The following is a 56,277-nucleotide window of genomic DNA, read 5'->3' as shown; positions in this document are numbered from 1 at the left end:
CCGCCAAAGAGCGAGCGGTCGCCCTTGAACAAGTGGCAAATAACGATGTGCAAGTGGTGGTGGGGACGCACGCACTGTTTTCAGATACGGTCGCCTTTGCCAAGCTTGGGCTGGTGATCATTGACGAACAGCATCGCTTTGGGGTGGAGCAGCGGCTCAAGCTCACCAATAAAGGCGTCGCAGGTGGCACGCCGCATCAGCTGACCATGACAGCGACACCGATTCCTAGAACGCTTGCCATGAGTATGTATGGTGATATGGATGTGTCGGTGATTGACGAGCTGCCGCCCAATCGCACGCCGATTACCACCGTGACCATCAACCGTGATCGCCGTGATGAAGTCATCGAGCGTATCCGTGAAAACTGCAAACAAGGCAAGCAAGCCTACTGGGTCTGCCCACTGGTCGAAGAGTCAAGCGTACTTGATGCGCAATCGGCAGAGCTGTTGTATCAGGATTTGACCGATAGGCTAGATATCCGCACGGGGCTTGTGCATGGCAAGATGAAGCCTGTGGATAAGCAAGCGGTGATGATGGCGTTTAAACAGGGTGACATCGATCTGCTTGTCGCGACGACAGTCATCGAAGTGGGCGTGGATGTGCCAAATGCGTCATTGATGGTGATCGAAAATGCCGAACGGCTCGGCTTATCACAGCTACATCAGCTGCGTGGGCGTGTCGGTCGTGGCAGTGCCAAAAGTTTCTGCGTGCTACTGTACCAAGCGCCATTATCACCGACAGGGATCGAAAGGCTCAATGTCCTGCGTGATAGCACCGATGGCTTTGTCATCGCCCAAAAGGATCTCGAGCTGCGTGGGGCAGGCGAGCTACTGGGCAAGCGACAAACAGGCGATATGGGCTACTATCTGGCGGACATCGTGCGTGATGAAGCCTTGTTAGAAGCGGCAGGCACTATCGCCCATCAGCTGATTGCCGCCCCTGATGCCATCCCAAAAGCCATCAGTATTATGAATACTTGGATACCCACTGCCAAAGATTATGTGGGTGTGTAGGCTAAGTGATTGAATAATAAGGAAAAAACTGTGCAGATTTCCGTCCGTGACAGACCCAAATTGACCGTCTCGCCTGATGAAGTGTGGCGGATGAATGCCGTTGAAATCAAGGCACTGATTAAGGCGCATTTGGGTGAGTGTATGCCGTCACTGGGTGATGATGAGTTGGATGTTATCACCGCACCGATGACGGTGGTACGCCTACCTGCCAAGCATTGCTGGTGTCAGGCAGGACAGAGCATGGATAAGATGGCGTTTATTGTGTCGGGACTATGCAAGATGAGCTATCAGACGGCGGATGGCGATGAGATTAATGTGCAATTTATGGCAGAGCAAGACGGCGTGGGCGATTATATGGCAGTGATTGAAAATCTGCCGAGCAAATACAACATTTATACCATCGAGCCGACCATTTTGATGGCGGTGGACAAGGCGCATTTTGAGCAGTGTTTGGCAGATTTTCCCGAATTTTTCCGCTATGTGCATGAGCATACCTTGCGATTGTTGTTCCGCTTTATTGAGCGTACCGAGAGTTTCTTAATCAGCGACAGCACCGCGCGCTATGTCAATTTTATTAACGATAACCCCGAGCTTGCCAAACGCTTATCCGTCCAAGACCTAAGCTCATATCTGGGCATGACCCGCCAAAGCGTGACTCGTATCCGCAAAAAACTGGGTCAAGCTGACAATTTGTAGCAAAATGGTAAAAATGTGTCAGTCATTGCTTATCAAAATACCGTATAATGAAGTATTTTTAGTATTTTTTGGCGAATTTGACACAGCTTATGACGACTTCTTATAAAAACTCGCAATCGCAAAAATCCAAGTTTGCATGGTGGCAACTTGTGGCAGCCGTTGTTTTGGTGGCTGTCGGTGTATTCATCGGTAAAAGCGGGCTGATTGGCACGACGCCGACAGCACAGACCGAAGCAACCAAGTCCGATACCCCAGAGATTGCCGAACCAAAAGCAGTGATGGCGGTCGAAGCTGTCACGCCGACACTGCACACCATCGAGCAGACACTGTCTGCCAATGGCTTGGTGGCGGCGACCGAGACTGCCGAAGTCAGTGGACAGCTGACAGGCGTGACTGTTGAGCGTGTGCTCGTCGATGTCGGCGATGTGGTCAAGGCAGGTCAAGTGCTTGCCGTGCTAGACACTAAGACACTCTCTGAACAAACCGCCCAAGCCCAAGCGGATTTGGCGGTGGCCGAAGCCAGTTATGAAAAGGCGCAAACAGACCTAAATCGCACCGAGCCACTGCTTGCCATCGATGCGGTTTCTCGCCAAGAAGTCGATGGCTATCGCACAGCGCTCAAGCAGGCACAGGCGAATATCACCGCTGCCAAAGCACGGCTTAATACCGCCAAAAATAACGAAGCCAATGCCAAAGTAACTGCCCCAGTATCAGGCGTCATCAGTGCCAAGAGCGCCCAAGTCGGCGTGCTGGTGACAGGCGCATCACTGTTTAGCATCATCAAAGATGGCGCAGTCGAATGGCAAGCGACACTCTCAAGTAGCGACGCTGGCTCGGTGCGTGTCGGTCAGCCTGCCCAAGTGACATTCAATAACCAGCTACTTACAGGTACAGTCACCAAGCTATCCCCGACAGCGAACAGTAGCCGTGAGATGATTGCTCATGTCAAGCTGTCCAATGGCGCAGGCGTCAAAGCAGGGATGTATCTGTCAGGGCAGTTTATCCTAACTAGCCAAAGTCTGCCAACCGTACCGTTGTCCGCCATCCTAAATAATGATGGCATGGACTATGTATGGGTATTGACAAAAACGGATACAGAGCTGTACAAGGTGGTACGCACCCAAGTCACCATTCAAGGTCAAAAAGATGAGCTGGTGGCGGTGGATGTGCCAACCGACCAGCTGATTGTCGCCAAAAGTGCTAGCTTCTTGAATGATGGTGATTTGGTCACTGTTGCCAGTGTCAATGCACAGGGTGCGACCGACCCAGCCAATCAGTCAGCAGTTATCAAGGAATAAGCCATGAATTTTTCAGCCTATTCCATCAAAAATCCGTTGGTGGCGATTTTATTTTTTAGCTTATTGAGCTTGCTTGGGGTGTTTGGCTTTTATCAGATGAAAGTCCAGCAGTTTCCTGATATCGACTTTCCGGGTGTGGTGACGACCATCACCCTAGCAGGGGCGACGCCCGACCAGCTTGAGAGTGATATCGCCAAAAAAGTTGAGAATAAAATCACCAATATCGAAGGTGTCAAAACCATCCGCACCACGCTACAAACGGGGGCGGTGACGGTTTTTACCGAGTTTGTACTCGAAAAAGATGTCGATGAAGCGCTCGATGATGTACGCTCGGCAGTGAGTGAAGTGCAGGGCGATTTGCCCGCCGCTGCCAATGCGCCGATTGTCTCAAAGGTCTCTACCGCAGGCTTTCCTGTGGTGACTTATTCGGTGTCTGCGGACAATATGAGTGATACGCAGTTGTCATGGTTTGTCGATGATGCCTTGACCAAAAGACTCTCGGACATCGCAGGCGTGGGCAGTATCAGCCGTATCGGTGGTGTCGAGCGACAAATCATGGTGCAGCCCAAGCCGGATATCTTGGCAAGCCTAAGTATGCCCATCACCACCTTGTCACAGCAGTTATACGCCAAATGGCAAGACGGCTCGGGCGGTGAAGCCAAAATCGGTGGCAATACCCAGACAGTGCGTGTGCTTGGCATGGGTCAGCAGGTGCGTGAGCTCAATGATATCCAAATCACCACACCGCATGGCACAGCGGTCAAGCTGGGTAGCCTTGCAAGTATCCAAGATACGCACGCTGACATCACATCGCTTGCCAAGCTAGATGGCAAATCGGTCGTCGCCTTTAATATCACTCGCTCAAAAGGCGCAGGCGAAGTGGCGGTGGTCAAGGCAGTCGATGAAGAAATCGCCAAATTGCACAGCGAAATGGACGGCATCAAAATTGACAAAATCGTCGATTATGCCGCACCCATCGAAGAAAACTACCACGCCACCATGCGAATGCTCATCGAAGGTGGTATCTTGGCGGTGATTGTGGTCTTTGTGTTTTTGCGTGATTGGCGCGCGACATTGGTGGCGGCTGCGGCATTGCCATTGTCCATCGTGCCTGCGTTTTTTGCGATGTATTGGTTTGGCTTTAGCCTAAATATGATTTCGCTACTGGCGCTGACCTTAGTGGTGGGCGTGCTCGTTGATGATGCCATCGTTGAGATTGAGAACATTGTCCGACATCTGAATATGGGTAAGACGCCCATGCAGGCAGCGATGGAAGCGGCGGATGAGATTGGGCTTGCGGTGATTGCCACGACATTTACGTTGATTGCGGTGTTTTTGCCGACGGCGTTTATGAGTGGGATTGTGGGGCAGTTTTTCCGTCAATTTGGCTGGACGGCGGTGATTGCGATTTTTATGTCGCTACTGGTGGCGCGCCTTGTGACACCGATGATGGCGGCGTATATTCTTAAGCCGACCAAGCATCATGACAAGCCGCCTAGCCGTGCGATGATGGCTTATTTGTCTGTGGTCAAATGGACACTAAGTCATCGATTGATGACGATGCTGATGGCGCTTGGGTTTTTTGTGGCGTCGCTTGGCTTGGCAGGGCTACTACCGACTGCATTTATCCCGCCTGATGAGATGAACCAAACCAAAGTCTCTATCGAGCTCACCCCTGATGCGACCATCGATGATACCTTGCGTATCAGTCAGATGGCACTTGAAAAGGTACAGGCGATTGATGGCGTGAGCGAAGTGCTGTTAAGCGTTGGCGAAGGTCAAAGCACAGGCGACCCAAGTAGTATGCGTGGTGGTTCGGTCAATGTGGCAAGTCTTGAAGTCAAACTCGTCAATCGTACCGAGCGTGCAAGCAAAACTGACATCGAAAATCAAATTAACCAAGTCCTAAAATCCGTGCCGTCGGCTCGCTTTAATGTCGGTATCGAAGGTGGCGGTCAAGAAGCTGGTTATAGTTTCTCGGTCAAAAGTAGCGACAAAAGACTATTGGATGACACAGTCAAAGCCATCATGAATGATGTACGAGCCTTGCCAAGTGTCGCCAATGTCATCAGCAACAAATCACTGCCCAAACCTGAATTGGCAGTGATACCCAATGAGCTTGCGATGGCGGATAAAGGGGTGACGACAGCGGATTTGGCGGCGACCTTGCGTGTGGCGACGGTGGGGGATTATGACCAAGCCTTGCCTAAGCTCAATCTGGATACTCGCCAAGTGCCGATTTTGATTCGCTTATCAGATACGGACAAAAAGAACCTAAGCGACTTACAAAACCTATATGTCCCAAGCTCAAAAGGACAGATGGTACAAGTCAAAGAAGTGGCGACGCTACGCTTTGGCACGGGTGAATCAAGCGTCAGCCGTCTTAATCGTGAACGAGCGATTAAGATTACCGTATTCCCAAATGGCGGTGAAGTCGGTGAGCTGATGACAGCGGTCAAAGCCACCCAGACCCTAAGCCGTCTGCCTGCAGGCGTGTCGGTGATGGATGAAGGTCAAGCCGAAAACATGGCAGAGCTGTTCTCAGGCTTTGTGATGGCGATGGGCGTGGGGGTGTTTTGTATCTTTGCGGTGCTGATGCTGTTGTTCCACCGAGTGTTGCAGCCGTTCACCATCTTGATGGCGCTACCGCTGTCGATTGGTGGGGCGTTTGTGGGTTTGCTTGCTACAGGCAGTAGTATGTCGATGCCTGCGATGATTGGCTTTATTTTGCTCATGGGTATTGCCACCAAAAACTCGATTTTGCTCGTTGATTATGCCATCATCGCCCAAGACCAAGACGGGCTATCTCGCTTTGATGCGCTGATTGATGCGTGTCGCAAGCGTGCTCAGCCGATTATCATGACGACCATCGCGATGGGCGCAGGGATGTTGCCATTAATCATCGGCTTTGGCGGTGTGGATTCGACCTTTAGTCGTCCGATGGCGGCAGCGGTGCTTGGCGGTCTGATTACATCGACTTTTTTGAGCCTTGTGGTGATTCCTGTGGTCTATACCTTGATGGATGATTTGGGAAGGGTGTTTAAAAGAAAGGCCGCTTAATCATGTCCGCTGATTAATACACCAAACCCCAAAAGTTGTTCGGCTTTTGGGGTTTGGCTATTTGATGGTCTGTCTTTTTTTAGTGTGTGGCGATATATTCACGCAGTGCTAGATTTAGGCGTGTCTGCCAGCCTTTGCCACCTGCTTTGAAATACTCAATCACATCTGCATCTAGGCGAATGGTGGTGGCTTGTTTGGGATTATCAAGGCGTGGCCTGCCTTGGCGAACCAAAGTATTGCCATGATACACATCCGCTCGTTCAAAAAACGCATCATCAAGCTCTGGTGCATCATCGATGGATAGCGGCGGTAAATTTCTTAATTTCTCGGTCATTGGCCCTCCTCATTGAAATAATACGGCGGTGTGTCGGTGCATCGATGGGGCGATAAGTCCAAACACAAACCACCAATCTGCCTTGTAAATAACCCATGCTGATATAACGCATCTCACCATAATCTGTACGGTCATCAACGGCGGTCAGATGTATGCCATCGAATAGTTGGGTGGCGTGGGCAAAGTCCAAACCACGCTCATCTAAGGTGCGCTGTCGTTTGTTTTCGTCGTATTCAATTAACACGGCAATAATCCATAGAGTTTGATTTATTGTAATAACAAAAAGTCAGGCTGTCAAGCAAAGCTGTTCAGCTTTTGGGGTTTGGTTCATCATGATTTTGACAAGTCAATGGTAAATCAGTACACTCGCTGACCTTGTTTGTTGATATAAAACCATTCATTCCCTTGGGTAACTTCCGACAAATTTTTCCTAAAGCTATGAACAGTATCATATATCAAAGGAATAACTATATTGCCTGATTTATCAATAAATCCCCATTTTCCATCTTTTTTAACTTTTGCCAAGCCTTCATGAAAAATCCAAGCATTGTCATATTGCAAGGGGATAACCACCTTGCCAGTTTTATCAATAAATCCCCATTTATTATCTTTTTTAACTATTGCCAAGCCTTCATGAAAACTATAAGTCCAATCATATTGCAAGGGGATAACTATGTTGCCCACCTGATTAACAAACCCCCATTTATCATCTTTTCTAGCTCCTGCCAAGCCTTCATTAAAGTCGTAAACACCATCATATTGCAGTGCAATAACGACAGTACCCGTGTTATCGATAAACCCAGATTTACCATCTTTTTTAATCCTTGCTAAGCCCTCATGAAAGCTATTGGCATAATCATATTGCAATGCAACAACTACCTTACCTGTTTTATCTACAAAACCATGTTTGCCATCTTTTTCAACACTCGCTAGCCCTTCGCTAAAGCTATCGACAATATCATATTGCAAGGGAATAGCCACGGCACCTGTTTTATCAACAAATCCCCATTTGCCACCTTTTTTAACTCTTGCTAAGCCTTCATTAAAGCTATCAATCCAATCGTATTGCAAAGGGATAACTGCCTTACCTGTTTTGTCGATAAACCCATATTTACGGTCTTTTTTGACCGCTGCCAAGCCTTCAGACAGACAGCCAACATAATCATATCCTGCTACTTGGGGTATTTCACATTTCCATGTATCTGCCCATGCAGTTTGGGTAAACAAAACAGTACTTGCCAAAGCAATTAGGGTGAGCTTTCGTAAAGTTTGTGGTAGGTGGCTCATGATGATTTCCTTAAGTTTGGTTATTCAAATTGGCTGAATGACATGGTAATCATAATTAGCTTGGACTGGACTGTCAATAGATGGATGATTGAAACACTATCCAAGTCGCCATAAGATAACAGGATGGTTAAAAGCGCAAAAAACACTTGCAAACCCAATCATCTTACGCTATGATATGTCCATATTTTTAAACCTATAAACTTGAACCGAATATGAAAGGTGAACCATGCCACAGCAAACGATGGCGCTGATGAAAGACTGTATTCCGATTTTTACCGTATTATCGGACGAAAATCGCCACAAAATCCTACAGCTACTGCTCGAAAACGGCGCAATGAATGTCAGCGACATCACCGAGCGACTGCATCTGTCTCGCCCTGCGGTGTCGCATCATCTCAAGATTATGTTACAAGCGGGTACGGTGAGTGTCGAGCAGGTCGGCAAAGAGCGGTTTTATAGCATTGCTATGCATGATGCGACCGAAAAACTAGGGCAATTGGCACAGCTGATGACATATCATTGTCCGTCAAATCAACATTCATCCGATTAGTATTTTTTTATCCAACAAGTTTATATTTTTAAACTTATCAACTCAATTTTATTATCAGGTATTTTTTATGTTATTTCAATCATTCACTTTCCCAAATGGCAAAACTGCCAAAAACCGTTTCTTTAAATCGGCGATGGAAGAGCAGCTTGCCAAACACGACCAGCCCACTCAAGCGCTTGTCCGCCTGTATGATACATGGGCAAAAGGTGGCATCGGCATCTCTGTGACGGGCAATGTCATGGTGTCAGAAACTGGCAAAGGCTCAATCAATGATGTCGTGCTGTCGGACGAGCGTAGCATGGATATGCTAAAGGCGTGGGCAAAGGCAGGCACGCAAAATGACACCTTGCTCATTATGCAAATCAATCATGCAGGTAAGCAATCGCCAAAAGCCGTCAATAAAACGCCTGTTGCGCCAAGTGCGGTTGCTTTAAAAGGTATGGACGGTTTTATAAATCCGCCACGAGCATTGGCAGAAAATGAAATTGAAACGTTGATTCAGCAATTTATTGGGGCGGCAAAAATCGCAGAACAAGCAGGGTTTAGCGGTGTACAAATTCATGGGGCTCATGGCTATTTGGTGAGTCAATTTTTATCACCCCATCACAATCAGCGTTCCGATAAATGGGGCGGCAGCCTTGAGAATCGTATGCGGTTTTTGGTGGAAATTTATCAAGGGATTCGTGCAGTAGTGCGACCTGAATTTTTGGTCGGTCTAAAGCTGAACTCTGCCGATTTCCAAAAAGGCGGTTTTGATGAAAGCGACAGCATTCAAGTCGTGCAAAAAATGTCGGAATTAGGCATTGATTTTATTGAAATTTCAGGCGGAAATTATGAAAGCCCTGCGATGATGTCCAGCAAAGCTAGCACCCAAAAACGTGAGGCCTTTTTTATTGATTATGCCGAAAAAGCAAGAAAGGTGAGTCAAGTACCACTCATCATTACAGGCGGTTTCCGCTCTGAATCTGCAATGAATGATGCGTTAAATAGTGGGCATTTGGATTTTATTGGTATTGCTCGTCCGCTTGCTATCATGCCTGATTTACCAAACCAAATCAAAAACGGCACTTATCAAACCATCACCACCGAACGCATCAAAACAGGCGTCAAAGCTGTGGATAGCAAACTCGGCGCGGTGCTTGAGATGGACTGGTATATGAACCAAATGGCACTCATCGGACAAGGTAAACAGCCGAATCCTAAACTTTCGCCGTGGAAAGTGCTTGCTAAAACCATCATTGCCAATGGTAAAGCGGGACTAAGTACAGGGCGGTCTTAAGCTTAAGAAACTGCCATCGCCATATCCATTTGGGTATGGCTTTTTAGCTTGTTTATAAATGCTGTTTTAAATTCGACAAAAGTTTTTTTCTACTGACAATGCAGACAACCATGCTACAATGGCAACCATTAAAACAACTTTGGAATCAATGACAATGACACGACAAACAGACAGCACCGCACAGGCGGTTTTGGATTTTTGGTTTGATGATGAGACGAAGCCGTTTTGGTTTGCCAAATCTGATGAGTTTGACGGCTTGATACGGGCGAAGTTTGGCGAAGTGCTCGTGCAGGCGAGTCGTGGCGAGCTTGAGCATTGGCAAGACACAGCAGACGGTGCGGTGGCGCTGATTATCGTACTTGACCAGTTCTCCCGCAATGTCTATCGAGATACGCCATCTGCCTTTGCCCAAGATGAAATGGCACTGACGATTGCCCAAAATCTTGTGGTGTCATCAGCCTTTGAGACGCTAGATGCCGCCAAACAGCACTTTGCCCTGATGCCGTATATGCATTCAGAGTCAAGGGCGGTGCATGAGCAGGCGGCAGTATTGTTTGAGCGATATACGGGTGCTGAGATTGTGGAGATTGAACATCAACACAAGGCAATCATTGATAGATTTGGTCGCTATCCGCACCGCAATGCCATCTTGGGGCGAGTCTCTACGGCAGCAGAATTGGCGTTTTTGACCGAGCCAAATTCATCGTTTTAGCAGTCTAGGCAGACTTTGCCATCGCTAGATAATGCTCATGAAGTGGGGCGAGCTTAGCGTGCAATTCATCGAGCGTGCCTGTATTATCCACCACATCCGCACCGAGAGCGTTGGCGAGGCTTAGGCGTTCATCACGGCTGATTTGCTTATCGATGATGGCTTGGATTTGTGCTTGGGCATTGGCATCACGACGGCTTGCGCGCTCGAGCTGTACGGCAACAGGCACATCGACGATGAGCAGGTGCGTGCATAGCGACAGCAGATTTGGTGTCTTGTGGCGACCTTCGAGCAGTAGCGGTACAGATAGGATGGTATAGGGGCTTTGGCTGCGACTGATGGCGTGCGTGATTTCATCAAAAATCAGCGGATGAATGATGGCGTTTAATGTGGCAAGCTCATTGGGTTTATCAAAAATATAAGCACGCATGGCAGCACGGTCATAGTTGCCATCAGTATCGACGACCCAATCGCCAAATTTTGCTTTTAGTACATCGAGCACAGGACTGCCTTTGGCGGTAAGCCGGTGGGCGATGACATCAGCATCAATCACATCAATGCCAAGCGCAGCAAAATAATCACTGACGGCGGTCTTGCCACTGCCGATACCGCCTGTCAGCCCAATGATGGTACGCTCTGTGTCTGTTGTCATGCTTTATCCTTTTTTTGTAAGTGCTTTATAATAAGCCCAAATACCATGCCAAAATCGCTTGACCAAATAATAACCCAATCACCCCACCCACCGCAAGATACGGGCCAAAGGCAAAGGCGACATTTTTGCCATCTGCACGCTGTTGGCACAGCCCTGCAATCACGCCAAGCCCTGCACCCATCAGTAGCACCAATGGCAATGTCCACACGCCAAGCCACGCACCGATAGCAGCAAGTAGCTTGGCATCACCGAGCCCCATGCCGTCATGCCCACGCAGGATACGATAGATGGCATTGACCGCCCATAGACTAACAAAGCCTGCAATCGCCCCATAAATCGCATCCGTCGGCGTACAAAACACCTGCCAAGTATTGGCAAATAGCCCAATCATGCCAAGCGGTAGCACCAAGCGGTCGGGCAGTAGCTGTGTTTGATAATCAATCATTGATAACGCAATCAAAAAATATACAAAAATCAGCCCAAGCACCCCATGAATATCCATACCAAGCACAGTAATGGTCAAGATGGATAAGATAGCCGTCACAAGCTCGATGGCAGGGTATTGCCAAGCGATGCGATGATGGCAATGCCGACAGCGACCACGACACAGCAGATAGCTGAGCACGGGCAGATTATCATACCAAGCAATCGTGGTGCGGCAGTGCGGACAGTGCGAGCGGGGCAAAGCAAGATTTAGCGGTGGCTGACTTGGTGTCAAGGCATGATGCACCTGCACTTTGGTGGCGGTGTCAAGTTCGCTTGCTTGGATAAAGTCATCCGTTTCAAGTTGCCATTCACGCATCATCATCAGTGGCATACGGTGTATCACGACGGTCAAAAAACTACCCACGCACAGCCCGATGACACCGACCAAAACATAAATCATCACATCCATCACAGTGTCGCTCCCAGATTGAACATCGGCAGGTACATGGCAAGCACAAGTCCGCCAATCATCAGCCCAAGCACCACAATCATCACAGGCTCAATCATCCCTGTCAGTGCATCGACTTTGGCATCGACCTGCTGTTCGTGATAGTCAGCGACTTTATCAAGCATCTCAACGAGCCTGCCCGACTCTTCGCCCACGCCTATCATCTGTAGACTCATCGGCGAAAATAGCCCCACATGGCTGATGGCGGTGTATAAGCTACCACCTGCACGGACTTTGGCGATGACATCATCGGTCGCTTGGATAAATAGTGGATGGTTGGTGGCTTTGGCGGATAGGGCAAGCGCATCATTGAGAGCTACACCTGCGCCAAAGGTCGTCGCTAGCGTACGGGCAAAGCGAGCACTGGCAGATAGACGGATGAGCGAGCCAAAGATAGGCAGCCTAAGGCTGAGTGTCGCAAGCTGTTTTTGGGTGCTTGGCGAAGTCTTGTACCGCCACACCATGATGGCGATGATGGCAAGGATACCGCCAAGCATAAGCCAAAAATACGCCACCAAAAATTCAGATAAGCCAAGTACTATCTGCGTCGGCAAGGGCAGTTCTGCCCCCATGCTGGCAAAGCTACTCGCAAAGCTTGGCACGACTTTAATCAGCAAAATCGCCATCACCGCCACAGCCACGACAAGCACGGTCAAAGGATAATGCAGGGCTTTGTTGATACGGCTTTTTAGCCACAGTTGTTTTTCGCTATGGCTTGCCACACGCTCAAGCATGACATCAAGCGAGCCTGATTGCTCACCGGCATGGATGAGTGCTTGGGTGAGCGCGCCAAAGATGGGCGGCTGTTTGGTGAGTGCTTGGGCAAAGCTATGACCGGTTTCGATGTCGGCTTTGAGCTTATCTAGATGGGCTTTGAGCCGTACATTGGTTGTGGTGGTGCTTGCAATGGCGAGCGCTTGGGTGAGCACGATACCTGCGCCGATGAGCGTGGATAAGGTACGCAGTGTCAGCACGATGTCGGTGGCGGCGATGGGTTTTTGCAAATGAAACATCGCCTTAGGTGCAGGCTTGATGCGGATATTGGTCAAGCCTTGCTTATATAGTAGCACTTTGGCAAGGGCGATGCTTTGGGCATCAATCTCGCCTTTGACAGCTTTGCCACGAGCATCAGTTGCATGATAACAAAAACGCTGTGCCGTGCTGTTTGGTGATTTGGCAGGCGAAATTGGCTTCATTGGCTGGTTACTCGGTGCATTTCGCTAAGGTCAGTCAGCCCTGCGATGACTTTGGCAATCCCTGCTTGGCGTAGGCTTGGGTTGCCTGCTTGGGCATTGGCATCATCGATGGCGCTACTGTCTGCTTGTTCTAGGATAAGCTTGCGGATGGTTGGGCTAATCGGCATCATCTCAAAAATCCCCACACGCCCCCGATAGCCATCACGACAGCGATGACAGCCGACAGGCTCATACAGTACGGTGGTGTTGGCGATGTCGCTATCGCCAAAGCCTGCTTCGATGAGTGCGGATGTCGGCATGGTAATCGGTCGCTTGCAGTCATCACACAGTCGGCGAGCGAGCCTTTGGGCGATGATGAGCGAGATACCGCTAGCTAGATGAAAGCTTGGCACGCCCATGCTGTGCAGGCGTGTGATAGTCGCTGATGATGAATTAGTGTGCAGGGTGGATAGCACTAGATGCCCTGTTTGAGCCGATTTGACGGCGATTTCGGCGGTGGCGCTATCACGGATTTCGCCAATCATGATGACATCAGGGTCTTGGCGCAAAAACGCAGCAAGCACATCAGCAAAATCAAAGCCCGCCTTAGGGTTGATATTCACCTGATTAATGCCATCAAGGTTAATCTCCACAGGGTCTTCGGCGGTGAGAATATTATTATCGCCACGATTGAGCAGCCCAAGCGCCGTATAGAGCGAGATAGTTTTGCCACTGCCTGTCGGGCCTGTGATGAGTATCATACCTTGGGGCTTGGCAAGTGCATCTACAAAATGCTGTTTTTGTTTATCAGTCATCCCAAGTGCATCAAGTCCGATGAGCGTCTGTGCGCTATCGAGCATCCGCAGGACGATTTTTTCGCCAAATAAGGTCGGTAGCGTGCTGACACGAAAATCCACCGATTGATGGTCAGACAAGCGAAATTTGATACGCCCGTCTTGGGGCTTGCGTCGCTCGGCGATGTCGAGCTTTGCCATCACCTTGAGCCGTGTGGCGATTTTATTGGCGTGGCTTTTTGGTGGGGTATTGGCAAGGCTCATCACGCCATCGATACGATAGCGGATGCGATAGCTGTGTTCATAGGGCTCAAAATGAATGTCCGATGCTCCAAGTCGCACCGCATCGATGAGTAGTTTATTGACAAATCGCACCATCGGCTCATCAAGTACGCCATCATCAGTGCTATCGATGCCATCTGTGCTGTGCTCATCGATACCAAGCTCACCAAATGACGCATCAGCGCCGATGGCAAGCTTATCCAGCCACCGTGACAGCTTATCTTCTTCGACCAGCACTGCGGTGATGTGTAGATGGGTGTGAAAGCGAATGGCATTGATGGCGTCTGTGTCGGTCGGGTCGCTCATGCCAAGCTGTAGCATCGTGCCGTCTTTGGCAAGCGGTAGCACTCGGTAGCGAGCCATCAGCTTATCATCAATGATGTCGGTCAAGGGTGCATGGGGCAATTTATCCACATCATACACCGCCATCGACAGTAGCTGACCAATCGCCATCGCCAAAGTCTTGGCATCCAAAAGTCGTGCGCCAATCAGCCTTGCCGTCCAAGGTGTATGTGTCATCACAGCATCATCGATGGTCTCGGCAAGTACAGCTTTATCGATACCAAGCGTGGCTAGATGGTCAATGAGTCGCTGATGAAAAGGGCTAAGCATACAAATCTGCCAAATAATTATGAAAAAATCTTGGCACAAATAGTAGCGATTTTTACAAAAAATGCAAAATTTTTTATGTAAATGCCACAAAATATTTTTGGCTTGCCCCAAAATTGGGTTATAATATCGTGTTCACAATGAGAAAAAGGCGAGTTTGCCAAGCTTATTGTAAAATTTCCCACAATCCACATTCGACACACAGTTTGACACAGGTTTTCATATGAGCACAAAATATGTCATCGGTAACTGGAAACTCAACCCTGCAAGCCTAAGCGATGCCAACGCATTGGCACAGGCGCTCAAAGATGGCTTGGGTGATGTGCGTGATGTTAAGCTGGGCTGTGCACCAAGTTTTGTGCATCTGGCTAGTGTCGCAGGCGTGCTAGATGGCACATCGCTGTGGGTGGGTGCACAAGACATCAGCGCCAAGACGCAGACGACAGGCGCATATACCGGTGATGTGTCGGCAGCGCAATTGGTGGATGTGGGCGCACGCTTTGTGATTATCGGTCATTCAGAACGCCGTGCGTATCATGGCGAAGATAATGCCGTCATCGCCGACAAAATCCGCCAAGCCATTGATGCCAAGCTTGCCATCGTGCTATGCATCGGCGAGACCAAAGATGAATACCAAGCAGGGCAGACACTTGCGGTGCTAGATGCACAGCTTGCCGTGCTTGACGGGCTAAATGTACCTGCTGAGCTACTGGTGATTGCCTATGAGCCGGTTTGGGCGATTGGTACAGGCTTGACACCGACTGTGGATGAAGTCATTGCGGTGCATCGCCATATCCAAGCCAATCTTGCTGATAAGCAGCTGCCAAATATCTGCGTGCTGTACGGCGGTAGCGTCAATGCCGACAATGCTGATGCCTTTGCCGCTGCTGATGAAGTCGGTGGCGCTTTGGTGGGCGGCGCTAGCCTAAAAGCAGATAGTTTTGCGCAGATTGTGGCGGCCTTTGCCAAAGCATGAGCATATCTATCAGCTTAGCTTGATGATGACCAAATTTTTATTTAAAAAAACGCACAGTTGTGCCTAAGAGAAAGTTATGTTGTTTAATATCCTATTGGCTGTTCATATTATTATCGCAATCGTGATGATTGGCTTTATTTTGATCCAGCATGGTAAGGGCGCAGATGCAGGTGCGTCATTTGGCGCAGGTGCTGCGGGCACGGTCTTTGGTGCAGCAGGTTCGGCGAACTTTTTGACACGCACCACAGCGATCTTGGCGACCATCTTTTTTATCACCAGTCTGGCATTGGCGCATCTTGCCCAAAAACAAGCCCAAGATCAGCTACGCCTAGATGTCCCAACTACGAGCGCACCAGCAAGCACGACACCAGCTCAGACGGGCACAAGTAATTAATTTGGCAAGCATTTTGCCAAAAGTGCTTGCTATTAGGCGACTTTTTCGCTAGAATACAGCCAAATTTGCGATCGTGGTGGAATTGGTAGACACGCCATCTTGAGGGGGTGGTGCTTCACGGCGTGAGGGTTCAAGTCCCTCCGATCGCACCAAATGCGAGTACGAGCAAGTACGAGAATGTACAGAAAGGTCAATAAATATAAGCCTTGAGCGCCAAAACACTGTACGAGAATGTACGAGAATGTACATTGCAAACCGCCAAAAATAACAGTACAATTAGCAGTAAATTTGATTTACTGCTATTTTTTTATTTTTTCGTACTGTTATTATGGCACGCACCACCAAACCACTTACTGCGACCGAAGTCGCCAAAGCCCAGCCAAAAGACAAGCTGTATCGTCTGTACGACGGCAACGGCCTTGTACTCAACATCCTGCCATCAGGTACAAAGACATGGTACCTGCAGTATAAGCACCCGCACACTCAAAAAGCTGACATGTACAAGATCGGCAATTATCCAGCCGTTGCCTTGGTAGATGCACGCAAAGCCTGCCAGGATTGTCACACACTCCTCGCCCAAAATATTGACCCAAAACAACACGCCAAACACCAAGCCGAAGCCAAACGCATTGCCTTGGCCAATGATTTTCGCTCAGTGTTCAACGAGTGGCTGGCGACCCGTGATTACGCCGCTGCGACTGTCAATAAGCTACAGACTTATACCGCCGAGCTGTTGGCGGTTATCGGCAATAAGCCAGTCGATCAAATTACCGTCATGGACTGTATGACAGTACTAAGACCGATTGAGCGTGCTGGCCATCTCGAAAAACTCAAAAAAATCCGCAGTCTAATCAATCAGACGATGGCTTATGCGATTGCAACTGGTCGAGCTGAGGCAAATCCAGCGGTCAATCTGACCGGCGTTTTTAAATCGCCCAAGAAAAAGCACAATCCCGCCATCCTTGACGAGTCAAGGCTTGCTGAGATGGTACAGGCTATGGACGGCTATCACGGCTCATTTGTCACCAAAAAATGCTTGATGTTTAGCCTGTACACCTTTGCCCGCCAAGGTGAAATCCGCAATCTGAAATTTGGCGATATTGATTTTGATACGGGCACTTGGCACTATACCCCATCCAAAACCGCCAACAGCACACAAATACAGCTGAGCACGCCACTATCTGCACAAGCGATGGAAATTATCAGGCAGTTGCGCGACCATCACCGTGGCGATTATGTCTTTGTATCGCCAAATACGACCCTGCGACCGATTTCGGAAGGCTTGGTCAATCGAGCACTAAGACGGCTTGGCTTTGACAAAGACGAGCAGACAGCACACGGCTTTCGGGCAGTGGCACGCACCTTGCTTGAAGAAAAGTTCAAATATGATTATCGCATGATTGAGATGCAGCTCGGCCACCAAGTGCGTGATAGCAATGGCAGGGCGTATAATCGAGTGCAATGGATTGATGAGCGGCGTGAGATGCTCCAAGTTTGGGCTGACTTTATCGACGACCTAAAAAATAAGCCCCTTGATTAAGGGGCTTTGGTTTAGGCGCTTTGTTGTTGTGCCAGTTTGCCGGCAAGATAGGCTTGGACTTCATGATGCCACCAAAGAGAGAGGTGGCCGTCTTTGTGGCTTTGTGGAAACTCACCAACACGCATTCGATCGTAAATGGTAGTGCGGCTAAGCTTGGTCATTTCGCAGACATCATTGATTTTTAATCGTTTTAGTTCCATAATCACCCCGCAATTCTATCATACACTTCAGCCGTTGCCCGTGCGTCGGCAAAGGCATCATGGGCGTTATCCAGCTCAATATCTAGGCGTTTGCACGCATCTGCTAGGCTTAGCCATTTTTCTTCGCCAAAATGCTCTTTGGCTTTTTGCATCACGCAAACAGGTATTGCACCTTTAAAGCCCATGCCGCTTGATTGGCGCAGCATACGCATATCAAACTCGGCATTATACATCCCGACATAACGACCATTAAGCAGATTATTAACCATGCTGGCGATATGCCTAAAATGTGGATAGCCCTTGATGCGTGCTTTGGTGATGCGGTGCACTCGGTAGGCTTCTGGGGTAATTAGCGAATCAGTGTCCAGCAGGGTGTTGACAATCGTGTCCCCGTCTTCGTCGATGATGGCTAATTGTATGACTTGCGCCTTGTCATCCAGTCCCGTCGTCTCAGTATCCAAAAATAGCATTTTATCAGCCTTGCTTTCGTCGGCAAGATAGTTATCAATGTCATAACCAATCTCATTGATACGCTGTTGGACGGTGGCACGCTCCATTCTGTCAATCTCATCTTGGATATACCAGATAGCTTTTTGTAGGTCTTGGATGGCTGGCTGACCGTCTTTCAGACCGTTGCGCCATAGATATTTGATGGCATTGCCAAGGTTAAAATTCATATGGCGGGTAATGTCGATACACTCGATACCGCTTGGATGGCTGGTATAGTGTCGTGGGCTATGTACTGGGTGTGTCATGGGTTACTCCTAGCTGTTGTAGTGCGGTACAGTCAGCACCGCCATTCTGCGTGTTGGTTTTGGTGGTGATGGCAGTGGCATCCAGTGCGTAATATCGTCATCTTCAAAACCAACGCATAATTCGCCACCTTCAGCAAACCATGACTCAACCATTCCGATAGATACTCCATATCCATCCCATGTGATGACTCTCTCGTCTTCTGGTGGGATGTATTCATCAATACTAATCCAATCGCTCATTCCGGCAACTCCGTAATCGCTTCGCCCGTGCGTAGGTCAAATGGGGTAACATATGTCCAGTTATTGCCCGCCCAATCCATAAACCCGCCATCATCAAATAGACCTATAATCAATGTAGATTCTGACCTCATATCTGGTTCGTCATCTTCATCAGACACCCAACACGGCACCACATAATCGCCCCGATCAAGCATTTCTCTTACAATGGCGGGGCTTGTCGTTGGCGCCGGCGGACGCTCAAAACGCTCACCATAAAAATCCTCAAGCTTGGCGTGATTGCCCCGTGTAGCATGCCAAATTTGCGGCATTTCGTGGTTTAGGTGCGCATACCCTTCGGGCGTAAAAGTTTCAAATTTACAACCCTTATCGGCAAGGCCAAAATAGATGCAAATCGGATAATTTTCAAAAACACTGCAATCCTCCAGCTGAAAAACTTGCGTGCCTCGTGCTGGATAATAGACAAAATCACCTGCTTTAAATTTACTCATTTTATTACTCCAATATTTAATTTAACTCATTCACTTCTTCAGCCCGATCACTCGATATTTGCCGTTAAGCACGAGTATTAGGCTCTCATACAGCCCGCTTTTGGCTGACTTGGCGTTTCGTTGCGCCCAGAAGTCATCAAACCACAATTTGCGTATTAGGTGCACTTGCACGACGCACCGCACAAATCGCTGACTGATGATGTTTTCTACGACTTGCGATTTTGGGACAAACATAATTAACTCCGTATCACTGCATAACTGGTTAATTCATTCACTTCGACATCATTCTCCATGCACACAATCTGTATCAGCTTTTTTACTTCTCGGTGCATTTCGCTCGGCCTACAGGTCATTGTTTTGCTGATATTGCCACCGCTAAAGCCGTTTTTAGTGACGCCACCGCCCCATACGACGGGTCTTAGGTGTAGCACCACAAAATAGACTCTCTCGGCATCAGGCTCAAGCTCAGGCATATCAGGGTTCCAGTCGCCGTAGTATTCCGATCGATCCGCCAAATCCCGAAAATTAATATAATCCAGCGGCATCTTCAGATAGCCCATAAACTGCAAGCCTTTTTCGCGCTTGATGCGCATCTCATAGTCGAGCTTGGACTCTTTGCGCTTTGGGGTGGGCTTAGGCTGACGGCGTTTGACCGTTTGTTTTTTGCGTTTTGGTGTCATGGCTTATCCTTTTTAACAGCTCTAAAAATCAAGGTTTTGCGGTTGTTGTGCAGCTCTTTGGTGATGGTGATAAAATCGCCATCTTGATTGATGCGATTGGCGGTAAATTTGGGGTCGGTGATACCAAACATCTCTCTGACTTCTCGGCTTGTCATTGGCCACCCCGTAAACTGCAGATAGTGCAACCACTCAAGCCGTCGTTTCGCCAGTGCTGATAGGCGGTTTGGTCTCTTCGGCACTTTGCGCTCTGCCTTTTTTGGCTTGGCGGGTTCAGCAGGCTTTTTGGGCTTGCCATAGGTGATAGGCACTCTGCGGGCTTTGCGTTGCTCCTTGGTCAGTGCCTCTTTGATGGCTCGGCTGTCTAGTCGCTTGACCTGTTTGCGCTCTTCGTCTTTGACCTTGATTTTGTGGCTGGTATTGCGATCATAGTCGGCGCTATCGAGTCGTTGCACTCGGTCAGGATTGGCACGCATCCACGCTTCGACTTGCTCATTGGTTAGGGTGGTGGGTGACTTTGGCGGTGTGTTTTGTCTGATTAGCATAGATACCCCTAGATACTCGATTGCGTTTGGTGTAGCTGGACACAGGTGGCGTGGCAGTCGGCTAATAGCAGTCGTTGGCTTGGTAGCACCTGACGATCATTGATATATCCGATGTGCTCCATCAGCCATACCATGCCACTGATGGCATCATCCAGCGCCACAAAGTTAATATCGCCACCGCTTTGGACACTGCTATCATAGGTATGCAGCTGTCTGACGACTCGTGATGCACGGTGCTGAGCGTGGGCGGTGCTAAATTGGATGCGTGATAGCTCACGGCATAGCTTAGCTATTGGATGATTTGGCATTGTGACTCCTGAGCTTTTGGGCGTGCGTCCTCGTTGCCATACGCACGATCTACCTGTATGCCATAGTCGTACGCCAAGATGTCAACGAGCGCGGTGCGTGCCTTGCGTGCCTCCAGCTCGTCAATGGTACGGATTGGCACAAGCTCAGTCTGATCTATGGCGCAATGCAGCCCAGTTTCTAACTTGATAATTCCCATATATGCTTTGGGATAGCCGTTATGGTAGTTGTAGCTGGACATAGCTATGACCAAGCCATATTCGCCCGTGTAGGTGTTAATCACGACATCCATGTTTTTTAGCTGACCAGCTGTGATAATGCTGTCGTCGTCGCTGTAGCGGTTGAGCGTGCTCATACGCATCAATAGCGCATCAATAATCGTCGCTGTCGCCTCAAGCTCAGATAGTGATAGTTCGGCTTTGATAGTCATACCCACCTCACATCACCGCAAACAAAAAGACAGCCAGCGCAATAGTCATGCCAAGCGCAATCAGGCTAAGTGCATACTGCAGTTGTGCCGTGCGTAGCTCTTCTTGACGCTCTAGTTCTTGCTGGGTATAGACGGCTCGGATAGGTGCTTGGCGGTATAAGTGTTTCATAATGGGTCTCCTACAATAAGTTGTAAATATGTTACTACTTAAAGTAGTATAATGCAATACAAATCACTACCAATAATAGAAAAATATTTGCAAGTAATTGATTTTAAAAATTTTAGGCAACAAAAAACCGCCAATTAAGGCGGTTTAAATTTCGTCAGGGGGTTACAAGCCAAACAATCGGGCAAAAAATCCTTTCTTGTCAGATTGTGGCTTTGGGGCAAATGCTTCGTGGTTGGGTAGGTTTTTGGCAAGCACTTTGGTGGATGTGTGCTCGGTGATGGTTAGGCTAAGATATGCGCCGAATATATCGCCCGAGCGTGTATAAACCTTGCACATTGTTGTGTGCTCAGCAGTGCCATAATATCGGCGATAATCTGCAACTTCTTCGCTTGGCAAATCGCCAATGCGACCATGCTTGCTGATAACTCTAACCGTATCACCTTTGCATTTCAGTAGTACGGGCACGGCGACACTTCTACTATCAATGCGTTCAGCAGTTTGGTCATAGTAGCATTGTTTGAGTGTTCGGGTGTAGTATGATTCGCCCACGATGTCTTGTGGGTAGCCCCTGTTTGCAATATGCGCCATACTTATCTCCTTACTCGTTTGGTTTCAGACTTCCACCAAAACTGACCGATAATCTCAATATTATCAGCCTCGATATCTTTGGCGGTGTAGATTTCGTCAGGGTATCGTACTTTGTCGTCATTGCGTGATACCGCCTTAAAGCCGTCGCCATGCTTAAATAGATATTTCACTTTTAATTCACCGCTTTTGCGAAACGCATAAATTTCGCCATCAAAAATGCGTGTCGCTGATGTATCGACCGCAATTGTCTGACCGTCGGTGATATCTGGTGCCATACTATCGCCACGCACGACAAACGCTTTGGCAGATGTGGGATTGACATTACACTCCCGCAAAGTCTCTTCACGGAACCATAGCTGCAGTTCGTCCGTTGGCTCTTCATTGAGATAGCCATTGCCCAGACTACCGCAAATATCATGCAAATAGCCAATCGCAATCATGCCATCAGGTATAGTGTCGTCATCATGCCATACGGCAATCGCTTTATTTGATAATTCGGCGTTACTACTTTCAACCCCTGCTGACGCTTCACCAAATGCCAGAAATGATGTGCTTACTTCTAGGCAGTCGGCTAGTTTTTGCATGCCGTCATCTCTAGGTTTGGCGATACCCTCCCTGTATCGGCGAATCATCTCATAGTTGATGCCAGTCGCACGCTGAACATCGCCAATCTTCAAGCCTTTTTCGTCCATCAAACCGCTAAGGCGTTGCCCAAATTCAAGATGTTTTATAGATTTGTCGGTCATGATTTACTACCTTTAGTAGAATATAATCATATTTTACCGTAAAGTTTTGCTTGCGTCATCACTATTATTAGTAGTATAATTTTTCTACTTAAAGTAGCCTTACAGGTATTTCTATGACCAAATCACCACTAGAGCAAGCAATTACCATTGTCGGTAATCGATCCGCCCTTGCTCGTGCCATTGGCGTAACGCCGTGGGCTGTGAGCAAGTGGGACATTAACAAGCCACCACAAGATAGATGCTTGGCTATTGAGCAAGCAACAGGTGGACAAGTCACCGCTGAACAACTTCGCCCTGATGTTAATTGGCAGTATGTGCGTTCACGCCAAAAATAACCAATGCAAAAAGCCCACTGGGTGCGACCAATGGGCTTAAGTTTGCTTTAGCACAAGTACAAGCGAGTTTTATTTTATGCTAAATACAGCCACAAATCAAGGGGTGCTTTATGAATGACAACCGCAAACCACTTGATTTTGAGTATATCCAAAACCAAGCGACGGGCAATTATGTCAGTCGTATCTTTCCGGCGGTCGGGATTAATCTTGGCAGTCAGCCTAATAAACATCAGCCGTGCCCACTGTGTGGCGGTCGTGACCGTTTCCGTTGTGATGACAAGGGCGGCTCAGGCTCATGGATCTGCAACCAATGCGGCGCGGGTAATGGCTTTTCGCTCGTGCGTGACTATACCGGTGGCGACGCGCGCGCCACCTTTGCTCTGATTGCCGAAGTGCTTGGCATTGATGGCGGCAAAGCTATCAGTGCAGCCGACAAAAAAGCATGGCGCGAAGCACAAGCCAAGCGCGAACAAGCCGCCGTCGAAGCCAAACGCCAAGCCCGTCTACAAGCAGCAACCACCGCTCAAGAGCGCTACAGCAGCGCATCAGCACTGCCCCACCACGCTTATCTGACCAAAAAACAAATCGACACCCCCGCAGTCAAAGCTGAGCTACGCCTTGACCGTCACGGCAAGCTACTTATCCCCGTGTACTATCACAACACAGAGACAGGGGCGACCACGCTATGTAATGTGCAGTCGATTGACGACAACGGCACCAAATTATTTGTCAAAGACGCACTAAAAAAAGAGGCGTTTTTTGTGTTGGCAGGTGGTGAGCAAGATGACAGCGTTGTCTTTGTGACGACAGGCTTTGCCACTGCAGCTAGTATCTACATGGCGATGGATTATAAGCACCCAGTGTTTGTGACTTTTGATGATGGCAATATGATTAATTGTGCGTACAAAATCCGCACATTATGCCCGCATAGTCGCTTGATTTTTTGTGCTGATGACGACCATAAGACAGCGCTCAACACTGGCAAAAACTCAGGACTCGATGCAGGTCGTCGATGTGCTGAGATGGTGCAGGCTGAGTTTATCAGCCCTGATTTTGGCGGCGATGAGCGTATTACTACTGGTGAGCTGACCGATTTTAATGACTTGCATTGTGCGTTTGGCTTGGATGTGGTCAAAGGGCAAATATCCCACGCCCTAAACAATAAGCCCAGAGATTTGCAACGCCAAGAAATGGGGTTGGATGCTGATGCCAAGCTTGATAAACTGCTAAAAACTTATGCATTTATCACCGAAATCGGCAAAAAAAGCAACAAAATCTACAATCTTAGCGATAAGATTGAGATGACCAAGACTCAGTTTGAGCAAGATTTGGGCGATAAAGAGCTGGCGAACCGTTGGTACTACCACCCAAATAAGCAAACTATCAGCCGTCAGCAGGTGCGTACAGAGTTGGCAGAGACCACCGCCATTGCTTTTGCCGATATTTTTGAGCAGTTTTGGTACATCCAAGGCACAAAAGAAGTCTTTAATCATGAGACGGGCGAACGCTGGCCAATCGACACACTCAGACTTGACCGACCGCTTGAGTATGACATTTGGCTCAAGTCAGACCACCGCCAAAAGGTCAAAAACGCCAATATCTGGTTTGACCCGACCCGCAAAAGAAAGCCAAAAGAAGGTGAGAATTACATCAATACCTTCAAGGGCTTACCGCTAACGCCATTTAGTGACAAAGAGCTGTCAGAAATGATGGGTTGTGATAATGCCACCAATCAGCAAATCGAAGCTTTTTTGTACGGTGTGGCAACTCCTTTTATCCAGCTTATCCAGCATCTATGCGGTGATGATGCAAAGGACGGCACATTGGTGGACTGGGTGCTCAATTGGCTTGCCATCCCACTACAACAGCCGGGCACCAAGATGGACACGGCACTGATTTTTCATGGCCATATTCAAGGTGCGGGCAAGTCGCTATTTTTTGACCGCATCATGCGCCGTATTTATGGCGATTATGCTTTGACATTGGGGCAGGGTCAGCTTGTCAGCCAATACAATGACTGGGTCGAAGGTAAGCTATTTGCCGTGTTCGAAGAAATCTTTGAGGGTAAAGACCGCTATGCGCACATGGGGATGATTAAGCAATTAATCACTGGTGATACCGTCTATATTAACAAGAAATTTATGAGTGGCTGGACGCAGGATAACTATGTGAACACGGTGTTTTTGTCCAACGATATGCAACCGCTATCGCTTGAAGAGAATGACCGCCGCCATGTGGTGATGTATCCAGCAGCAACCATACCAGTGGATTTGCAGGCTCAGATAGCATCAGCATTAGATGACCCAAGCAATTGGATGCTTAGAGCCTTTTACACTTATCTGACGGTCAAGAATGTTGGGGAACAAAACGCCCACACCAAAGCCATTGCCACCACCGCCAAAACAAGGTTGCAAGAAATCAGCATGGCAAGCTGGGAGCGCTTTTATACCTATTGGAAGCGTGGCGAATTGGAAGTGCCATACATGACCTGCCTAACATCTGACCTGTACGACTACTATGCCTTTTGGTGCAAAAAGAATGGTGAGCGTGCCACCAGTAGCACCAAGTTATTAACCTTTGTATCACTACGAGAGCACAAACAGCGCATCCGATACAGTTATCAGCTACGCAATGGCAACACGACATTTGATAAGCACGGGCAAGGCATGGCATTGATTATCGGCATTGACGACAAAATGCCCGACCAAAATGGATACGGCGTGCTTGTATCTCGTTTCAAATCAGCTATAATACAGGCTCAGCTATCAGGTAGTAATACCAATGGTAACAATAACCGCAATTTTGGTTCGCACGAAAATTCCAACCCATTTATATAACTGTGCATAGTGTGCATAGTCTGTGCAGGGTTTACAATCAAACCCTGCACACCTTGCAAGCCTTGCTACACATAGCTTAACGCCTACCCTGTGCATAGTCACAGGGTTTTTTGTTGTCTGTTATATATAGCAATTTTTCAAACTAAAAAAATCGCCTATAAATTTTTTAAAAAAACCCTGCACACCCTGCACACCCTGCACACACTTTATAATAATATTAATAATCATAGACTTATAATAACAAAACTTGTGCAGGGTTTTGTGCATAGTCATGATAATTTGACTAAACCCTGCACACTGTTTGATAATAGCACATCATAACAAAAGGGGGATTGTATGAGAGACCGCACCGCCAAAGCCCAGCTAATCGCAGCCGCCGAAAGCTATGCCAAGGTCAGCCCGTTCGCTGATGCTTGCTATCGTTACTACTACTACGAGGACGCCACTTGCCATGCCAAGCTGTCAGCCTGCTTGGTGGATAAGTTCGCCCAGCACTTACAATCAGTACCAGCCAAGTATCATCAAGCGGTGATTGATACCGCATTGACTGAGCTTAGCTATCCAAGCAAACGCCCAGACCGTCCAGCCTTTTGCGCCAAAGAGCGTGCTGTGTGTATGGGTGTCAGCCGTCGCCAGTATTATCGCATTGGTGTACATGATGCCATTGATGACATCATCAGCCACATCACCGCCATTGCTTTGGATGTTGCTTACCGAGTACGCCAACAGCTCGGCAAAAGAAAGTGTGAGTATGGCTATTGACAACATGGCACACTTTAAGCTATCATTTTGCTATGATAGCTGATTAGTATATATACATCAGCCATCACATTACTTATAGATTATCCAAGCCCTTGCAGCGTATGAGTTGCAGGGGCTTTTTGTTGGACAATGATATGGCCATCGCACCAAGTACCCTATGCGCACACGCTGGATGCAATGCCAAGGCAGTAGCACATGGCAGATGCCAACGCCACCAAGCCAAGGCAAGCCCACCAATCGCAATGCCTGCCAAGCCAAGATACAAAGACAACCGACCATCAGCCCACAAGCGTGGTTATGATGGTAGATGGCGCAAGGCACGATTGGCATATTTGGACGATAACCCCTTGTGCGTGATGTGCCAAGCCAATGGGCTTTTGGTGCCGGCAACAGTAGTGGATCACATCATCCCACACCGTGGCAACCAGCACCGCTTTTGGGATATGGACAACTGGCAAGCACTATGTAAGAGTTGCCACGACCACAAAACTAACACCATCGACCGCAAATTAACCACGGCACTTTTGCCAGTGGCGCATAGGGATGGGGGTGTAGCAAAGTAAATCACTTCGCCGCTAGGAACCCGCGCCCCCAATCTTTTTTTTGCGTGGTCAAAACCCCATAGGGGGTATATCCCCATTGTCCGACTGCTTACAAAAAAACAGTTTTAAGGATTTATAAAAATGGCTCGTCCCCGCAAACCCACACAGCTAAAAGTGCTCGAAGGTGGTCGCATTCGTGGCGACCGTGATGCACTGGATAACCAAGCACGCCCCGAGATTGCTTTGCCTGCTTGCCCTGATTGGCTAGATGCCAAAGCACGCAAGATTTGGCACAAGATAGGGCCCGAGCTGGTCAATCTTGGCTTGTTGTCCGTGATTGATGGCGATATTTTTGGTAGTTATGCTGAGACAGCGGCACGCTATGGCGAAGTCTGTGAGCGTATCGATACGCTTGAGAAGTGCATGGCGATCACGCCGAATGGCTTTGAAGTGCAGTCGGTGCTTTTTCAGCTTCGAAACACTTTGCAAAAACAACTGGTTGCCCTAGGGCGTGAATTTGGCATGACACCAGCGGCCAGATCGTCCATCAAGGTGAATACTGACCAAGGCGACTTGTTTGCCAACGAATTTGACCAATTTACGAAGATATCATGAGTGATATTGTTGCTTATGCCAGCATTGCCGACGAATACGCCCGTGATGTGGTGAGCGGCAAGATTTTGGCGTGTAATTATGTGCGCCAAGCGTGCCAAAGATACCTTGACGACTTGGCAAAAACCAAAAAATCAGGCTATGAGTTTGAGTTTGACGCCAAGCGTGTTGAGCGTGCTTGTCGTTTTATTGAGCTTTTGCCACACATCAAAGGCGAGCTTGCCAACAAAGGTGAGCTGATTTTGCTTGAGCCTTGGCAGATTTTTATCATTGCTAACCTGTTTGGCTGGGTGGATTTTGACGGTAATCGCCGTTTTCGTTTTGCCTATGTCGAAGTACCCCGCAAAAATGCCAAGTCCACTTTGGCGGCGGGTATTGCACTGTATATGTGCTTTGCCGATGGTGAGCAGGGTGCCGAAGTGTACAGTGCTGCGACGACTCGAGACCAAGCCCGCATTGTCTTTGAGACAGCGCAGGGCATGGTGCGAAAGCGTCCAGATATGCAGCGGGCAATGGGTATCAAGGTTGAGATGCACGCACTAAGCTGTCTGGCTAGTATGTCAAGCTTTAAGCCTGTGAGCCGTGATTATGGCGGTAACTTGGACGGTCTGAACATCCATTGCGGCATCATTGACGAATTGCACGCACACAAAACTAATGACACCTACGAAGTCATTGCAACAGGTATGGGGGCTCGAACACAGCCCCTTTTGTTTGCCATTACGACAGCAGGCTTTAACTTGGATGGCGTGTGCTACCAACAACGAACCCTTGTCACCAAAGTATTGTCGGGACTTGAGAGTCATGAGCGATATTTTGGCATCATCTTTACGATGGATGATGGCGACGATTGGACTGACCCGAAGACTTGGAAAAAGGCCAATCCCAACTACGGCATATCGGTCAGCAAAGAAGCACTGGATGCAGCGTGCCAGCGTGCCAAGATTGACCCCGAAGCTTTGACCGATTTTCTCACCAAGCATCTTTGTGTGTGGGTGGCGGCACGAAGTGGCTGGCTCAATATGGACTTGTGGGCGAAGGCAGGCGATAGTAGCTTGAAAGAGTCTGATTTTGCGGACGATCCGTGCTTTATCGGGCTTGACTTGGCAAGTAAGCAGGACTTGGCAAGCAAAAACAAAATCTTTGTACGCACGATTGATGGCGAACAACATTATTACTGGTTTAGTGATAATTACATCAATCGGGCACGGCTGGACGCCCAGCACCGCAACCAAAAGATATACCAAATGTGGGAGCGTCAAGGGTGGCTGACTGTGACCGATGGCAATATCACTGACTTTGACCGTATCGAGCGTGATTTGTACGCTGATAACAGTTTTTATAATGTGATTGAGTGCGGTTATGACCCGTTTAACGCCATGTATTTTGCCATGCGGGCGATGGAAAACAATGTAAACATGGTCGAAGTCCCGCAAAATGTGCGTCATCTATCCGAGCCTATGAAGTGGATTTCGGCAATGCTATTGGCTGGCAGACTGCACCACAACAATAATCCCGTGCTGACCTTTGGTATGGGCAATGTGATGGTTAAGCCTGATGCCAATGGCAACGTTTTCCCACGCAAAGAGAGCGATGAGAGCAAAATTGACCCTGCAATAGCTGGCATTATCGCCAGTAACCGAGCGTATCACTACGCTGAGACGGGCGATTTGCCAAACAATGATTTTAACAGCCAATTGGACGCCTATTTGGCGGATTTTGTGAGTATTAAGGCATGAGTGTATTTAACAGCATAAAGGCGTGGTTTGGGCTTGCGCCTAGCGACCCTGCGACGGGGAGTCAGTACGCCACGCCCATCACAGGCACGCCAAAAACCAGTAAGCCCGTCACTTTTGACAGTGCTATGACGGTGTCGGCGGTGTTTGCTAGTATCAGACTGTTGGCTGAGACGGTGGCAAGCTTGCCACTTGAGATGTATGAGATTGACAAAGACGGCAACCGTACCAAAGCCAATCATGACTTGGTCAATCTGCTACGCTATCGACCAAATGCACGCCAAACACGCATTGAGTTTTTTGAGCAGCTTATGCTAAATCTGGTCAGTAGTGGCAATGCCTACATCATCAAGGGCAAAGTGAGCGCTGGCAGTGAGCGTATTGTCAGCTTAGATGTCATCAACTCAGCCAATATGGATGTGGTGATAGAGCAAGGCAAGCTGATTTATCGTCGTACATTGACCGATAGTCAGGGCGGTGCATTGACCAAGGACTACACGCCTGATGAAATTTGGCACGTCAAGCTATTTGGCACGGGTACAGTGGGTATGTCGCCACTGGCGCACGCAAGAAAGGCAATCGCCGTGGCTGATAGTGCTGATGACAAGGTAACGAGTCTGATGGTCAATGGTGCTAAGCCCACCGGCGTGCTGATGACCAAGGGCAACCCGACAACAGAACAACGCCAAGTACTGCGTGAAGAGCTGAGCGGCTTGGTCTCAGGCAGTGAAACCAGTATCCCCGTATTGCCATTGGACATGAAATTTGAAGCGGTCAGCATGACGCCCAGCGATATTGAGCTGTTGTCCACACGCCGTTATAGCATTGAAGAGATTGGCCGTATTTTTGGCGTGCCATCCATCCTAATCAATGACAGCTCGCAATCGTCCAACTGGGGCACGGGTATCCAGTCCATCATTGACGCATTTTACAAGTTTAATTTGCGCCCGTACCTTGAAAAACTGGAATTATCCATGCTGACCAGTCTTTTGCCACGCAAAGACTGGGGCAAATATGAATTTGAGTTCGACGCTGATGCGGTGCTTCGTGCGTCGTTCAAAGAGCGTGTCGATAGCTACCGTGCCGCCATTGCCAGCGGGCAAATGACGCCCAATGAAGTGCGCCACGAAGAAGGGCGACCACAAAAGACAGGTGGCGACCATCTGTATATGCAGATTAACATGGGCACACTAGATGCCATCAGTACCAACGAGAGAGATAGCAATGCCAACAACACACAAACTGGCTTGTCGCAATCAGATGAGCCGTGATATGCCAGTTCGGCTTATGCCGATGACTGACAGCAATATCCGATTTGCCACGGGTAAAAATCCCCGTGCGGCGTACCAATTCACAGGCTATGCGGTGAAATGGGATAGCGTCAATACCTACGGGGAGCAGTTCGCCCGTGGGGCGTTCGCCGAGCTGATTAGCCAAGTCAACAGCCGTGCCAAATCCGTGTATATGTACTACAATCACGGCTGGCGCGACTTCATGGATACGCCCATTCGCCGTCGCATTGGTAAATGGGTGCGACTAGAAGAAGATGATGTCGGGCTCAAAGTCACTGGTGAGCTGACCGCCAATCTGTCAATCGCCGAAGATGTCAAAGCCATGATGACACATGGCACCATTGATGGCTTGTCGATTTGCTTTTATCCCGTCGCACCGATGGACTACGAAGAGTTGAGCGATCGCATTATCATCAAGCGTGCTGATCTATACGAAATCAGTATCGTGGACGAGCCATCAGACCGTGCGGCACGCATTGAGTCGGATCACAGCATTGATGCTATCGAAAGCGAAGCTGATGCGACTCGAATGCTTGGCACGCTTGGCATGAGTGAGTCACAGGCAAGGTCGTTTTTGGGCAAATTGGACGACATCTTGCACCCCAAGCCATCCGAAGAGACCTTGTCATTATCCCGTGCGTTGGCACATCTTGAGTTATAACCAAAACCCCAAAAAGCCCGTCATTTGATGGGCTTTTGTCATACCAACCTTAAGGAAAATCGTATGAATAAAACCCCACTTTATACCGCACTGCAAACTCGTGACGGCAATAGCCAAAGCGATTTTGAGACCATTGCCAAACAGCTAAAATCACGCCTGACCGAAGTTGATGGCTTGATTGAGAAGCACAAAGCCGCTATTGCCAGCTACGGCGAAGCGGATAAAGAGACCCGCGACGCACTCAAAGAGCTGAGTGCTCAGGTTGAACAAGCCAATGCACTATCAGCACGCTTGACCGACATTGAACAAAAGCTGGTTGAAGGCGTGCTGGAAGGTCGCAACGATGCCAACGATATCGGCGGCCTGCTATCACGCAACGAAGCAGTGCTAGAGCAAGCCAAAGCCATCACCAAAGCACGCGGTAAAATGGTGCTGGATGGTGAATTTAATGTCCGCAATACCATCGGCATCGGTACCATCACTGGTGATAAAGGCTTGATTGCGCATCCTGCAACTGAGTTTCAGGGTGCTGTTGAGCAGCCTTTGACCATCGTTGAGCTGATCAACTGGACGCCAGTCAGTGAGTCGCTAATCCCGTTACTGAAGGAGTCTGCACATAGCTTTATGGCGGATGTGGTGCCAGAAGGCGAGATGAAGCCTGAAAGTACGCTGAATTTCAAGGTCGAAGAGCTGACCGTGTCAGTCGTCGCCCACTGGGTGCGTGTCACCAATCAGCTACTAGCCGATATGCCTGCACTGGTGGCGTATATCCGTGGCCGTATGGCGTATGGCATCCGTCTGAAACTTGAGTATCTGGTAATTAACGGCAATACCACATCATTTAGCGGCCTATTAAAAGAAGGCAACTCAGTCGTACTACCTGCTGATACCAATGCTATTGACACTGTATCAGCTGCCAAAGCCAAAGCATTTGCCAGCTTTGTACCGCCTGATGCGGTCATCCTAAACCCTGAAGACTGGTCTAGGATTGAGCGTACCAAAGGCAGTGACGGCCATTATATCTTTGGTTCACCGGGTGCGACTGTGACCCCTGTACTATGGGGTGTGCGTGTCATCCAGTCAGCAGGTATGCCAGCGGGCAAGTACTGGATCGGTAATATCACGATGGCAACCGATGGCTATATCCGCCAAGATGTTGCAGTTGAGCTATCGACCGAAGACCGCGACAACTTTGTCAAAAATTTGGTTACTATCCGCGCTGAGATGCGTGCAGCCTTTGGTGTGCGTATGCCAGATGCGTGCGTAACCGGTCAGCTTGACTCAACCCCTGAGAATTTGGACGACTAACCGCCAAATAAACCCAACAACAAAAAGTCCCGTTAAACCTGACGGGGCTTTTTTATTTTGAGAATATTATCATGATCAGCCCAGAAATCACGCTTGATGAAGTCAAAAAAAGCCTAGCGATCACGCATACGGCTAATGATGATTATATTTTGTCGCTTATCCCTACTGCCATCCAGCACGTCGAAGACGATATCGACCGACCGCTCAATGATGCCATCTGTCTGACCGCCGACGGTGAAACCAAACTGCCGCTACGTCAAGCCATCTTGATGATGGTGGGCACGCTGTACGACCAGCGCACCAGTCAGCAAGTAGAGCGTATTTATGATAATCCTGCCTACGCCCGCTTGACCGCCAAATATCGCAGAATGGGGGTATAAAATGGCTCGAATCAGCCGAAATCAGCTAAAAACACCCATCCATATCATCCGTGCAGCACCGCCCACACGCAGTAAGACAGGCGCCGAAATCAAGGGTAAAACAACAGCCATACCGGCATTTTGTGAGCTGTTGCCGGTGAGCTCAAGGGATTTTATCGAGGCAAAGGCGCAGGGTACATCCATTGATGCCAAAATGCACCTAGATTATGAGATGGACATCAGACACACCGACCATATCGAAGTGCTCGACGGTAGTAATATGCTGTACGAAGTGATTGGACTGATGCCAGTACCACAAGATAACAAAAAAATCATCATTGCCAAGGCGATATACCGATGAAAATACAAGGACTTGACGAGCTCAACGCCAAGCTACACCGCCTACGGGACGAAGTCGGCAACAAAGACGCAGGCGGTGCGCTGTATAGCTCGCTCATGTTTGCCAGCACACCGATGTGGCAACAAGCCAAAACCAACGCCCCGTATCTAACTGGCGTTATCAAGTCGAACATCAAGCGTCGCAGACTAACCAAAGGCGATAGTGCCAATATGGACGGTGCAGCGATTGCCATCTATGTGGCGATCCAAGGCAGCCGAAAGAGCCGTCAGAACGCCTACTATTACATATTCCACGAAGAGTATGGGGCAAGGGGTCGGCCTGCGATACCGTTTATCCGTCCTGCCTTTGAGGCCAATAAAGACGGTGCAACCGACCGATTTGCCCAAAAACTCGGGCAACGCATTGATAAAATCATGGGGTAACTATGCAAGCCGCCGAAAAAATCTACAGCCTATTATCCGACTTGGTAGATGGTCGTGTATATCCATTGTATGTGCCTGAGACATCTGAGACGGCTGACAGTTATATCGTGTATCAGATTATCCACACCGAGCCTGACAACACTTTGGACGGTGTGACGGGTCATGAGTGGGTACGGGCTCAAATTGACATCTACCACGATAATTATGACGATATGCTTGCCCTTGCAAGTCGTGTCGTTGGGCGACTAGATAGCATTACACCAAGTAACTATCTGGGCGTACAGCACCACTATGACAGCGGGCAATACCGAGCCATCATTGAGTACGAATTTTGGCAAACTTATTTTTAATCTTTTTAAACAACCACCAACTGACAGGAGTAAATTATGTCAGAAATCACCAACACAGTCGAAAAAACCAAAGATAGCTTTTATCAGCTACTTGTATCATCAACAGGCACATCATCCAGCTTTAAAAAGCTTGAGCGTTTGCTCAAGTGTGGCGTACCATCAGAAGCCAAGGTGCTTGACGACATCACCGAAACAGATGACCGCCGCCAAGTCAATGGCGTTGTAGATTTCAAGGAAAACAGCGAAATTGAGCTGGAATATGTGTTACTGCCAGATGATACAGTACATCAATTGATGCAGACGGCATTTGAAGGTGGTAGCGAGCTATATTTTCAGATTAAATTTTTGGAAGCGGCCACCGAAAGTCGCCAGTTTAAAGGCATCATCAGTGAATTGACGACGGATGCCGAAGACACCAAAAAGAAAATCCGCAAAAAAGGTAAAATCGTCATCACTGGCGAAGTCACCAAAGAGCTTACCACCTAATCCATTTAGGTTTATCATCACCACCAATTTTTTCACACCTAGGGCGTTCGACGCCCTTTTTTTATTAAGGATATATCATGAGTAAATTAGACAAAAACGAACTATTGGCAAAGCTTGGCGACCTTGGCGCACCGACCACTTACGAGCTGACTGGTGTTGGCACGGTATATATCAAAAAGCTATCCATTGACGAACAAGGCAGCCTAGCCAAAGATGCGGGCGATAATGTCAAAGCATCACTGCGCTTGGTGGCGTATTCGGTGTGCGATGAAGACGGCAAACGCCTGTTTGGTGATGCAGACCTAAAAGCACTGGGCAAGATGCACTCAGACACGCTATCAGAGCTGGTCGATGTGATTAATCAAGTCAATGGCTTTGATAAAAAGCTTGAAGAGCTAAAAAAGGACTGATCGCTGACGCTGATCGTCGGTTTTTGTACAAGCTGGCGGGTCATCTGGGCAAAACCGTTGGCGAATTGGTGCGGACGATGAGCTTTGCCGAGTTTGCCGAATGGCAGGCGTACGATGAGCTCGACCCTATCGGTGGGTATCGCATCGATGCCAACTTTGCGATGCTTGCCTATTTGCAAGCTGGGGATAAAGACAAATCACTGAGCGATTTTATCTTATTTGACCCACATCCAATGACCGATGATGAGCGTGAGCAGATTGAGATTGAGCGAGCTAAAGCACAAGCACGGGCCGAAGTGCAAGCGATGATTGCGATGTTTAATGGCAAACAGGCTTAACATGACCATCAAAATGTAGTACAGTATCACCAAAAGGAGTACTGTATGAAAAGACTTGTTTTGCCCGTGATGGCTTGGTTGTGCTCAAGCATGGCATACGCCAACACCCACACCGACTGCGACACGATGGAGCTGGCATTTGCCAATACAGAGACATTTGGCATCGATGTTATTTATACGACCAAAGCGACATTCCCCAACCCACCGCAAAAAGTCGTCCTGAATAGTTTTCAGGGTTATGACTTTGCCTGTCACGGGGTTAGTATCAGTAACACCGCCGATGGCTTTGTGTTACGCTCAAGTGATTTGGTCAAAACGCTCAAAAGCTTTAAAAAGGATCGTGATGGCATCGTGCTAAACGACGACACCAGCTATAAATATCCGCACATCCAAATGGGGCTACAGCCCAGAGTGTTTGCGTTCAATCCGCAAAGTTTGCGCCTTGAATACAACCACTCAACGCTACGCACCAAAAAGATGCAACACGGCTATTATGCAGTGTATGACACTGATGTGATGGCGTATCGTGTCAATGGCGGTGAGCTGTTGCCCCTGTTGTACCGTGGCGAAATCTCATCTTATGCTAAGGATTTTGACCGTGCCAACGAGCTTGATATTTATTATCAATCGTCCGAAAAATCCGTGCATATCAACATCAATAAAGCCAACAACGAGCTGAGCGTCACCAAAAACGTGCCCATGCCAAGCAAATAACCCACAAACCACTCAAGCCCTTGCTATGCAGGGGCTTTTTTTATGAGCTGTCAAAATGTCAACCGTATCAAAATTACAAATTGTACTCGAAGCGACCACCACCGCTTTTGATCGTGGCTTGCGAAAAGCTCAAGATGGGCTCAATGCCTTTGCCAAACAGACTGACAAAATCCACGCCAAGATGGAGAGCTTTCAGAAGCGTCATCAAGGTGCATTTGACGCCATGCAAACCATCGGTGCGGCGTCTGCTGTTGGCTTGGTGGCGATTGGTGCAGGTATCAAGGCAACCACGGCTGAAGCCATGAAGTTTGAATCGGCGATGGCTGAAGTCAAAAAAGTGGTGAATTTTGAATCGCCCGACGGCATCAAACAGATGCGTGCCGAGCTTGAAGAGCTATCCACTCGTGTGCCAATCGCCTTTGACGGGCTTGCCAAAATCGCAGCGGCCGCAGGTCAGTCAGGCATTGCCGCTAATGAGATTGTCAAATTTACCGAAGCGGCCGCCAAGATGGGCACGGCATTTGATATTACCGCCGAAGAAGCTGGGCAAGCGATGGCAGAGATGCGTACTGCATTTAAGATGTCGCAGGCAGAAGTTGAGACATTGGCGGATAAAATTAACTATCTGGGTAATAACTCACCCAACGCCGCCGCCAAAATCATGGAAGTAGTACAGCGTATCGGTCCACTTGGTGAGATTGCTGGTGTATCAGCCGACCAAATCGCAGCAATGGCAGCAAGCTTGACATCAGTTGAGCCAGATGTAGCGGCAACTGGTCTAAAAAATATGATGCTGCAATTGGTCAAGGGCGAAAGCTTGTCCAAGTCTGCCAAAGCGGCGTTTGACGACCTTGGCTTGTCTTATACCGAGATTGCCAAAGGTATGCAGACAGACAGTATCGGCACGATTAACAAAGTTTTTGAAGCCATCAAAAAGCTACCCGAAGAAGCACAAGCGGCAACAATCAACGACATCTTTGGCAGTGAGTCTATCGCTGTCATCTCACAGCTGATTAATGGCACTGATACACTTGGTAAGCATCTGCAGGCGATGGGCGATGCGTCCAAATACGCAGGCTCAATGAGCCAAGAAGCGGCAAATATCAACGATACATCTGCCGCCAAAATGGAGATGTTTAAGAACGCTACGCAAAACGCCAAAGCCGCCATCGGTGATGCGTTTTTGCCTGCACTTGGCGCATTGGCCGAAGCCTTATTACCGGTCATCAATGGCATTAAGCAATTTGCCCAGGAAAATCCGACAATGGTCACTGCCATCACCGGTATTGTTGGTGGTGTGCTTGTGCTTGGCACGGCACTGGGTGCAATTGGCTTGGCGGTACCGCTAGTTACGACGGCATTGGGTGGTTTGACTGCCATTGCAGGACTTGTGGGCACGGCCATCGGTGCGATTAGCTTGCCTGTTGTGGCGGTGGTTGCGGCGATTGCTGCACTGGTCGCAGCAGGTGTGTGGCTGTATAACAACTGGGATATGGTCAAGGCTAAAGCAACAGAAGTCTGGAACGCCATCCCTGAGTATGCAAGCCAAGCATGGCAATGGATTCAGGGTGTATGGAGCGGCGTTGGCGCATGGTTTGGTGGGATTTGGGATAGCGTTGTCAGCAGTGTCAATACAGCATGGGTCGCCATCAAACAAGCCTTTGCCAATTGGCTTGCGGGTATGCCAGCACCTGTACAAGAGATGGTCGCCAATATTGGCAGTATCTTTAGCGGTATTGCGACTATTGCAAGTGCGGCATGGTCTGGTGTCACCGCCGTTGCCAAGACAGTCTTTAGCGCTGTTGTGGCGGTATGGCAAGGTTTGTCATCAGCGGTATCGTCAGCGTGGCAAGGTATTGTCGGTGTCGCATCGAGCGTGTGGAATAGCGTCAAATCTGCTGTACAGTCCGCCATCAATGCCATTAAGCCAATTATCACAAGCGTTGCAAGCGTTTTTAGCAGTGCTTGGAATGGCTTGGTAAGTGTGGCTCAAAGCGTCTGGAACGGCGTAAAAGCGGCGGTATCAGCCGGTATCAATGGCGCCAAGGCAGTATTGACAGCCGGTGTAACTGGCTTTGCGATTATTTTTAATGCAGGCTTTAACGCTGTAAAAACCGTCGTATCGACCGTGTTTAACGTCATTAAGACATTGGTACGTGGTGATATTAACGGTGTCAAAACCGCTATCCAAAGCGGCCTATCACAGCTTGGCGGTATCGCACGCAATGCCATGAGCCAAATGGTCAGTGCCGTCACTAGCATTGGCGGACGACTGCGTCAAGCGGGCTCTGAGATTGTGCAGGGCTTGATTAACGGTATCAGCAGCAAAATTGAAGGTGCCGTGGCAAAAGTGCGTGAGATGGCAAGCCGCATGAAAAATGCGGTCACAGGCTTTTTTGACATCAATTCGCCGTCCCGTGTAATGAAACAAATCGGTGAATGGGTGTCCGAAGGTCTTGCCCTGGGTGTTGCAGCCAAAGCACCATTGGCCGCCAAAGAAGCCAAGAAATTGGCTGAAGATACCAAAAAAGCTTTTGATGACGAAATCAAATCACTTGACCGCAGCATTTTGGTTAATAAGCTTAAGCTACAAGGTGACCCAAACGCCGAGTTTACGGTCGATGTCATTAGTGGCAAATATGGCGACCCAGCCAACCAAGCCGCACTGCAGCCATTGTTTGATAGAAAACAACAAGAGCTTGACCTTGCCAATCAGCTCAAGGGACTTGACGAATACAATAGCAAACTTGCTGATATTAACCGACAAATCGCACTGATGGGCAATAACAGCAAATTGCAAGAGTTCTTGTATGATGTCGAAAAAGGTAGCAATCTGACTGAAAAGCAAGTGATTGGCGTGATCAATGCGCTTAGACAGCTTGAAGCGGCTGAGTCACAGCTTAAGCTAGATGCTGAAATCAAGAAGTCAAATGATGCATTAGAGCGTCATTTGTACTTGGCCACCCAAACCGCCGATAAGTATGCAGCAATGCGATATGATTTGGCGGTGCAAGGCTTTAATCAAGAACAAATCAATCACTTGGTCGGCAACCAACAAAAGACTGATGCGGTTAATGATTTTACCAATCTGCAAAAAAATTATACATTTGAGACCGACGCTCAAAGACTAAAGCGTGAATATGACGAAAAATTAGCCATTGTAACCAGCTATGAGCAACAAATTGGCGATACCATCGGTGCTGCAACCGCTGTAAAGCAAGCTTTGTTCGAAGAGCATTTCGCTAAGGTGCTTGACCTTGAGATTAAAAACTACAATGAGCGCTTGGGATTGCAGCAGCAAGCGGTAGGCTTGGCATCTGGCGTGTGGGATAAGATGACGGAAATCGTCAAAAACGCCTATGGCGAACAATCCACCGCTGCCAAAATTATGTTTGCTGGTCAAAAAATCATTGCCATCAGTCAAGCTGTCATCAATACCGAACTTGCAGCAACCAAAGCACTTGCCGAAGGTGGCCTGATTATGGGTGTGCCTGCAGCAACCGCCGTGCGTGCCGCTGGCTATGCATCGGTAGGATTGATTGCCAGCGAAGCCATTGGAAGCCTAACCGGCCAAGCCCATGACGGCATCATGAGCGTGCCGAAATCCGGCACTTGGAATCTCGAAAAAGGCGAACGAGTGCTACCAAAGCACACCGCCAAAGCCCTTGATGCCAAGCTAGACAGCATGGGCAATGGCGGTACGGTCAATAATATCAGCGTCAATGTATCAGTAGATAGCAACGGCGGTGATGTGACCAGCGACCATGCCTTTGGCAAACGACTGGGCGACATCATCAAGACCACCGTGCAACAAGAACTGATGCGCGAAAAACGACAAGGGGGTATGCTCTATGGCGTCTAATCTCAAGACCTTTGGATGGCGCATGAATATGGGCGCATCCGCTGATGTGGCGCACCATGTGACCAAGACGCAGTTTGGCGATGGCTACGCCCAGCGTGTCAGCCACGGCATCAATAATAAGCGCAAAGACTGGAGCGGCACCAAAACGGGCGACTATCAGACGATGATTAAGCCCATTATGGACTTTATTGATGAGCACGGCGGTGTACGCCCTTTTTGGTGGACTGACCCGCACGGCATCACCGCCAAATACACTTGCGCTGGCTACCAAGTCAGTCAGCGTAAAGGTAACTTTTGGCAAATTTCGCTAAAATTTGAACAAGCTTTTTAACCACAAGCCCTTGATAATCAATGGCTTTTTTTATTTGGAGTATCTTATGAATGATGTAGCAACCATCGAAACCGAAAGCGAAAGCGTACAAGTGCAATTGCTTAGCCGTGATGAAGCCAACCTAATCACAAACTTTATCAATAAAGTCGGAGAGTGGGTCGGCGTCTATGGTGAAAAAGCCAGTCATATCGAAATCGTCTATTACCCCGAAGACGACGGCTTTGAAATCACGAATAACGAAGAAAACAACGGCTTATTACGCCGTAACCGTGTCAGCGTGTTCCGCAGTGAGCTGATCGGCTGGGCGAATCAGCAAACCCAACAGCTCAAAGGCTGGGACAATGCACGCACCATCACCGCCTTTGCCGTCGTGTATCGCGATGGCGAGTACGGCGTATTGTGCAAAACTGCTGATGCAACACTCAAAACACAAGCTGAAGAAAGCGTATGACCTTTAATACCAAAGTCGAACAAAACACCGTACAGGGCTTTATCACCCTGTACGAGCTCGATGCCCGACGGCTGGGCGGTGAGATTTACCGCTTCCACGGGCACAATGACGGTGCGATTACTTGGCAAGGCAATGAGTATCAGCCTATCAGCATCAAAGCTGATGGGCTAGAGATGCGCTCGGATGGCAAAGCATCCAGCCCAACGCTTGTGATACATAACGATATCGGCGGTGTGTCGCAGGCGTTGCGTGTGCTGTGTCTGCGATTTGATGACTTTGCGGGCGCTAAGCTAAAAGTTATCCACACCCTAGCAGAATATCTAAACAGCACTGACGAGCAAAATTACAAAGTGCAACACTGGTACATCGAGCAAAAAACCGCTGAAACCAACGCCACGACGACATTTGAGCTATCAAATCCAGTCGATTTTGAAGGGCTTAAAATCCCTGTACGCCAAATCACCAATTATTGTCATTGGGCGGTGTGTGGGCGTTATCGCATGGAAGAATGTGGCTATCTGGGCACTGCTATGTTTAGCGTTGGCGGTAAGCCTACTGATGACCCATCACAAGATGCGTGCGGTGGTGCATTGCATGAGTGCCAAGCCCGTGACAATGTCGGTAGCTTCGGCGGTTTTCCTGCGTCGAGTCTAATTGGATAATTTATGAAATTAACAAAATCACTCAAAAACGCCATCACTGAGCACGCATGGGCAACTTATCCGCATGAGTGTTGTGGCTTGATTGTGCAAAACACTTTTGATGGCGAGCTTGATTATGTGCGTATGGACAATATCAGCCCTGACCCTGCGCATAGTTTTGAGATTGACCCTGCCGAATATGCCGAATTTGAGTTTAATTTTGGCATTACAGCCATCGTACACAGTCACCCCAATGGCAGTGCCGAGCCATCAGAGATTGACCGAGTGCAGATGGGGCTACATGGCGTGGATTGGGTGATTGTGGGCTTGGGCGTGCATAGCGATGGCGAAAAGTACTGCAACATCAAAAGCCACCGCCCCAAAGCCTATCAAGCACCCTTAATCGGTCGTGAGTACTATCACGGCACGCAGGATTGTTATAGCTTGGTGCGTGATTATTATAGCCGTGAGCTTGGCATTAGCCTACCTGACTTTGAGCGCATTGATAGCTGGTGGGAAGATGCCAATCATGAGCCATTGTATGAGCAAAACTTTGGCAAAGCAGGCTTTGAGCAGGTGCATGACTTACAAAAGCATGATGTTATCTTGTGCCGTGTTGGACGTACGCATCATGTCAATCATGCCTTGATTTATTTGGGTGATGGCAAATTGACCAGCGAAAACGCCCCAAAAGTCATCGGTAATAACTTGGTACTGCATCACCCACATGGACGGCTTAGTGTGCGTGAGATATACGGTGAGAGTTGGCAAAAACGCACAGCAATGATAGTGAGATACAAGCATGAAAACGATTGAATTACATGGGATTTTACGCAAAAAGTTTGGGCGATTTTTTAAGCTGGATGTACAAAGTGCATCTGAAGCTTGCCATGCCATCGGCTGTCAAATCCCTGCGTTTCGGCAATTTTTGGCAGAGAGCGAAAAACTGGGTTATCGCTTTGCTGTCTTTAATGGCAAAAAGCGTAACGCACGCACCAACATCAGCGAAAATCAGCTAGACGATACCACGACGGCAAGCCATATCCACATCGTGCCCCGTGCGATTGGCTCGGGCGGTAAGACGATGGCATGGCTACAAATCATCGCAGGCGTTGTACTGATTGGCGTGGGTATGGCGTCAGGCATGAACGTTGCTTTGATTGCGGCGGGTGCGGGTATGCTGATGGGCGGTGTGGCAAGCTTACTGATGCCAACGCCAACAGTGGACAATCAAAACGATGACGGCAACAGGCCAAACAAAGGCTTTGGCGGTGCTGTCACGACGGTCGCACAAGGCAATCCCGTGCCAATCCTGTACGGCGAGCGTGATGTTGGTGGCTTTATCGTCAGTGCAGGCATCAGCGTAGATGACGAGCAAATCGCAGGGACAACGCCCGTCAAAACACTCAAATTGCTAGGCAAAGAGTTTACAGTACCAATGGGGTAATACTATGATTTACGGTGCTAAAAAAGGTCAAAATCAGCAACAAAAACCAAAAATCGCCAAAGATGATTTGGTATCGACAAGTTATTTTAGGGGCTTGTATGGCTTGGCAGAAGGTGAAATTGCAGGCTTAGCCGATGGCGGTAAGTCAATCCGCTTGGACGGCACACCGATTGTCAATGACAACGGACAAGCTAACTTTGACGGCGTGACATGGGATTTTCGCACAGGCACGCTTGACCAAGAGCATATCGCAGGCTTTTCGGCGGTCGAAAATGAGCGTAATGTCGGTGTTGAGCTACGCCATGATAAGCCCTATGTGCAAGCCATCAATAACACAAGCCTATCAGCGGTACGCCTACGCCTAAATTTTAACGCCCTACGAGAGCAAAAAGACAACGGCGATATTACAGGCTATGCCATCAGCTATGCCATCGATGTACAAACCGATGGCGGTGCATTTAATCAAGTGCTGTCAAATACCGTGCGTGGCAAGGCATCACAGGGCTTTAAAAAATCGCACCGCATTGAGTTGCCAAAGGCATCAAAAAACTGGACAATCCGTGTGCGTCGCATCACGCCCAATCGTGACAGTGATTTGATTGCTGATACAGTCAGCATTGATGCCATCACTGAGATTATCGATGCCAAGCTACGCTATCCAGCCACGGCACTACTTGGCTTGACTTATGATGCGACCACCTTTAGCAACATTGCCAAGATTGCCGTGCGTCTAAAAGGTAAGCTAATCAAAGTGCCTACTAACTATGACCCTGTTGCACGCACTTATACAGGGCTATGGGATGGTACTTTTAAGCTTGCTTATAGCAACAACCCTGCATGGGTGCTGTACGACATCTGCACGCATAAGCGTTATGGGCTTGGTGAGCGATTGTCAAATATGGTCGATAAATGGCGTTTGTATCAGATTGGGCAATACTGTGATGAGCCTGTCGATGATGGCAAAGGCGGCAGGGAGCCACGCTTTGCCATCAATGTCTATATCCAAAAAGATGACGATGCTTATAAAGTCATCCAAAACATTGCAAGCGTATTTCGTGGCTTGTCGTACTGGGATGGCACGCAGGTCATCGTCGATAGCGACACGCCAAAAGACCCTGTTTATACCTTTAGCCCTGCTAATATCGTCGGCGGTGAGTTGAGTTATACAGGTACACGCCAACGAGACCGCCACACTGTTGTCAAGGCGGCGTGGGATAATCCCGACAACGATTATAAGACTGAGTACGAGCTCATCCGAGATGAGCAAGGTATCGCCAAATACGGCATCCGTATGCTTGACATCTCGGTCTTTGGCTGTACCAGCCAAGCCCAAGCACAGCGTGCAGGACTATGGGCACTCAAATCTGAGCAGCTAGAGACACGTACCGTCAGCTTTAAAACAGGCTTGCAAGGCTTTATCCCACAAGTCGGGCAAATCATTAATATCGCTGACAATGTCTTTGCAGGGCGTGCCATCAGTGGTCGTGTCGTCAGTCACAACGCCCAAACTGTCACGCTTGACCGTACGGCTGGTAAAGTTGGCGATAGCATTGTGATTGGCAAAGAGACGGCTAAAATCACTCGTGTGGACGGTCAAGTCATCACCACCGATAAGGCACTCACCATCAATGATGATGCGGTGTGGGCGGTGATTAGCGATGATTTAAAATTGATGCAATTTCGCATCTTGACCATTGCCCAAAACGACGATGTGACATTTAGCATCACAGCGCTACAATACGAGCGCCAAAAATATGATGCCATCGACTACGGTGCGCAGATTGCCCCTGCGCCAATCACAGCACTGACAGCAACACCAGTGACCGCACCGTCAAGCGTTACTATCAGCCAGTCTGTACGCACGCACCAAAATCAGTCTGTCACAACCATGACGATTAACTGGACACAGGTGCAAGGGGCGGTCGCTTACCGTGTCCGTTGGCGTAAAGACGATGGTAACTGGCAGACTATCGCCAAAATCAGCGGTCAGTCGGTGGATATTGATGGTGTGTATAGCGGCAATTATATCGCCGAAGTGCAAGCGATTGACGCATTCGACAACGAGAGCCTAGCCACGACTAGCCAACTTACGCAAATCACAGGTAAAGTCGGCAAACCGCCACGCCCTGCACGCATTACCGCCACAGGCAAGCTATTTGGCATGGAGTTGGCTTGGTCATTTAATGCAGGCAGTGATGACACGGCTTACACCGAAATCCAAGTATCACCTGACAGCCGTAGCAATATCGCCACGCTTGGCACATTTGCCTACCCAACGGACAAACATACAGTCAATGGCTTACAAGGCAACTTACGCCAATTTTACCGTGCCCGTATCGTCGATAAGCTCGGCAATGTGTCGGACTGGACGGATTGGACAAGTGGCACGACCGAAGCACAAGCTGATAAAGTGCTTGAGCTTTTGACAGGTCAAATCACAGCAAGTCAGTTACATCAAGATTTAAGCACGCCAATTGGCAAGATTGGCGGTATTGAGAGCTCGTTACAACAAGCCATCTCAAGCACGGCAAGCAATCTTGATACGCTCAATCGCTCAATCAGTGATGCTAACAGCCGTATCACACAAGCCCAAAGCGAGCTTGACAGTGCAGTGTCTGAGATTGGCACAAACAAAGTCAATATCGCAAATGCTATCCGTGATATTAGTGCTTTGCAGTCTGCTGACAGCCAAATCAATACACAGATTAACGGCTTGCAGTCTAATTACAACAGCTTATCAGCGTCAATCAGTGCGATTAATACAACAATCGCACGAGACAAAGAGAGCTTGACACAGCAGATTAATCAAGCGCAAGCAACCGCTGATAACACCGCATCACAGCTATCAAGCGTACAGCAAGCATTGGCATCTGAGACACAAGCACGCACAACAGCGATTGATGCACTGAGTGCTCGTCTTAGCAACAGCGGTAATCTTGTTGGCAATGTCACGCGGGGGCAATTTTGGTATGTGCAGACTAACGCACCTGCTAATCACAATCAGTACAGCTTGACTGATTTTATCGCTATCAAGCCCAACACTAACTATGTGATACAAGCGACAAATGGCACATTGCGTTATTTGCATATTGCGTATTTTAATGCGACCCGTCAGCTGATTACTAGCCAAGTCGCAGTTGGTGCTACAGCACAAAGTCATTATCAGCTTAAGCACGCTACAGCAAGCTTTATCAGATTTAGTTGGCAACACACGATGACCGATGGTGTCGTGATGACACAATCAGATGCGTTTGCAAGCATTGATAGCGTGCGTGATGCGATGACGACTGCTGACAGTGCATTATCACGGCGTATCGATACGCTCGATGCAAGCTACAAGCAAGCTGATACCGCACTCAATAGCAGTATCACCGCCGAGCAACAAGCACGCACAACAGCGGATAATGCTTTGTCTCAGCGTATCACTGCACTTGATACAGCGTATAAGTCAGCAGATACACAAACTAATGCCAAGATTGCAACGCTTGAGCAGTCACTCACTGACAAAGACAGTGCCATGTCTCGTCGTGTCGATACACTGCAAGCAAGCTACAATACGCTTAATAGCACCAAAGCAAGTGTGGCAAGCTTGACGGCAGAGCAAAAAGCCCGTGCCGATGGCGATACTGCTTTGTCTAGCCGTATTGACAGCTTGACAAGTGATTACAACAGCAACAAAGCCAGTGTGGCAAGTCAGCTTAAGACTTTGAGTGACAAAGACACAGCAACAGCAAGGCAAATCACAAGCTTGCAAGCTAATGTAACCACCGCTCAAAACACGGCTAACACTGCAAGTGGCAAGGCAGACACGGCAACAACCAAAGCTGACAACGCACAAGCAACAGCTAATAATGCGCTGAGTCGTGCCAACACCGCAAACAGCGCTATCACCACAGAGCAGACGGCTCGTGCTGATGGCGATACTGCATTGGGTCAGCGAATCAGTGCGATTGATACCGCTTATAAACAAGCCGACACTGCTACAAATGCCAAGCTTGCACAGGCAGAAAAAACAATCAGCGACAATAACACGGCTCTATCACAGCGAATCAGTGCGTTAGATAGTGCTTATAAAAAGTCCGATACCGACATCACAGCACGGTTGGCACGAGAAGAAACCACCCGAGCCAGTGGTGACAATGCCAACGCCCAAGCCATTTCAAATCTGCGAAGTACAGTTAATGGCATTAACGGACGAGTTGGCACGAGTGAAAGTAAAATTGCCACCCTTGAACGCACAACAAGCGACACAAATCAAGCATTAGCAACAGCTCAAAGCCAGCTGAATGCACGGCTTGATAACTTAAAAATCGGTGGCAGAAACTTGATTTTAGGCAGTCAAGTATCACGCACCGCACACGGCACAACCGCCCTTAATGTGAGCCAAAACATTGACTTTGGCAATGTTACCCACCTTGTTTTGTCCTGCGATGTGCGATTTGCCAATGCACAAAGAGCCACCACACAGGGGGCAAAATGGTTTCGGATTGGGGCAGAAATCCGCTGTGTGTGGACGGACGGCACAAGCAACTGGTATGGGGCTTGGCAGTCCAATGTGGCAAATGGCACGAGTTTTGACGGGCGAGTGGAATACAAAATCGCCACACCAACAGGCAAGACGCTCCGAGCGATTGACGGCGTAAAAATCCAAATCTGGGACATTGCTGGCGAGAATATGCTGGTTAAAAACCCAAAATTGGAGTTGGGTACAATCGCCACCGACTGGACACCTGCTCCCGAAGATGTCAACGTGGATTTGTCACCATATGCCACGAACGCCAGTCTTAATGAGTTTAAGCGCGCTGAAGCACAGGCAAATAATGCGTTGTCTCAGCGTATTGACAGCTTAAATACTAGCCTTGGCACCAAAGCCAATGCTGCTGCTCTAAATGATTTAAGTACAAAAGTAAATCAAGTGGACGGCAAAATCGCGGCAGAAGCAAAAAAAATCAGCACCTTGCAGACGACGGTCAATGGGCAAACTGCATCGATACAGCAGCATAGCCAAAGCATCAATGGCTTGTCCGCCCAGTGGACGCTCAAAGCTGAGAGCAATGGCATTGTCTCTGGTATTGGCTTGGCAAGCTCAAATGGCGTGTCGGATTTTGCGGTGCGTGCTAATAAGTTTTATGTGGCATCACCAACTGGCACGACAAAAACACCCTTGTTTAGTGTGCTGACAACACCGACGACCGTGGGTGGCGTATCAGTACCTGCAGGGGTGTATTTGAGTAGTGCGTATATCCAAAATGGCTCAATCGATATTGCCAAAATCAACAAAGCAAGCATCCAAAGCTTGTCGGCGTTGTCGGCGAATATCGGGCATTTTAAATCTGCCGAAACAGGCAAGCGGTTAGAAATCAAAGATGGTGTTTTATTAGTGTATGATGAGAATAATCGTTTAAGGGTGAGATTAGGATTATGGTAGGAGTAATAAATTTATGTCGGTTGGCTTAGAAATTTATGATGAAAATGGCATTAAGATATTTGATGCAAATTCTCGCTTAACACGCATTGTTGGACAGGTTAAAGGCACAATGTCTGCAAAGGCATCTGGTGAGGTGGTAATACCCCAAGAATACCTGTATAACAACAAAGTTTTTTTTATTATGGCAGAATCGGCGGTCAATGATGATGATTTTGCCATAGCCATGACACAAGCAACAATCATAGTGGGTAATGACCGCATTTCTTACAAAAATATCCCCTGTGATTTTATTTATGGAGTGTATTAAGATGAATGTAGGTTTACAAATTTTAACCAATACTGATAATTTGGTCATTGACTCACATTATCACAATCTTGGATTGTTTCAAAAGATTAAAAAAAGCGATATGCAAAACTTGGGGGCAACTAATTATAATCGCCCTGAATATGGCGAGCGATTAAGTAGTAGAAATTGGCGTACCTTTCCTACAGAACCCATGGTGCGTTATCGTTATGAAATACCCGCTCACATCGCTTTTCCTGTGGTTGCTATGGATGCGTTTAGTGGGTTTAATTTTTGTGGCGGTGTATTTACAAGTAGGAACAATAAATATTTAGAAATATACACGAACAACCCTAATGACTTTAATGTATATATTTATTCCACACAAATCAATAACCAATCAAAAGTAGGTTTGGAAGTTTATAACGAAAAAGGCGAAACGGTCTTTGATAGCGAACATGGCTATTTAAAAATGCTTGACAGAATAGACCCAAATAAGCGTTGTGGTGTGGTGTTACTAGGTGCAATCGTAGCGGAAGTAAGCATTGTTTATTTGCACGGCTATCAACATTATCTAAGAGCATTTAGAATTGAAAATAATGTTTTAAAGCCTATACGTGTTTTTCATTTGATTTTTAAATCAAAAAGACGGAGCGATCAACACATCGGAGCGATACAATATGATAATACACCTTATATCATAGATGTTTCCCATCATTAGTATATTAGCTCCGCAAGGGAGCTTTTTTATTGGAGATTGATTATGCCAAATAATTTAGCGGATTTACCGTTTTTCGTCAAAGTCTTTGCCGTCATCATCGGTGCGGTCTTTGCGATGACATTAACGGGCGATATTGACAGAGATGGCAAGCTAAAGCTGAGCTTTGGTGTGCTGATTAAGATTGCATTTAGTGCAACTTTTGGCTTTATGGCAGGTGGTTGGCTGATTGAATACATGGGATGGCAAAGTTGGGGGTATACATCGCACGGCTTTGTGATGATGCTGTGTAGCGTCTTTGGCATGACGCTTGTCGGCATCTTGTATCAATCGGTCTTACTGTCATTGACAGATAAAAAGCTGAGCGAGATTATCGCAGAGATTAAATTGACATTTAAGTCTATTTTTAAGTAAGGTGAAAATATGAATGAATTAAACTGGATTAAGATTGCCCGTCAATGCATTGGACAAAAAGAAATCAAAGGTGCAAAGCATAATCCATTGATTGTTGAAATGTGGCGTGTGGCAAGTGAACAGCTTGGTCGCAATCCCGCATTTAAAGACGATGAAACGCCGTGGTGCGGTGGTTTTGTCGGCTATGTGATGGGTAAAGCAGGGCTGGGTAAGCACGTGCCAAGTCTTTACCCGTCTGCACGCTCATGGGCGAATGTGGGTACTAAACTATCTAAACCTGCTTATGGTTGCGTGGTTGTCTTTAGTCGTAACGGCGGTGGTCATGTCGGCTTTGTAGTGGGTAAGGACAAATTCGGCAACTTGATGGTACTCGGTGGGAATCAATCCGATGCAGTCAACATCAAGCCGTTTAGTCGCTCTCGTGTGCTTGCTTATCGTTGGTGTGGCACTCAAGCATTACCTGCTGAGCACCGATACAATCTACCTGTATTGCGTAGTGATGGCAAAGTTAGCACCAATGAGGCTTGACAATCACCCTAAGCAATGGCAAAATACAGTCGTTGCTTAGGCAATATCGCTCTTAGAGCGTGTGTCGAAACTATGATACCATTATAATCGTCCTTCGGGGCGTGTGTCGAAACCATAATGCTATCTTAATCGCTCTTTTGAGCGTGCGTTGAAACTATGATGCTATTTTAATCGCCTTTCGGGGCGTGTGTTGAAACTAAGAATGGTGCATTTAAAAAACCGCCTTAATTGGCGGTTTTGTTTTTTTGCCACAACAGCAAAGCCTCTTTGATGACGGCTTTAAGTTGCTTTTTGGCTTTGGCATCATCCAACAATTGGGATAATGTCAGCTCGTCTGCATCAGCTAAATACAAGTCGAATGTGTACTGCTTAGCTTGCTTGCTTGCCTTGTATTTTGCCTGTTTAATCATCTTTATACTCCCCAAAAATCAATTGCTTGGCTGAGTTTTTGATTGCTGGCTCCAGTCTAAATATCATGTCGGTCAACTCATCAAGGGCGTGCCGATAAGCAAGCTCGTCATCGTGTGACCAAGCATAATCCAGCTTGTCCTTAATCTCTTGTAACTTGGCTCGTCTGCCATCAGCCCACTCACTAATAATCTCAAGCTTGGTCTCTCTATCTAGGCGATATGCCAGTCTTTGCGTTACAGTGCGTCTTTTTGCCATATCATCACTCCAAAAAAATACCTTGGCGAACCAAGGTATTGTAGCTTAATTGTCGATACTTAATCTAGTGCAGATTGTAATAGCTCAAACTCTTGATTAACAATATCTTCAAGGTCGCAAGCGGTGATTTGGCTTAACAAATCAAATAGCTCATCACTGCTGTGTGTCTCAAGATATTCGGCTTGCAAATTATTACTTGCTTGTTGCTTGGCGATAACATCTACCCACCAATCATAATCATCTTGAGAGATATACCAATCATCACCACCGCGCTCAAATTCACGGTCAAATGCACCTGTGTTGCCAATGTAGTCTGCTACATAGTTTACACCAGTTTTATTGTCGATTAGGCTTAGTGTCTCAACTTGATTGGTCTCTTTGATAATAACTTGCATTTTCGAGCTCCTGTATTAGTAGCTAAGGTTTTAATCAATAACCCCGTTCGGGGCTAATCAAGTGCGTTATTGCTCTTGATGGTGTTATTATATGGTAACTTAGGTTACTTGTCAAGCGCTGAATGAAAAAAAGATCTAATTTTTTTTATGCGTGAGACAGCTTGCCAAGATGCCAGCGATATGCAATAATAACAGCGATTAACAGCAAGCAAGGTGCGAAGGCACAAAATAATAACAGTACGGATAACAGTATTTAATTATTTTGTGATGATATTTGGCAGATAAAGCATTGTAAAAACAATGATTTATAAAATTATGTCAAGTCCCTCCGATCGCACCAAAATTTCCTACTGATGAAGTAGGTAAAATTTTTAAAATAATGCTTGACATTGGTAAATTTTACCGTATAATAAGCAGTCTAAATTGATGCGGGGTGGAGCAGTCTGGTAGCTCGTCGGGCTCATAACCCGAAGGTCGTTGGTTCAAATCCAGCCCCCGCTACCACTTTTTAAAATCCTAAATTTCTCTTTTTGATGAATTTAGGTAGTTTATGACTACAGATGTAGCTTAAGCTGTCGGCTGGTATAAAGATTGCCCACCAACGAGATGTTTTGTGGGTTTTTTTGTATTTATCGTTTGCCAAACTTGCACAAAGATCGTGTATTTTATTTAGGAAGCACAATTTAAATCATGAAACCATCAAGCAAAATTGCTGAATTGACTGAGTTGATCGCCCCTGCGGTTGCCGCTTGCGGTGTGGATTTGTGGGGCATTGAGTTTATGCCACAAGGACGCAAGTCGCTGTTGCGTATTTATATTGAAACCCTGCCAGAAGCCCGTGCTAATGGCGAGCACGTGACCATCGAAGATTGCTCAGCGGTGAACCACCAAGTCTCAGGTGTCCTAGATGTCCATGACCCAATTGCTGGCGAATATGTACTGGAAGTCTCAAGCCCAGGCTTTGACCGTCCGCTATTTAGCCGTGAGCAGGTCGCTGAATATGTCGGCGAGATTGTCAACCTACGCTTAATTCATGCCATCGGCACTGGCGACACCAAGCGTCGTAAAGTCGTTGGCCGTTTGGTCGAAGTCGGCACGGACACGATGAAGGTAGTTACCGAAGATAAGCTTGAGTTTGATGTGGCATTTGACAGCGTCGACAAAGCACACTTAGTCTATGAAGACTAAACCGATTTAACCAATTTTATTAAGTTATTATTCATTAACCCAACCCAAAGGATCTGCAGATGAGTCGTGAAATTTTGACCGTAGTCGAGACCGTCAGTAACGAAAAAGGGCTAAATCCTGAAGATATTTTTGAAGCGATTGAGCAAGCGTTGGTCGTTTCTACCAAGAAAAAAGTCTATACCGAACAGCCGGAAGTGGCGATTCGTGTGCATATCGACCGCAAAACTGGCGATTATGATACTTTCCGCTACTGGACAGTGGTCGCAGATGAAGATCATGAGATGCCAGCTTGCCAGCTTGCAATCAGCGACTTGGACGAAAACGAATACAAAATCGGCGATATCGTCGAAGAACAAATCGAATCGATTGAATTTGGTCGTATTGCAGCCACCCAAGCTAAGCAAGTCATTATCCAAAAGATTCGTGAAGCTGAGCGTGCGTTGGTGGCGGATGCTTTTGAATCCCGCCTAGGCGAGATGGTGACTGGCGAAGTCAAAAAACAAAGCCGTGATGCGTATATCATCGATTTGGGTGATAATGCCGAAGGTTATTTGGCAAAAGATCAGACTTTGCCACGCGAAAACCTACGCCCAAAAAGCCGTGTGACTGCGATTTTGGCACAGGTCAATCGTGATGGCAGAAGCCCGCAGCTTGTACTATCTCGTACCAACAATGAGATGCTCATTGCGTTGATGCAAAAAGAAGTCCCTGAAATCAGCGAACAAATCATCGAGATTCGTGATGTGGCTCGCTTGCCAGGTTTGCGTGCCAAGATTTCGGTGAAGACCAATGATCATCGCATCGACCCTGTGGGTGCGTGTATCGGTATGCGTGGCACTCGTATTCAAGCGGTGCAACAAGAGCTTGACGGCGAGCGTATCGATGTCGTGGTATGGAATGAAGATCCGGCCCAATACATCATCAGTGCACTAGAGCCTGCCGATGTGAGCGGTCTTGTGCTTGACGAAGATACCAAGACAGCCGAAGTGATTTTTGCGACCAATGATCAGTTGGCTCGTGCAATCGGTTCACAAGGTCAAAATGTACGTTTGGCATCTGAATTGACTGGCTATAAGCTGAACATGATTCTAGAATCAGAATATAACGAACGCCAAGCATCTGAAAGCCAAGCGGTGATTGAGATGTTCTATGAGCGTTTGGAAGTTGATCGTGATTTGGCAGAAGTGCTGGCTGAAGTTGGCTTTAGCGATATCGAAACAGTGGCTTATGCACCTGTCGAAGAATTTTATGAAATCGACGGTTTGGATGATGAGACCATTGCTGCGATCCAAGCTCGTGCCAAAGAAGTCATCATCTCAGATGAATTGGCAAAACAACAAAACATCAAAGAGCCAAGTGCTGAACTGCTTGCCCTAGAAGATATGACCCCTGCAATCGCCTACAAGCTTGCTGAGCGTGATATCATCACTCTAGATGACTTGGCAGAACAAGCGGTGTTTGATATCGAAGATATCGAAGGCTTGGATGCTGATAGCGCAGGTAAGCTAATCATGCAGGCTCGCCAATCGTGGTTTGCCTAACCATGCGTGCCACAGGCGTTGGTGCATGATGATGAATACTGTCATGATCATGCACGCATTGAACTAATTTTGCCAAGCCGAAAAAGCGGTTTGGCAGCAAATTTAATAGTGGATAATCTTGATAAGTATCGATGACACAGATTAGTGATACTTATCAATCCACTTGCCAAACCAATAATTTTAGGTGATATAATGGCGAAAACAGTCAAAGAACTAGCCCAACTTTCTAATACCAATGTTGAGACCATTCTCAAGCAATTAAGCGATGCAGGCCTACCTGCTCGTGGTGAAGCTGATAGCGTCAGTGAAGCTGAACAAGAAAAACTGGTGGCATTTTTAAAACAAAGCCACGGCGAAAAACCAAAATCTCGCATCAGTCTAAAATCAAAAACCACTTCTACCGCTCAAGTGACGGGTACATCAGGCAAAGCCAAGACAGTCAATGTCGTGCGTACCAAAAAAGTCGTGTACGAAAAACCAGACCCTGCCAAAATCGAAGCTGAAATCGCCGCTCAAGCAAAAGCTGCCGAAGAAGCTCGCCTAAAAGAAGCGGAAGCCAAGCAAGCGGCTGAGCGTAGCAAAAAAGAAGCTGCCGAACGCCAAGCGGCGACACTTGCTGCCATGCGAGCGAGCAGTGCACCAAGCGAAAAAACTGACAGCTCAAGCAGTGTCGTGGTCAAAAAAGCCAAAAAAGACGACGCTGTAGAAGCAAAAGCAGACAGCAAATCAGACAACAAAGCTGACAAGAAAAAATCAGCCAAACCTGTCAAGCAGGAATCTGCCGAAGACAAGGCGGCTCGTGAGGCTCGTGAAGCAGAGGCAGAGCGCCTACGCCAAATGGAAGCCGAAACCCGCCGTAAAGCTGCCGAAGAAGCCCAAAAACGCACGCTTGAGCAGATGAAACAAATGGCATCTCGTTATAGCGACAGCGAAGAGTCAACCAGTGCGACCATCGTACGCACCAAAGATGATGCACCGCTGGCAGATGGCTTGGTGGGTGCAGCGCTTGAAGAGTCGTTCGAAAAAGAACGCCGTGAAATCAAGCGTGGCACAGCAGGTACAACCGGCAAAGGTGCGAAAAAAGGCCGTAAAGGTCAGCAAGAAGAGCGTGAAATCAAGACTCGCTCAAAAGGCCTGAAATCATCACAAGCCAACAAGCATAAGTTTGAAATGCCTGTCGAAAAAATCGTCCACAATGTCGAAGTGGGTGAGAGCATCGTACTGTCTGATTTGGCACAAAAAATGGCGGTCAAAGTGCGTGAAGTTATCAAAGCCCTGATGAAAATGGGTGAGATGGTGCGTGAATCTGACACCATCGATCAGATGACGGCAGCACTTGTGATCGAAGAATTTGGTCATAACTTTATCCCTGTTAGCGATACACAACTTGAAGATGATCTACAAGTGGCAGTCGATGAAAAATCAGGCAATATCCAAACTCGTCCACCAGTTGTCACCATCATGGGTCATGTTGACCATGGTAAGACATCGCTACTTGATAAGATTCGTGCGACCAAAGTGGCATCAGGCGAGGCAGGTGGCATCACTCAGCACATCGGTGCATATCATGTGACTACCGATCGTGGCGTGATTACTTTCCTTGACACTCCAGGCCACGCCGCCTTTACAGCGATGCGCTCTCGTGGTGCACAGGCGACGGATATCGTTGTGCTTGTGGTTGCTGCCGATGATGGCATGATGCCACAAACCGAAGAAGCGATCGACCACGCTCGTGCAGCAGGTACGCCACTGATTGTCGCCATTAACAAAATGGACAAAGATACTGCCGATCCTGATCGTGTCATCAATGAGCTATCGATCAAAGAAGTCATCCCTGAAGAGTGGGGCGGTGATACCCCAATGGTCAAAGTCTCTGCCAAATCAGGTATGGGCATCGATGAACTACTTGAAGTCATCAGCATCCAAGCAGAATTGATGGAGCTAGAAGCCCCTGTCGATGGTGCTGCTCAGGGCGTGGTGATTGAGTCTCGCTTGGATAAAGGTCGTGGCGCAGTTGCAAGTCTATTGGTCAAAAAAGGTACACTAAACCAAGGCGATCTGGTCTTGGCGGGTGAATACTATGGTAAAGTGCGTGCGATGACCGATGAGAATGGTCAGCGTATCAAATCAGCT

63 protein-coding genes and 2 tRNA genes (2 of these 65 running past the window's edge) are annotated in these 56,277 nt (G+C 48.0%); 43 read left to right on the top strand and 22 right to left on the bottom strand.

Annotated elements, in window-relative coordinates:
* The 4 genes from recG to B0680_RS05685 all read left to right on the top strand — a co-directional run.
* Positions 1-1,013 carry the end of an ATP-dependent DNA helicase RecG gene (recG, locus tag B0680_RS05700; RefSeq protein ID WP_078254128.1) on the top strand. 1,084 nt of this gene lie to the left of the window's left edge, so 1,013 of the gene's 2,097 nt are visible here — the last part of the coding sequence; the start codon falls outside the window, past its left edge; it ends in the stop codon at positions 1,011-1,013.
* A gap of 30 nt (positions 1,014-1,043) precedes the next feature.
* Positions 1,044-1,709 carry a Crp/Fnr family transcriptional regulator gene (locus tag B0680_RS05695; RefSeq protein ID WP_078254127.1) on the top strand — a complete coding sequence of 222 codons (666 nt, stop codon included), beginning with the start codon at positions 1,044-1,046 and terminating at the stop codon, positions 1,707-1,709.
* A gap of 89 nt (positions 1,710-1,798) precedes the next feature.
* Positions 1,799-3,007: an efflux RND transporter periplasmic adaptor subunit gene (locus B0680_RS05690; RefSeq protein WP_078254126.1), complete on the top strand. Its 1,209-nt coding sequence runs from the start codon at positions 1,799-1,801 to the stop codon at positions 3,005-3,007.
* A gap of 3 nt (positions 3,008-3,010) precedes the next feature.
* Positions 3,011-6,067 carry an efflux RND transporter permease subunit gene (locus B0680_RS05685; RefSeq protein ID WP_078254125.1) on the top strand — a complete coding sequence of 1,019 codons (3,057 nt, stop codon included), beginning with the start codon at positions 3,011-3,013 and terminating at the stop codon, positions 6,065-6,067.
* Positions 6,068-6,146: 79 nt separating this feature from the next.
* Here the strand turns inward: B0680_RS05685 and B0680_RS05680 are convergent, their stop codons facing one another.
* From B0680_RS05680 to B0680_RS05670, 3 genes are all read right to left on the bottom strand, one after another.
* A complete protein-coding gene (locus B0680_RS05680) occupies positions 6,147-6,401 on the bottom strand; it encodes a BrnA antitoxin family protein (RefSeq protein ID WP_078254124.1) in 255 nt (84 codons plus the stop codon).
* Positions 6,358-6,645: a BrnT family toxin gene (locus B0680_RS05675; RefSeq protein WP_078254123.1), complete on the bottom strand. Its 288-nt coding sequence runs from the start codon at positions 6,643-6,645 to the stop codon at positions 6,358-6,360. Before B0680_RS05675 ends, B0680_RS05680 begins: the two co-directional genes overlap by 44 nt.
* Before the next feature lie 113 nt (positions 6,646-6,758).
* Positions 6,759-7,688: a WG repeat-containing protein gene (locus B0680_RS05670; RefSeq protein ID WP_078254122.1), complete on the bottom strand. Its 930-nt coding sequence runs from the start codon at positions 7,686-7,688 to the stop codon at positions 6,759-6,761.
* Positions 7,689-7,914: 226 nt separating this feature from the next.
* Between B0680_RS05670 and B0680_RS05665 the strand changes: the two genes are divergently transcribed.
* The 3 genes from B0680_RS05665 (at position 7,915) to B0680_RS05655 (ending at position 10,229) form a co-directional block, all read left to right on the top strand.
* Positions 7,915-8,238, top strand: coding sequence for an ArsR/SmtB family transcription factor (locus B0680_RS05665; protein WP_078254121.1), 324 nt, complete (start codon positions 7,915-7,917; stop codon positions 8,236-8,238).
* A gap of 67 nt (positions 8,239-8,305) precedes the next feature.
* Positions 8,306-9,517, top strand: coding sequence for an NADH:flavin oxidoreductase/NADH oxidase family protein (locus B0680_RS05660; protein ID WP_078254120.1), 1,212 nt, complete (start codon positions 8,306-8,308; stop codon positions 9,515-9,517).
* 154 nt (positions 9,518-9,671) lie between these two features.
* Entirely contained in the window at positions 9,672-10,229 is a 558-nt protein-coding gene (locus tag B0680_RS05655; RefSeq protein ID WP_143821362.1) for a DUF924 family protein, read from the top strand.
* Positions 10,230-10,233: 4 nt separating this feature from the next.
* Here B0680_RS05655 and coaE read toward each other — a convergent pair whose 3' ends face one another.
* The 4 genes from coaE to pilB are packed head-to-tail and all read right to left on the bottom strand — an operon-like array spanning position 10,234 to position 14,675.
* Positions 10,234-10,878, bottom strand: coding sequence for a dephospho-CoA kinase (gene coaE, locus B0680_RS05650; protein ID WP_078254119.1), 645 nt, complete (start codon positions 10,876-10,878; stop codon positions 10,234-10,236).
* A 25-nt stretch (positions 10,879-10,903) separates the two neighbouring features.
* A complete protein-coding gene (locus B0680_RS05645; RefSeq protein ID WP_158078305.1) occupies positions 10,904-11,764 on the bottom strand; it encodes a prepilin peptidase in 861 nt (286 codons plus the stop codon).
* 8 nt (positions 11,765-11,772) lie between these two features.
* Positions 11,773-13,008, bottom strand: coding sequence for a type II secretion system F family protein (locus B0680_RS05640; RefSeq protein ID WP_078254117.1), 1,236 nt, complete (start codon positions 13,006-13,008; stop codon positions 11,773-11,775).
* Entirely contained in the window at positions 13,005-14,675 is a 1,671-nt protein-coding gene (pilB, locus tag B0680_RS05635) for a type IV-A pilus assembly ATPase PilB (protein ID WP_078254116.1), read from the bottom strand. Before pilB ends, B0680_RS05640 begins: the two co-directional genes overlap by 4 nt.
* A gap of 220 nt (positions 14,676-14,895) precedes the next feature.
* On the opposite strand from pilB, the gene tpiA reads away from it, so the two are divergent.
* The 4 genes from tpiA to B0680_RS05615 all read left to right on the top strand — a co-directional run bounded on the left by tpiA (position 14,896) and on the right by B0680_RS05615 (position 17,582).
* Positions 14,896-15,648 (top strand): triose-phosphate isomerase, encoded by a 753-nt coding sequence (gene tpiA, locus B0680_RS05630; protein WP_078254115.1) that lies wholly within the window; start codon positions 14,896-14,898, stop codon positions 15,646-15,648.
* A gap of 79 nt (positions 15,649-15,727) precedes the next feature.
* On the top strand, positions 15,728-16,042 hold the full coding sequence (secG, locus tag B0680_RS05625; RefSeq protein WP_143821367.1) for a preprotein translocase subunit SecG: 315 nt from the start codon (positions 15,728-15,730) through the stop codon (positions 16,040-16,042).
* Positions 16,043-16,109: 67 nt separating this feature from the next.
* Positions 16,110-16,194 (top strand) — tRNA-Leu (locus B0680_RS05620).
* A gap of 176 nt (positions 16,195-16,370) precedes the next feature.
* Complete coding sequence (locus B0680_RS05615; protein WP_078254113.1) at positions 16,371-17,582, top strand: tyrosine-type recombinase/integrase; 1,212 nt, start codon at positions 16,371-16,373, stop codon at positions 17,580-17,582.
* Between the two features lie 11 nt (positions 17,583-17,593).
* On the opposite strand, the gene B0680_RS05610 is transcribed toward B0680_RS05615, so the two are convergent.
* The 12 genes from B0680_RS05610 to B0680_RS05560 all read right to left on the bottom strand — a co-directional run bounded on the left by B0680_RS05610 (position 17,594) and on the right by B0680_RS05560 (position 22,726).
* A complete protein-coding gene (locus B0680_RS05610; protein WP_078254112.1) occupies positions 17,594-17,782 on the bottom strand; it encodes a helix-turn-helix transcriptional regulator in 189 nt (62 codons plus the stop codon).
* Positions 17,783-17,784: 2 nt separating this feature from the next.
* Positions 17,785-18,537 carry an exonuclease domain-containing protein gene (locus B0680_RS10815; protein WP_158078304.1) on the bottom strand — a complete coding sequence of 251 codons (753 nt, stop codon included), beginning with the start codon at positions 18,535-18,537 and terminating at the stop codon, positions 17,785-17,787.
* A 9-nt stretch (positions 18,538-18,546) separates the two neighbouring features.
* A complete protein-coding gene (locus tag B0680_RS05600) occupies positions 18,547-18,777 on the bottom strand; it encodes a DUF551 domain-containing protein (protein WP_078254111.1) in 231 nt (76 codons plus the stop codon).
* Positions 18,774-19,265: a hypothetical protein gene (locus B0680_RS05595; protein WP_078254110.1), complete on the bottom strand. Its 492-nt coding sequence runs from the start codon at positions 19,263-19,265 to the stop codon at positions 18,774-18,776. The genes B0680_RS05600 and B0680_RS05595 overlap by 4 nt, the downstream gene beginning before the upstream one ends.
* 30 nt (positions 19,266-19,295) lie before the next feature.
* Positions 19,296-19,499 (bottom strand): hypothetical protein, encoded by a 204-nt coding sequence (locus tag B0680_RS05590; RefSeq protein ID WP_078254109.1) that lies wholly within the window; start codon positions 19,497-19,499, stop codon positions 19,296-19,298.
* A 2-nt stretch (positions 19,500-19,501) separates the two neighbouring features.
* On the bottom strand, positions 19,502-19,945 hold the full coding sequence (locus tag B0680_RS05585; RefSeq protein ID WP_078254108.1) for a hypothetical protein: 444 nt from the start codon (positions 19,943-19,945) through the stop codon (positions 19,502-19,504).
* Positions 19,942-20,487 carry a hypothetical protein gene (locus tag B0680_RS05580; RefSeq protein ID WP_078254107.1) on the bottom strand — a complete coding sequence of 182 codons (546 nt, stop codon included), beginning with the start codon at positions 20,485-20,487 and terminating at the stop codon, positions 19,942-19,944. Before B0680_RS05580 ends, B0680_RS05585 begins: the two co-directional genes overlap by 4 nt.
* An 8-nt stretch (positions 20,488-20,495) precedes the next feature.
* Complete coding sequence (locus B0680_RS05575; RefSeq protein WP_078254106.1) at positions 20,496-20,795, bottom strand: hypothetical protein; 300 nt, start codon at positions 20,793-20,795, stop codon at positions 20,496-20,498.
* A complete protein-coding gene (locus tag B0680_RS05570) occupies positions 20,777-21,223 on the bottom strand; it encodes a hypothetical protein (RefSeq protein ID WP_078254105.1) in 447 nt (148 codons plus the stop codon). Before B0680_RS05570 ends, B0680_RS05575 begins: the two co-directional genes overlap by 19 nt.
* Positions 21,224-21,230: 7 nt before the next feature.
* On the bottom strand, positions 21,231-21,392 hold the full coding sequence (locus B0680_RS10810) for a hypothetical protein (protein ID WP_158078303.1): 162 nt from the start codon (positions 21,390-21,392) through the stop codon (positions 21,231-21,233).
* A 162-nt stretch (positions 21,393-21,554) separates the two neighbouring features.
* A complete protein-coding gene (locus B0680_RS05565) occupies positions 21,555-21,980 on the bottom strand; it encodes a hypothetical protein (protein ID WP_078254104.1) in 426 nt (141 codons plus the stop codon).
* 2 nt (positions 21,981-21,982) lie between these two features.
* The gene (locus tag B0680_RS05560; protein WP_078254103.1) at positions 21,983-22,726 is read right to left on the bottom strand and encodes a LexA family transcriptional regulator; all 744 of its coding nucleotides are present in this window, start codon (positions 22,724-22,726) and stop codon (positions 21,983-21,985) included.
* A gap of 113 nt (positions 22,727-22,839) precedes the next feature.
* Between B0680_RS05560 and B0680_RS05555 the strand changes: the two genes are divergently transcribed.
* The 28 genes from B0680_RS05555 (at position 22,840) to B0680_RS05420 (ending at position 50,354) form a co-directional block, all read left to right on the top strand.
* On the top strand, positions 22,840-23,061 hold the full coding sequence (locus B0680_RS05555; protein WP_078254102.1) for a transcriptional regulator: 222 nt from the start codon (positions 22,840-22,842) through the stop codon (positions 23,059-23,061).
* A gap of 110 nt (positions 23,062-23,171) precedes the next feature.
* Positions 23,172-25,898 (top strand): DUF5906 domain-containing protein, encoded by a 2,727-nt coding sequence (locus tag B0680_RS05550; RefSeq protein WP_078254101.1) that lies wholly within the window; start codon positions 23,172-23,174, stop codon positions 25,896-25,898.
* A 336-nt stretch (positions 25,899-26,234) separates the two neighbouring features.
* A complete protein-coding gene (locus B0680_RS05545; RefSeq protein ID WP_078254100.1) occupies positions 26,235-26,660 on the top strand; it encodes a hypothetical protein in 426 nt (141 codons plus the stop codon).
* A gap of 134 nt (positions 26,661-26,794) precedes the next feature.
* Complete coding sequence (locus tag B0680_RS05540; protein ID WP_078254099.1) at positions 26,795-27,223, top strand: HNH endonuclease; 429 nt, start codon at positions 26,795-26,797, stop codon at positions 27,221-27,223.
* Positions 27,224-27,343: 120 nt separating this feature from the next.
* A complete protein-coding gene (locus tag B0680_RS05535) occupies positions 27,344-27,817 on the top strand; it encodes a phage terminase small subunit P27 family (RefSeq protein WP_078254098.1) in 474 nt (157 codons plus the stop codon).
* Complete coding sequence (locus tag B0680_RS05530) at positions 27,814-29,553, top strand: terminase large subunit (RefSeq protein ID WP_078254097.1); 1,740 nt, start codon at positions 27,814-27,816, stop codon at positions 29,551-29,553. The genes B0680_RS05535 and B0680_RS05530 overlap by 4 nt, the downstream gene beginning before the upstream one ends.
* Entirely contained in the window at positions 29,550-30,821 is a 1,272-nt protein-coding gene (locus B0680_RS05525; protein WP_143821361.1) for a phage portal protein, read from the top strand. The genes B0680_RS05530 and B0680_RS05525 overlap by 4 nt, the downstream gene beginning before the upstream one ends.
* On the top strand, positions 30,775-31,503 hold the full coding sequence (locus tag B0680_RS05520) for an HK97 family phage prohead protease (RefSeq protein ID WP_158078302.1): 729 nt from the start codon (positions 30,775-30,777) through the stop codon (positions 31,501-31,503). Before B0680_RS05525 ends, B0680_RS05520 begins: the two co-directional genes overlap by 47 nt.
* Positions 31,504-31,566: 63 nt before the next feature.
* Positions 31,567-32,811, top strand: coding sequence for a phage major capsid protein (locus tag B0680_RS05515; RefSeq protein ID WP_158078301.1), 1,245 nt, complete (start codon positions 31,567-31,569; stop codon positions 32,809-32,811).
* 71 nt (positions 32,812-32,882) lie between these two features.
* Positions 32,883-33,191 carry a head-tail connector protein gene (locus B0680_RS05510; RefSeq protein WP_078254094.1) on the top strand — a complete coding sequence of 103 codons (309 nt, stop codon included), beginning with the start codon at positions 32,883-32,885 and terminating at the stop codon, positions 33,189-33,191.
* A 1-nt stretch (position 33,192) separates the two neighbouring features.
* Positions 33,193-33,531 carry a hypothetical protein gene (locus B0680_RS05505; RefSeq protein WP_078254093.1) on the top strand — a complete coding sequence of 113 codons (339 nt, stop codon included), beginning with the start codon at positions 33,193-33,195 and terminating at the stop codon, positions 33,529-33,531.
* On the top strand, positions 33,528-33,953 hold the full coding sequence (locus B0680_RS05500; RefSeq protein ID WP_078254092.1) for an HK97-gp10 family putative phage morphogenesis protein: 426 nt from the start codon (positions 33,528-33,530) through the stop codon (positions 33,951-33,953). Before B0680_RS05505 ends, B0680_RS05500 begins: the two co-directional genes overlap by 4 nt.
* 2 nt (positions 33,954-33,955) lie before the next feature.
* Positions 33,956-34,303 (top strand): DUF3168 domain-containing protein, encoded by a 348-nt coding sequence (locus tag B0680_RS05495; RefSeq protein WP_078254091.1) that lies wholly within the window; start codon positions 33,956-33,958, stop codon positions 34,301-34,303.
* A 36-nt stretch (positions 34,304-34,339) separates the two neighbouring features.
* On the top strand, positions 34,340-34,789 hold the full coding sequence (locus B0680_RS05490) for a hypothetical protein (RefSeq protein ID WP_078254090.1): 450 nt from the start codon (positions 34,340-34,342) through the stop codon (positions 34,787-34,789).
* 77 nt (positions 34,790-34,866) lie between these two features.
* Complete coding sequence (locus B0680_RS05485) at positions 34,867-35,199, top strand: phage tail assembly chaperone family protein, TAC (RefSeq protein WP_078254089.1); 333 nt, start codon at positions 34,867-34,869, stop codon at positions 35,197-35,199.
* 23 nt (positions 35,200-35,222) lie between these two features.
* Entirely contained in the window at positions 35,223-35,537 is a 315-nt protein-coding gene (locus B0680_RS05480) for a phage tail assembly protein T (RefSeq protein WP_078254088.1), read from the top strand.
* Positions 35,538-35,582: 45 nt separating this feature from the next.
* Positions 35,583-36,251 (top strand): hypothetical protein, encoded by a 669-nt coding sequence (locus B0680_RS05475; RefSeq protein ID WP_078254087.1) that lies wholly within the window; start codon positions 35,583-35,585, stop codon positions 36,249-36,251.
* Positions 36,252-36,306: 55 nt separating this feature from the next.
* Complete coding sequence (locus B0680_RS05470; RefSeq protein ID WP_078254086.1) at positions 36,307-40,113, top strand: phage tail tape measure protein; 3,807 nt, start codon at positions 36,307-36,309, stop codon at positions 40,111-40,113.
* On the top strand, positions 40,103-40,444 hold the full coding sequence (locus B0680_RS05465; RefSeq protein WP_078254085.1) for a phage tail protein: 342 nt from the start codon (positions 40,103-40,105) through the stop codon (positions 40,442-40,444). The genes B0680_RS05470 and B0680_RS05465 overlap by 11 nt, the downstream gene beginning before the upstream one ends.
* 46 nt (positions 40,445-40,490) lie before the next feature.
* Positions 40,491-40,895, top strand: a complete 405-nt coding sequence (locus tag B0680_RS05460; RefSeq protein ID WP_078254084.1) for a hypothetical protein — start codon at positions 40,491-40,493, stop codon at positions 40,893-40,895.
* Positions 40,892-41,557, top strand: a complete 666-nt coding sequence (locus tag B0680_RS05455) for a phage minor tail protein L (protein WP_078254083.1) — start codon at positions 40,892-40,894, stop codon at positions 41,555-41,557. The genes B0680_RS05460 and B0680_RS05455 overlap by 4 nt, the downstream gene beginning before the upstream one ends.
* A 3-nt stretch (positions 41,558-41,560) precedes the next feature.
* Complete coding sequence (locus B0680_RS05450) at positions 41,561-42,352, top strand: C40 family peptidase (protein WP_078254082.1); 792 nt, start codon at positions 41,561-41,563, stop codon at positions 42,350-42,352.
* Entirely contained in the window at positions 42,339-42,983 is a 645-nt protein-coding gene (locus tag B0680_RS05445) for a tail assembly protein (RefSeq protein WP_078254081.1), read from the top strand. The genes B0680_RS05450 and B0680_RS05445 overlap by 14 nt, the downstream gene beginning before the upstream one ends.
* Positions 42,984-42,987: 4 nt before the next feature.
* Positions 42,988-48,411 carry a TipJ family phage tail tip protein gene (gpJ, locus tag B0680_RS05440; protein WP_078254080.1) on the top strand — a complete coding sequence of 1,808 codons (5,424 nt, stop codon included), beginning with the start codon at positions 42,988-42,990 and terminating at the stop codon, positions 48,409-48,411.
* Positions 48,412-48,424: 13 nt separating this feature from the next.
* Positions 48,425-48,718: a hypothetical protein gene (locus B0680_RS05435; protein ID WP_078254079.1), complete on the top strand. Its 294-nt coding sequence runs from the start codon at positions 48,425-48,427 to the stop codon at positions 48,716-48,718.
* Position 48,719: 1 nt separating this feature from the next.
* Positions 48,720-49,415, top strand: coding sequence for a hypothetical protein (locus tag B0680_RS05430; RefSeq protein WP_078254078.1), 696 nt, complete (start codon positions 48,720-48,722; stop codon positions 49,413-49,415).
* 42 nt (positions 49,416-49,457) lie between these two features.
* A complete protein-coding gene (locus B0680_RS05425; RefSeq protein WP_078254077.1) occupies positions 49,458-49,826 on the top strand; it encodes a hypothetical protein in 369 nt (122 codons plus the stop codon).
* A gap of 9 nt (positions 49,827-49,835) precedes the next feature.
* On the top strand, positions 49,836-50,354 hold the full coding sequence (locus B0680_RS05420) for a TIGR02594 family protein (protein WP_078254076.1): 519 nt from the start codon (positions 49,836-49,838) through the stop codon (positions 50,352-50,354).
* Positions 50,355-50,578: 224 nt separating this feature from the next.
* Here B0680_RS05420 and B0680_RS05415 read toward each other — a convergent pair whose 3' ends face one another.
* Genes B0680_RS05415 through B0680_RS05405 form a run of 3 tightly spaced genes read right to left on the bottom strand, consistent with a single transcriptional unit; the run spans position 50,579 to position 51,415 of the window.
* Positions 50,579-50,764: a hypothetical protein gene (locus B0680_RS05415; protein WP_078254075.1), complete on the bottom strand. Its 186-nt coding sequence runs from the start codon at positions 50,762-50,764 to the stop codon at positions 50,579-50,581.
* On the bottom strand, positions 50,757-51,020 hold the full coding sequence (locus tag B0680_RS05410; protein ID WP_078254074.1) for a hypothetical protein: 264 nt from the start codon (positions 51,018-51,020) through the stop codon (positions 50,757-50,759). Before B0680_RS05410 ends, B0680_RS05415 begins: the two co-directional genes overlap by 8 nt.
* A gap of 59 nt (positions 51,021-51,079) precedes the next feature.
* The gene (locus B0680_RS05405; RefSeq protein WP_078254073.1) at positions 51,080-51,415 is read right to left on the bottom strand and encodes a hypothetical protein; all 336 of its coding nucleotides are present in this window, start codon (positions 51,413-51,415) and stop codon (positions 51,080-51,082) included.
* 427 nt (positions 51,416-51,842) lie between these two features.
* Here B0680_RS05405 and B0680_RS05400 point away from each other — a divergent pair.
* The 4 genes from B0680_RS05400 to infB form a co-directional block, all read left to right on the top strand.
* Positions 51,843-51,919: transfer RNA gene (locus B0680_RS05400), tRNA-Met, on the top strand.
* A gap of 186 nt (positions 51,920-52,105) precedes the next feature.
* Positions 52,106-52,603, top strand: coding sequence for a ribosome maturation factor RimP (gene rimP, locus B0680_RS05395; RefSeq protein WP_078254072.1), 498 nt, complete (start codon positions 52,106-52,108; stop codon positions 52,601-52,603).
* Positions 52,604-52,662: 59 nt separating this feature from the next.
* Positions 52,663-54,144, top strand: a complete 1,482-nt coding sequence (nusA, locus tag B0680_RS05390) for a transcription termination factor NusA (RefSeq protein ID WP_078254071.1) — start codon at positions 52,663-52,665, stop codon at positions 54,142-54,144.
* A gap of 189 nt (positions 54,145-54,333) precedes the next feature.
* Positions 54,334-56,277, top strand: the 5' portion of a protein-coding gene (gene infB, locus B0680_RS05385; RefSeq protein WP_169835329.1) for a translation initiation factor IF-2. 807 nt of this gene lie beyond the right edge of the window; 1,944 of the gene's 2,751 nt are visible here — the first part of the coding sequence; it begins with the start codon at positions 54,334-54,336; its stop codon lies beyond the right edge, outside the window.

It is taken from the genome of Moraxella pluranimalium (assembly GCF_002014825.1).
GTDB lineage: Bacteria > Pseudomonadota > Gammaproteobacteria > Pseudomonadales > Moraxellaceae > Moraxella > Moraxella pluranimalium.
Note: the sequence above shows the minus strand (reverse complement) of the source record. Positions and strands in the feature narration are given on the sequence as shown.

What these genes read in the sequence shown, in the direction of transcription:
- B0680_RS05615 (WP_078254113.1), top strand. Translation starts at nt 16,371, where the DNA reads ATGGCACGCACCACCAAACCACTTACTGCGACCGAAGTCGCCAAAGCC.
- B0680_RS05680 (WP_078254124.1), bottom strand. Translation starts at nt 6,401, where the DNA reads ATGACCGAGAAATTAAGAAATTTACCGCCGCTATCCATCGATGATGCA.
- B0680_RS05425 (WP_078254077.1), top strand. Translation starts at nt 49,458, where the DNA reads ATGCCAAATAATTTAGCGGATTTACCGTTTTTCGTCAAAGTCTTTGCC.
- B0680_RS05555 (WP_078254102.1), top strand. Translation starts at nt 22,840, where the DNA reads ATGACCAAATCACCACTAGAGCAAGCAATTACCATTGTCGGTAATCGA.
- nusA (WP_078254071.1), top strand. Translation starts at nt 52,663, where the DNA reads ATGAGTCGTGAAATTTTGACCGTAGTCGAGACCGTCAGTAACGAAAAA.
- B0680_RS05430 (WP_078254078.1), top strand. Translation starts at nt 48,720, where the DNA reads ATGAATGTAGGTTTACAAATTTTAACCAATACTGATAATTTGGTCATT.
- B0680_RS05490 (WP_078254090.1), top strand. Translation starts at nt 34,340, where the DNA reads ATGTCAGAAATCACCAACACAGTCGAAAAAACCAAAGATAGCTTTTAT.
- B0680_RS05485 (WP_078254089.1), top strand. Translation starts at nt 34,867, where the DNA reads ATGAGTAAATTAGACAAAAACGAACTATTGGCAAAGCTTGGCGACCTT.
- B0680_RS05655 (WP_143821362.1), top strand. Translation starts at nt 9,672, where the DNA reads ATGACACGACAAACAGACAGCACCGCACAGGCGGTTTTGGATTTTTGG.
- B0680_RS05590 (WP_078254109.1), bottom strand. Translation starts at nt 19,499, where the DNA reads ATGTTTGTCCCAAAATCGCAAGTCGTAGAAAACATCATCAGTCAGCGA.
- B0680_RS05405 (WP_078254073.1), bottom strand. Translation starts at nt 51,415, where the DNA reads ATGCAAGTTATTATCAAAGAGACCAATCAAGTTGAGACACTAAGCCTA.
- B0680_RS05540 (WP_078254099.1), top strand. Translation starts at nt 26,795, where the DNA reads ATGGCCATCGCACCAAGTACCCTATGCGCACACGCTGGATGCAATGCC.
- B0680_RS05595 (WP_078254110.1), bottom strand. Translation starts at nt 19,265, where the DNA reads ATGAGTAAATTTAAAGCAGGTGATTTTGTCTATTATCCAGCACGAGGC.
- B0680_RS05660 (WP_078254120.1), top strand. Translation starts at nt 8,306, where the DNA reads ATGTTATTTCAATCATTCACTTTCCCAAATGGCAAAACTGCCAAAAAC.
- B0680_RS05420 (WP_078254076.1), top strand. Translation starts at nt 49,836, where the DNA reads ATGAATGAATTAAACTGGATTAAGATTGCCCGTCAATGCATTGGACAA.
- B0680_RS05665 (WP_078254121.1), top strand. Translation starts at nt 7,915, where the DNA reads ATGCCACAGCAAACGATGGCGCTGATGAAAGACTGTATTCCGATTTTT.
- B0680_RS05455 (WP_078254083.1), top strand. Translation starts at nt 40,892, where the DNA reads ATGACCTTTAATACCAAAGTCGAACAAAACACCGTACAGGGCTTTATC.
- B0680_RS05410 (WP_078254074.1), bottom strand. Translation starts at nt 51,020, where the DNA reads ATGGCAAAAAGACGCACTGTAACGCAAAGACTGGCATATCGCCTAGAT.
- gpJ (WP_078254080.1), top strand. Translation starts at nt 42,988, where the DNA reads ATGATTTACGGTGCTAAAAAAGGTCAAAATCAGCAACAAAAACCAAAA.
- B0680_RS05445 (WP_078254081.1), top strand. Translation starts at nt 42,339, where the DNA reads ATGAAAACGATTGAATTACATGGGATTTTACGCAAAAAGTTTGGGCGA.
- B0680_RS05475 (WP_078254087.1), top strand. Translation starts at nt 35,583, where the DNA reads ATGAAAAGACTTGTTTTGCCCGTGATGGCTTGGTTGTGCTCAAGCATG.
- B0680_RS05495 (WP_078254091.1), top strand. Translation starts at nt 33,956, where the DNA reads ATGCAAGCCGCCGAAAAAATCTACAGCCTATTATCCGACTTGGTAGAT.
- B0680_RS05515 (WP_158078301.1), top strand. Translation starts at nt 31,567, where the DNA reads ATGAATAAAACCCCACTTTATACCGCACTGCAAACTCGTGACGGCAAT.
- B0680_RS05580 (WP_078254107.1), bottom strand. Translation starts at nt 20,487, where the DNA reads ATGCTAATCAGACAAAACACACCGCCAAAGTCACCCACCACCCTAACC.
- B0680_RS05570 (WP_078254105.1), bottom strand. Translation starts at nt 21,223, where the DNA reads ATGACTATCAAAGCCGAACTATCACTATCTGAGCTTGAGGCGACAGCG.
- B0680_RS05545 (WP_078254100.1), top strand. Translation starts at nt 26,235, where the DNA reads ATGAGAGACCGCACCGCCAAAGCCCAGCTAATCGCAGCCGCCGAAAGC.
- B0680_RS05415 (WP_078254075.1), bottom strand. Translation starts at nt 50,764, where the DNA reads ATGATTAAACAGGCAAAATACAAGGCAAGCAAGCAAGCTAAGCAGTAC.
- B0680_RS05510 (WP_078254094.1), top strand. Translation starts at nt 32,883, where the DNA reads ATGATCAGCCCAGAAATCACGCTTGATGAAGTCAAAAAAAGCCTAGCG.
- B0680_RS05565 (WP_078254104.1), bottom strand. Translation starts at nt 21,980, where the DNA reads ATGGCGCATATTGCAAACAGGGGCTACCCACAAGACATCGTGGGCGAA.
- B0680_RS05435 (WP_078254079.1), top strand. Translation starts at nt 48,425, where the DNA reads ATGTCGGTTGGCTTAGAAATTTATGATGAAAATGGCATTAAGATATTT.
- B0680_RS05550 (WP_078254101.1), top strand. Translation starts at nt 23,172, where the DNA reads ATGAATGACAACCGCAAACCACTTGATTTTGAGTATATCCAAAACCAA.
- pilB (WP_078254116.1), bottom strand. Translation starts at nt 14,675, where the DNA reads ATGCTTAGCCCTTTTCATCAGCGACTCATTGACCATCTAGCCACGCTT.
- rimP (WP_078254072.1), top strand. Translation starts at nt 52,106, where the DNA reads ATGAAACCATCAAGCAAAATTGCTGAATTGACTGAGTTGATCGCCCCT.
- B0680_RS05530 (WP_078254097.1), top strand. Translation starts at nt 27,814, where the DNA reads ATGAGTGATATTGTTGCTTATGCCAGCATTGCCGACGAATACGCCCGT.
- B0680_RS05525 (WP_143821361.1), top strand. Translation starts at nt 29,550, where the DNA reads ATGAGTGTATTTAACAGCATAAAGGCGTGGTTTGGGCTTGCGCCTAGC.
- B0680_RS05645 (WP_158078305.1), bottom strand. Translation starts at nt 11,764, where the DNA reads ATGATTTATGTTTTGGTCGGTGTCATCGGGCTGTGCGTGGGTAGTTTT.
- tpiA (WP_078254115.1), top strand. Translation starts at nt 14,896, where the DNA reads ATGAGCACAAAATATGTCATCGGTAACTGGAAACTCAACCCTGCAAGC.
- B0680_RS05505 (WP_078254093.1), top strand. Translation starts at nt 33,193, where the DNA reads ATGGCTCGAATCAGCCGAAATCAGCTAAAAACACCCATCCATATCATC.
- B0680_RS05575 (WP_078254106.1), bottom strand. Translation starts at nt 20,795, where the DNA reads ATGCCAAATCATCCAATAGCTAAGCTATGCCGTGAGCTATCACGCATC.
- B0680_RS05685 (WP_078254125.1), top strand. Translation starts at nt 3,011, where the DNA reads ATGAATTTTTCAGCCTATTCCATCAAAAATCCGTTGGTGGCGATTTTA.
- B0680_RS05450 (WP_078254082.1), top strand. Translation starts at nt 41,561, where the DNA reads ATGAAATTAACAAAATCACTCAAAAACGCCATCACTGAGCACGCATGG.
- B0680_RS05460 (WP_078254084.1), top strand. Translation starts at nt 40,491, where the DNA reads ATGAATGATGTAGCAACCATCGAAACCGAAAGCGAAAGCGTACAAGTG.
- B0680_RS05640 (WP_078254117.1), bottom strand. Translation starts at nt 13,008, where the DNA reads ATGAAGCCAATTTCGCCTGCCAAATCACCAAACAGCACGGCACAGCGT.
- B0680_RS10815 (WP_158078304.1), bottom strand. Translation starts at nt 18,537, where the DNA reads ATGACACACCCAGTACATAGCCCACGACACTATACCAGCCATCCAAGC.
- B0680_RS05520 (WP_158078302.1), top strand. Translation starts at nt 30,775, where the DNA reads ATGCCAACAACACACAAACTGGCTTGTCGCAATCAGATGAGCCGTGAT.
- B0680_RS05600 (WP_078254111.1), bottom strand. Translation starts at nt 18,777, where the DNA reads ATGAGCGATTGGATTAGTATTGATGAATACATCCCACCAGAAGACGAG.
- B0680_RS05465 (WP_078254085.1), top strand. Translation starts at nt 40,103, where the DNA reads ATGGCGTCTAATCTCAAGACCTTTGGATGGCGCATGAATATGGGCGCA.
- coaE (WP_078254119.1), bottom strand. Translation starts at nt 10,878, where the DNA reads ATGACAACAGACACAGAGCGTACCATCATTGGGCTGACAGGCGGTATC.
- B0680_RS05470 (WP_078254086.1), top strand. Translation starts at nt 36,307, where the DNA reads ATGTCAACCGTATCAAAATTACAAATTGTACTCGAAGCGACCACCACC.
- B0680_RS05585 (WP_078254108.1), bottom strand. Translation starts at nt 19,945, where the DNA reads ATGACACCAAAACGCAAAAAACAAACGGTCAAACGCCGTCAGCCTAAG.
- B0680_RS05500 (WP_078254092.1), top strand. Translation starts at nt 33,528, where the DNA reads ATGAAAATACAAGGACTTGACGAGCTCAACGCCAAGCTACACCGCCTA.
- B0680_RS05670 (WP_078254122.1), bottom strand. Translation starts at nt 7,688, where the DNA reads ATGAGCCACCTACCACAAACTTTACGAAAGCTCACCCTAATTGCTTTG.
- B0680_RS05535 (WP_078254098.1), top strand. Translation starts at nt 27,344, where the DNA reads ATGGCTCGTCCCCGCAAACCCACACAGCTAAAAGTGCTCGAAGGTGGT.
- B0680_RS05610 (WP_078254112.1), bottom strand. Translation starts at nt 17,782, where the DNA reads ATGGAACTAAAACGATTAAAAATCAATGATGTCTGCGAAATGACCAAG.
- B0680_RS05690 (WP_078254126.1), top strand. Translation starts at nt 1,799, where the DNA reads ATGACGACTTCTTATAAAAACTCGCAATCGCAAAAATCCAAGTTTGCA.
- B0680_RS05560 (WP_078254103.1), bottom strand. Translation starts at nt 22,726, where the DNA reads ATGACCGACAAATCTATAAAACATCTTGAATTTGGGCAACGCCTTAGC.
- B0680_RS10810 (WP_158078303.1), bottom strand. Translation starts at nt 21,392, where the DNA reads ATGAAACACTTATACCGCCAAGCACCTATCCGAGCCGTCTATACCCAG.